The 55,999-nt window shown below is 40.5% G+C and carries 64 protein-coding genes, 1 tRNA gene and 1 riboswitch (1 of these 66 only partly in view); of the genes, 16 read left to right on the top strand and 49 right to left on the bottom strand.

Annotated features, from left to right (window positions below):
- Positions 1-307, top strand: partial view of a matrixin family metalloprotease gene (locus tag AC6UDF_RS01130; RefSeq protein WP_500693459.1) — the 3' portion only. Its footprint begins 296 nt before the window's first position; only the last 307 of its 603 coding nucleotides appear in the window; its start codon lies off the left edge, out of view; it ends in the stop codon at positions 305-307.
- A 45-nt stretch (positions 308-352) separates the two neighbouring features.
- Here AC6UDF_RS01130 and AC6UDF_RS01125 read toward each other — a convergent pair whose 3' ends face one another.
- From AC6UDF_RS01125 to AC6UDF_RS01105, 5 genes are all read right to left on the bottom strand, one after another.
- Complete coding sequence (locus tag AC6UDF_RS01125; RefSeq protein ID WP_500723741.1) at positions 353-982, bottom strand: DNA-3-methyladenine glycosylase; 630 nt, start codon at positions 980-982, stop codon at positions 353-355.
- A gap of 38 nt (positions 983-1,020) precedes the next feature.
- The gene (locus AC6UDF_RS01120; RefSeq protein WP_500693457.1) at positions 1,021-1,467 is read right to left on the bottom strand and encodes a universal stress protein; all 447 of its coding nucleotides are present in this window, start codon (positions 1,465-1,467) and stop codon (positions 1,021-1,023) included.
- A 94-nt stretch (positions 1,468-1,561) separates the two neighbouring features.
- A complete protein-coding gene (locus AC6UDF_RS01115) occupies positions 1,562-3,277 on the bottom strand; it encodes a BCCT family transporter (RefSeq protein ID WP_500693456.1) in 1,716 nt (571 codons plus the stop codon).
- A 94-nt stretch (positions 3,278-3,371) separates the two neighbouring features.
- Positions 3,372-3,929, bottom strand: a complete 558-nt coding sequence (locus AC6UDF_RS01110; protein WP_500693455.1) for a sugar O-acetyltransferase — start codon at positions 3,927-3,929, stop codon at positions 3,372-3,374.
- Between the two features lie 42 nt (positions 3,930-3,971).
- A complete protein-coding gene (locus AC6UDF_RS01105) occupies positions 3,972-4,646 on the bottom strand; it encodes a ribonuclease H family protein (protein ID WP_500693454.1) in 675 nt (224 codons plus the stop codon).
- 107 nt (positions 4,647-4,753) lie between these two features.
- On the opposite strand from AC6UDF_RS01105, the gene AC6UDF_RS01100 reads away from it, so the two are divergent.
- A complete protein-coding gene (locus tag AC6UDF_RS01100) occupies positions 4,754-5,194 on the top strand; it encodes a hypothetical protein (RefSeq protein ID WP_500693453.1) in 441 nt (146 codons plus the stop codon).
- 90 nt (positions 5,195-5,284) lie between these two features.
- On the opposite strand, the gene AC6UDF_RS01095 is transcribed toward AC6UDF_RS01100, so the two are convergent.
- From AC6UDF_RS01095 to AC6UDF_RS01085, 3 genes are all read right to left on the bottom strand, one after another.
- Positions 5,285-5,358: transfer RNA gene (locus AC6UDF_RS01095), tRNA-Asn, on the bottom strand.
- Positions 5,359-5,483: 125 nt separating this feature from the next.
- Positions 5,484-6,584: an NAD(P)-dependent alcohol dehydrogenase gene (locus AC6UDF_RS01090; protein WP_500693452.1), complete on the bottom strand. Its 1,101-nt coding sequence runs from the start codon at positions 6,582-6,584 to the stop codon at positions 5,484-5,486.
- Positions 6,585-6,796: 212 nt separating this feature from the next.
- Complete coding sequence (locus tag AC6UDF_RS01085) at positions 6,797-6,919, bottom strand: hypothetical protein (protein WP_010022570.1); 123 nt, start codon at positions 6,917-6,919, stop codon at positions 6,797-6,799.
- A 110-nt stretch (positions 6,920-7,029) separates the two neighbouring features.
- On the opposite strand from AC6UDF_RS01085, the gene thiD reads away from it, so the two are divergent.
- The 7 genes from thiD (at position 7,030) to AC6UDF_RS01050 (ending at position 14,660) form a co-directional block, all read left to right on the top strand.
- Positions 7,030-7,830, top strand: a complete 801-nt coding sequence (gene thiD / locus AC6UDF_RS01080; RefSeq protein WP_500693451.1) for a bifunctional hydroxymethylpyrimidine kinase/phosphomethylpyrimidine kinase — start codon at positions 7,030-7,032, stop codon at positions 7,828-7,830.
- 185 nt (positions 7,831-8,015) lie between these two features.
- The gene (locus AC6UDF_RS01075) at positions 8,016-8,621 is read left to right on the top strand and encodes a 5' nucleotidase, NT5C type (protein ID WP_500693450.1); all 606 of its coding nucleotides are present in this window, start codon (positions 8,016-8,018) and stop codon (positions 8,619-8,621) included.
- Between the two features lie 13 nt (positions 8,622-8,634).
- Complete coding sequence (gene fba / locus AC6UDF_RS01070) at positions 8,635-9,513, top strand: class II fructose-1,6-bisphosphate aldolase (RefSeq protein WP_500693449.1); 879 nt, start codon at positions 8,635-8,637, stop codon at positions 9,511-9,513.
- A 340-nt stretch (positions 9,514-9,853) separates the two neighbouring features.
- The gene (gene glpK, locus AC6UDF_RS01065; protein ID WP_500693448.1) at positions 9,854-11,365 is read left to right on the top strand and encodes a glycerol kinase GlpK; all 1,512 of its coding nucleotides are present in this window, start codon (positions 9,854-9,856) and stop codon (positions 11,363-11,365) included.
- On the top strand, positions 11,358-13,175 hold the full coding sequence (locus AC6UDF_RS01060) for an FAD-dependent oxidoreductase (RefSeq protein WP_500693447.1): 1,818 nt from the start codon (positions 11,358-11,360) through the stop codon (positions 13,173-13,175). The genes glpK and AC6UDF_RS01060 overlap by 8 nt, the downstream gene beginning before the upstream one ends.
- On the top strand, positions 13,168-13,953 hold the full coding sequence (gene tpiA / locus AC6UDF_RS01055) for a triose-phosphate isomerase (RefSeq protein ID WP_500693446.1): 786 nt from the start codon (positions 13,168-13,170) through the stop codon (positions 13,951-13,953). Before AC6UDF_RS01060 ends, tpiA begins: the two co-directional genes overlap by 8 nt.
- Positions 13,954-13,955: 2 nt before the next feature.
- Positions 13,956-14,660 (top strand): MIP/aquaporin family protein, encoded by a 705-nt coding sequence (locus AC6UDF_RS01050; RefSeq protein ID WP_500693445.1) that lies wholly within the window; start codon positions 13,956-13,958, stop codon positions 14,658-14,660.
- A gap of 114 nt (positions 14,661-14,774) precedes the next feature.
- Here the strand turns inward: AC6UDF_RS01050 and AC6UDF_RS01045 are convergent, their stop codons facing one another.
- Positions 14,775-14,954: a hypothetical protein gene (locus AC6UDF_RS01045; protein ID WP_500693444.1), complete on the bottom strand. Its 180-nt coding sequence runs from the start codon at positions 14,952-14,954 to the stop codon at positions 14,775-14,777.
- A 2-nt stretch (positions 14,955-14,956) separates the two neighbouring features.
- On the bottom strand, positions 14,957-15,661 hold the full coding sequence (locus AC6UDF_RS01040; RefSeq protein WP_500693443.1) for an NAD(P)H-dependent oxidoreductase: 705 nt from the start codon (positions 15,659-15,661) through the stop codon (positions 14,957-14,959).
- Positions 15,662-15,863: 202 nt separating this feature from the next.
- Here AC6UDF_RS01040 and AC6UDF_RS01035 point away from each other — a divergent pair, with 202 nt between their 5' ends.
- A complete protein-coding gene (locus AC6UDF_RS01035; RefSeq protein ID WP_010022560.1) occupies positions 15,864-16,064 on the top strand; it encodes a cold-shock protein in 201 nt (66 codons plus the stop codon).
- Positions 16,065-16,133: 69 nt separating this feature from the next.
- Here AC6UDF_RS01035 and AC6UDF_RS01030 read toward each other — a convergent pair whose 3' ends face one another.
- The 3 genes from AC6UDF_RS01030 to AC6UDF_RS01020 all read right to left on the bottom strand — a co-directional run bounded on the left by AC6UDF_RS01030 (position 16,134) and on the right by AC6UDF_RS01020 (position 17,251).
- On the bottom strand, positions 16,134-16,658 hold the full coding sequence (locus AC6UDF_RS01030; RefSeq protein ID WP_500693442.1) for a TetR/AcrR family transcriptional regulator: 525 nt from the start codon (positions 16,656-16,658) through the stop codon (positions 16,134-16,136).
- A gap of 75 nt (positions 16,659-16,733) precedes the next feature.
- Positions 16,734-17,015: a hypothetical protein gene (locus AC6UDF_RS01025; protein ID WP_500693441.1), complete on the bottom strand. Its 282-nt coding sequence runs from the start codon at positions 17,013-17,015 to the stop codon at positions 16,734-16,736.
- A gap of 71 nt (positions 17,016-17,086) precedes the next feature.
- Positions 17,087-17,251: a hypothetical protein gene (locus tag AC6UDF_RS01020; RefSeq protein ID WP_500693440.1), complete on the bottom strand. Its 165-nt coding sequence runs from the start codon at positions 17,249-17,251 to the stop codon at positions 17,087-17,089.
- A gap of 192 nt (positions 17,252-17,443) precedes the next feature.
- On the opposite strand from AC6UDF_RS01020, the gene AC6UDF_RS01015 reads away from it, so the two are divergent.
- Positions 17,444-18,481 carry a YczE/YyaS/YitT family protein gene (locus AC6UDF_RS01015; RefSeq protein WP_500693439.1) on the top strand — a complete coding sequence of 346 codons (1,038 nt, stop codon included), beginning with the start codon at positions 17,444-17,446 and terminating at the stop codon, positions 18,479-18,481.
- Positions 18,482-18,551: 70 nt separating this feature from the next.
- On the opposite strand, the gene AC6UDF_RS01010 is transcribed toward AC6UDF_RS01015, so the two are convergent.
- The 3 genes from AC6UDF_RS01010 to purB form a co-directional block, all read right to left on the bottom strand.
- On the bottom strand, positions 18,552-19,937 hold the full coding sequence (locus AC6UDF_RS01010) for a class II fumarate hydratase (protein WP_500693438.1): 1,386 nt from the start codon (positions 19,935-19,937) through the stop codon (positions 18,552-18,554).
- Positions 19,938-19,970: 33 nt separating this feature from the next.
- Positions 19,971-20,534 carry an ECF transporter S component gene (locus AC6UDF_RS01005; RefSeq protein WP_500693437.1) on the bottom strand — a complete coding sequence of 188 codons (564 nt, stop codon included), beginning with the start codon at positions 20,532-20,534 and terminating at the stop codon, positions 19,971-19,973.
- A 67-nt stretch (positions 20,535-20,601) separates the two neighbouring features.
- Positions 20,602-20,693: riboswitch (TPP riboswitch) on the bottom strand.
- Positions 20,694-20,774: 81 nt separating this feature from the next.
- Positions 20,775-22,070 carry an adenylosuccinate lyase gene (gene purB, locus AC6UDF_RS01000; protein ID WP_500693436.1) on the bottom strand — a complete coding sequence of 432 codons (1,296 nt, stop codon included), beginning with the start codon at positions 22,068-22,070 and terminating at the stop codon, positions 20,775-20,777.
- Positions 22,071-22,274: 204 nt separating this feature from the next.
- On the opposite strand from purB, the gene AC6UDF_RS00995 reads away from it, so the two are divergent.
- Positions 22,275-23,543: an adenylosuccinate synthase gene (locus AC6UDF_RS00995; protein ID WP_500693435.1), complete on the top strand. Its 1,269-nt coding sequence runs from the start codon at positions 22,275-22,277 to the stop codon at positions 23,541-23,543.
- Between the two features lie 45 nt (positions 23,544-23,588).
- Here AC6UDF_RS00995 and AC6UDF_RS00990 read toward each other — a convergent pair whose 3' ends face one another.
- The 24 genes from AC6UDF_RS00990 to AC6UDF_RS00875 form a co-directional block, all read right to left on the bottom strand.
- Entirely contained in the window at positions 23,589-24,686 is a 1,098-nt protein-coding gene (locus tag AC6UDF_RS00990) for a M24 family metallopeptidase (RefSeq protein WP_500693434.1), read from the bottom strand.
- A 75-nt stretch (positions 24,687-24,761) separates the two neighbouring features.
- A complete protein-coding gene (locus tag AC6UDF_RS00985) occupies positions 24,762-25,544 on the bottom strand; it encodes a biotin--[acetyl-CoA-carboxylase] ligase (protein ID WP_500693433.1) in 783 nt (260 codons plus the stop codon).
- Positions 25,545-25,547: 3 nt separating this feature from the next.
- Positions 25,548-26,129 (bottom strand): 4'-phosphopantetheinyl transferase family protein, encoded by a 582-nt coding sequence (locus AC6UDF_RS00980; RefSeq protein ID WP_500693432.1) that lies wholly within the window; start codon positions 26,127-26,129, stop codon positions 25,548-25,550.
- Between the two features lie 115 nt (positions 26,130-26,244).
- Complete coding sequence (accA, locus tag AC6UDF_RS00975; RefSeq protein WP_500693431.1) at positions 26,245-27,015, bottom strand: carboxyltransferase subunit alpha; 771 nt, start codon at positions 27,013-27,015, stop codon at positions 26,245-26,247.
- Entirely contained in the window at positions 27,008-27,850 is an 843-nt protein-coding gene (locus AC6UDF_RS00970) for an acetyl-CoA carboxylase carboxyltransferase subunit beta (RefSeq protein WP_500693430.1), read from the bottom strand. The genes accA (AC6UDF_RS00975) and AC6UDF_RS00970 overlap by 8 nt, the downstream gene beginning before the upstream one ends.
- Positions 27,831-29,210 (bottom strand): acetyl-CoA carboxylase biotin carboxylase subunit, encoded by a 1,380-nt coding sequence (locus tag AC6UDF_RS00965; RefSeq protein ID WP_500693429.1) that lies wholly within the window; start codon positions 29,208-29,210, stop codon positions 27,831-27,833. The genes AC6UDF_RS00970 and AC6UDF_RS00965 overlap by 20 nt, the downstream gene beginning before the upstream one ends.
- A 36-nt stretch (positions 29,211-29,246) precedes the next feature.
- Entirely contained in the window at positions 29,247-29,690 is a 444-nt protein-coding gene (locus tag AC6UDF_RS00960; protein WP_500693428.1) for an acetyl-CoA carboxylase biotin carboxyl carrier protein, read from the bottom strand.
- Positions 29,690-30,928, bottom strand: coding sequence for a beta-ketoacyl-ACP synthase II (gene fabF, locus AC6UDF_RS00955; RefSeq protein ID WP_500693427.1), 1,239 nt, complete (start codon positions 30,926-30,928; stop codon positions 29,690-29,692). Before fabF (AC6UDF_RS00955) ends, AC6UDF_RS00960 begins: the two co-directional genes overlap by 1 nt.
- Positions 30,929-30,964: 36 nt before the next feature.
- The gene (locus tag AC6UDF_RS00950) at positions 30,965-31,216 is read right to left on the bottom strand and encodes an acyl carrier protein (protein WP_500693426.1); all 252 of its coding nucleotides are present in this window, start codon (positions 31,214-31,216) and stop codon (positions 30,965-30,967) included.
- Between the two features lie 29 nt (positions 31,217-31,245).
- Positions 31,246-32,196, bottom strand: coding sequence for a beta-ketoacyl-ACP synthase III (locus AC6UDF_RS00945; RefSeq protein ID WP_500693425.1), 951 nt, complete (start codon positions 32,194-32,196; stop codon positions 31,246-31,248).
- Between the two features lie 21 nt (positions 32,197-32,217).
- On the bottom strand, positions 32,218-32,664 hold the full coding sequence (gene fabZ / locus AC6UDF_RS00940; protein ID WP_500693424.1) for a 3-hydroxyacyl-ACP dehydratase FabZ: 447 nt from the start codon (positions 32,662-32,664) through the stop codon (positions 32,218-32,220).
- Positions 32,665-32,936: 272 nt separating this feature from the next.
- Positions 32,937-33,701 (bottom strand): enoyl-ACP reductase FabI, encoded by a 765-nt coding sequence (gene fabI, locus AC6UDF_RS00935; RefSeq protein ID WP_500693423.1) that lies wholly within the window; start codon positions 33,699-33,701, stop codon positions 32,937-32,939.
- A gap of 65 nt (positions 33,702-33,766) precedes the next feature.
- Entirely contained in the window at positions 33,767-34,537 is a 771-nt protein-coding gene (gene accA, locus AC6UDF_RS00930) for a carboxyltransferase subunit alpha (RefSeq protein WP_500693422.1), read from the bottom strand.
- Positions 34,530-35,372, bottom strand: coding sequence for an acetyl-CoA carboxylase carboxyltransferase subunit beta (locus tag AC6UDF_RS00925; RefSeq protein ID WP_500693421.1), 843 nt, complete (start codon positions 35,370-35,372; stop codon positions 34,530-34,532). The genes accA (AC6UDF_RS00930) and AC6UDF_RS00925 overlap by 8 nt, the downstream gene beginning before the upstream one ends.
- Positions 35,359-36,732 (bottom strand): acetyl-CoA carboxylase biotin carboxylase subunit, encoded by a 1,374-nt coding sequence (accC, locus tag AC6UDF_RS00920; protein WP_500693420.1) that lies wholly within the window; start codon positions 36,730-36,732, stop codon positions 35,359-35,361. Before accC ends, AC6UDF_RS00925 begins: the two co-directional genes overlap by 14 nt.
- An 18-nt stretch (positions 36,733-36,750) precedes the next feature.
- Positions 36,751-37,167 (bottom strand): 3-hydroxyacyl-ACP dehydratase FabZ family protein, encoded by a 417-nt coding sequence (locus tag AC6UDF_RS00915; RefSeq protein WP_500693419.1) that lies wholly within the window; start codon positions 37,165-37,167, stop codon positions 36,751-36,753.
- Between the two features lie 2 nt (positions 37,168-37,169).
- A complete protein-coding gene (locus AC6UDF_RS00910; RefSeq protein WP_500693418.1) occupies positions 37,170-37,613 on the bottom strand; it encodes an acetyl-CoA carboxylase biotin carboxyl carrier protein in 444 nt (147 codons plus the stop codon).
- Positions 37,613-38,848 (bottom strand): beta-ketoacyl-ACP synthase II, encoded by a 1,236-nt coding sequence (fabF, locus tag AC6UDF_RS00905; RefSeq protein WP_500693417.1) that lies wholly within the window; start codon positions 38,846-38,848, stop codon positions 37,613-37,615. The genes AC6UDF_RS00910 and fabF (AC6UDF_RS00905) overlap by 1 nt, the downstream gene beginning before the upstream one ends.
- A gap of 26 nt (positions 38,849-38,874) precedes the next feature.
- Positions 38,875-39,618, bottom strand: a complete 744-nt coding sequence (gene fabG, locus AC6UDF_RS00900; RefSeq protein WP_500693416.1) for a 3-oxoacyl-ACP reductase FabG — start codon at positions 39,616-39,618, stop codon at positions 38,875-38,877.
- 3 nt (positions 39,619-39,621) lie between these two features.
- Positions 39,622-40,533 carry an ACP S-malonyltransferase gene (locus AC6UDF_RS00895; RefSeq protein WP_500693415.1) on the bottom strand — a complete coding sequence of 304 codons (912 nt, stop codon included), beginning with the start codon at positions 40,531-40,533 and terminating at the stop codon, positions 39,622-39,624.
- A 34-nt stretch (positions 40,534-40,567) separates the two neighbouring features.
- On the bottom strand, positions 40,568-40,831 hold the full coding sequence (locus tag AC6UDF_RS00890) for an acyl carrier protein (protein ID WP_500693414.1): 264 nt from the start codon (positions 40,829-40,831) through the stop codon (positions 40,568-40,570).
- Between the two features lie 35 nt (positions 40,832-40,866).
- A complete protein-coding gene (locus AC6UDF_RS00885) occupies positions 40,867-41,844 on the bottom strand; it encodes a beta-ketoacyl-ACP synthase III (protein ID WP_500693413.1) in 978 nt (325 codons plus the stop codon).
- A 14-nt stretch (positions 41,845-41,858) separates the two neighbouring features.
- A complete protein-coding gene (gene fabZ / locus AC6UDF_RS00880) occupies positions 41,859-42,305 on the bottom strand; it encodes a 3-hydroxyacyl-ACP dehydratase FabZ (protein WP_500693412.1) in 447 nt (148 codons plus the stop codon).
- Between the two features lie 55 nt (positions 42,306-42,360).
- Entirely contained in the window at positions 42,361-42,903 is a 543-nt protein-coding gene (locus tag AC6UDF_RS00875; protein ID WP_500693411.1) for a hypothetical protein, read from the bottom strand.
- Positions 42,904-43,039: 136 nt separating this feature from the next.
- Between AC6UDF_RS00875 and AC6UDF_RS00870 the strand changes: the two genes are divergently transcribed.
- Entirely contained in the window at positions 43,040-43,423 is a 384-nt protein-coding gene (locus tag AC6UDF_RS00870; RefSeq protein ID WP_500696451.1) for a DUF488 domain-containing protein, read from the top strand.
- 14 nt (positions 43,424-43,437) lie between these two features.
- Complete coding sequence (locus AC6UDF_RS00865; protein WP_500693409.1) at positions 43,438-44,373, top strand: aldo/keto reductase; 936 nt, start codon at positions 43,438-43,440, stop codon at positions 44,371-44,373.
- A gap of 50 nt (positions 44,374-44,423) precedes the next feature.
- Here the strand turns inward: AC6UDF_RS00865 and AC6UDF_RS00860 are convergent, their stop codons facing one another.
- From AC6UDF_RS00860 to pyrF, 7 genes are all read right to left on the bottom strand, one after another.
- A complete protein-coding gene (locus AC6UDF_RS00860) occupies positions 44,424-45,113 on the bottom strand; it encodes a hypothetical protein (protein ID WP_500693408.1) in 690 nt (229 codons plus the stop codon).
- 106 nt (positions 45,114-45,219) lie between these two features.
- Complete coding sequence (locus tag AC6UDF_RS00855; protein WP_500693407.1) at positions 45,220-46,080, bottom strand: hypothetical protein; 861 nt, start codon at positions 46,078-46,080, stop codon at positions 45,220-45,222.
- A gap of 120 nt (positions 46,081-46,200) precedes the next feature.
- Positions 46,201-47,085, bottom strand: a complete 885-nt coding sequence (locus AC6UDF_RS00850; RefSeq protein WP_500693406.1) for an aldo/keto reductase — start codon at positions 47,083-47,085, stop codon at positions 46,201-46,203.
- A 46-nt stretch (positions 47,086-47,131) separates the two neighbouring features.
- Positions 47,132-48,325: an AbrB/MazE/SpoVT family DNA-binding domain-containing protein gene (locus AC6UDF_RS00845; RefSeq protein WP_500693405.1), complete on the bottom strand. Its 1,194-nt coding sequence runs from the start codon at positions 48,323-48,325 to the stop codon at positions 47,132-47,134.
- Between the two features lie 130 nt (positions 48,326-48,455).
- Positions 48,456-49,484: an alcohol dehydrogenase AdhP gene (gene adhP / locus AC6UDF_RS00840; protein ID WP_500693404.1), complete on the bottom strand. Its 1,029-nt coding sequence runs from the start codon at positions 49,482-49,484 to the stop codon at positions 48,456-48,458.
- Between the two features lie 146 nt (positions 49,485-49,630).
- Complete coding sequence (gene pyrE / locus AC6UDF_RS00835) at positions 49,631-50,257, bottom strand: orotate phosphoribosyltransferase (protein ID WP_500693403.1); 627 nt, start codon at positions 50,255-50,257, stop codon at positions 49,631-49,633.
- A gap of 21 nt (positions 50,258-50,278) precedes the next feature.
- On the bottom strand, positions 50,279-50,989 hold the full coding sequence (gene pyrF / locus AC6UDF_RS00830) for an orotidine-5'-phosphate decarboxylase (protein WP_500693402.1): 711 nt from the start codon (positions 50,987-50,989) through the stop codon (positions 50,279-50,281).
- Positions 50,990-51,240: 251 nt separating this feature from the next.
- Between pyrF and AC6UDF_RS00825 the strand changes: the two genes are divergently transcribed.
- Positions 51,241-52,500 (top strand): MFS transporter, encoded by a 1,260-nt coding sequence (locus AC6UDF_RS00825; protein WP_500693401.1) that lies wholly within the window; start codon positions 51,241-51,243, stop codon positions 52,498-52,500.
- Positions 52,501-52,559: 59 nt separating this feature from the next.
- Entirely contained in the window at positions 52,560-52,778 is a 219-nt protein-coding gene (locus AC6UDF_RS00820) for a P8 family protein (RefSeq protein ID WP_500693400.1), read from the top strand.
- A 108-nt stretch (positions 52,779-52,886) separates the two neighbouring features.
- On the opposite strand, the gene AC6UDF_RS00815 is transcribed toward AC6UDF_RS00820, so the two are convergent.
- Together AC6UDF_RS00815 and AC6UDF_RS00810 are read right to left on the bottom strand one after the other, a co-directional pair.
- A complete protein-coding gene (locus AC6UDF_RS00815; RefSeq protein WP_500693399.1) occupies positions 52,887-55,181 on the bottom strand; it encodes an ABC transporter permease in 2,295 nt (764 codons plus the stop codon).
- The gene (locus tag AC6UDF_RS00810) at positions 55,178-55,879 is read right to left on the bottom strand and encodes an ABC transporter ATP-binding protein (protein ID WP_500693398.1); all 702 of its coding nucleotides are present in this window, start codon (positions 55,877-55,879) and stop codon (positions 55,178-55,180) included. Before AC6UDF_RS00810 ends, AC6UDF_RS00815 begins: the two co-directional genes overlap by 4 nt.
- Between the last annotated feature and the right edge of the window lie 120 nt (positions 55,880-55,999).

Below are 55,999 nucleotides of genomic sequence, written 5' to 3'. Positions count from 1 at the left end.
CTGGAAGGGCAATCGGTACGCTGGAGTTACTTTAAATCTCACTAAAACCGTCAACGTTAAAAATCACACTTATCAGTCAGGTGCCAAAATCACGCTCAATCCGCGGGTAATGAGCAACATGGAATACACTTACAAGCAGCAACTACTAACAACCGAACACGAATTTGGTCATGCAATGGGGCTTAAGCACAATCACGCTCAAGAAAGTATCATGTTCCCAAATGACACCTACTATAATTCACTTGATCCTAATCAGATTGGTCTTAGTGACATTCATGGTTTAAAAAACCTGTACAATGAAAAATAAAACAATTTTAAAGGGATGCTACTTTATGAAAGTAGCATCCCTTCCTTATTTCCATCCGTATGTTTTTAAATCCATATCACGCTTAGGTATCTTAGACACATAAGGGTTCCCTTTAACGTAGAAACGATACGGCTTGTCCGTCCAAGTTCCTCGGTCACTAACCCCAATTCGTCCCGATTCGACCACTTCTTTTGGGACTTTCACATGATCAATGTCTAAGTCAAGGGCGGTGTTACCAAGCTCAATCAAGTTCATATCCTTGTCATAAATCCCCAAGGCATCTATTAATTTTCCCGGGCCATTAGTCAATTCAAAACCATTTTTCTTACGATTTTGTTTCATCAAGTCAATCCCTTGATAAGGTTCGATTCCACGAATCAAAATTCCCTCTGGTACGTCCTTAGCCTGAGCAGCAACGTCCAAACAAAGTCGACCATGAATGGAGTAGATATAAATCGTGCCAGGAACACCATACAAGGCTTCGTTCGATGGGGTCCTTTTCCCCTGATAGGCATGCGCTGCTGAATCTCTTTGTCCCAGGTAGGCTTCCGCTTCGGTAACGTATCCGCTCATCAACCCCTTTGGAGAATGATAAACCAGTAACGTTCCAAGCATCTTTTTAGTAATCTCATCGGTGGTACCTTCATTAAAAAAATCTCTTAACTTATCTGACAAAACCCTTACCTACCCTACTTCTTATTAAAAACTTTAGACTAACGAATGATAATCGTTGAAATTTTAGACTGCTTAACCAGTTTAACACTAATACTACGATTACCGTGTTCACCGGTCGCATCAGCTCCACAAATTAAGAGATCTGCCTTAAACTTGGGAGCAATGGCATCCAAAATTTCATCGTCAATGTTCCCACCAACCGAAATAATGGGGGTTACGTCCTCCACGCCAGCGTCACTTGCTCGATCGGTGTAATTACCAACCACTTCTCGTAAATGATCCCGTTTTGCTTCGATTTTACTTGGTGTTAAAGAATCATAAATATTAATATCATTATTTTCTAACACCGAGCAAATTCCAAGTGCCGCATGAAACTTAATGGCAATAGTAACTGCGTAACGAAAAGCCCGTTGCGTTGACTTACTATCGTCGGGATCAACTGTCAATAAAATTCTTTCAAATGTCAATGGTTTAAATTTTTCCATTGTCTCCATCCCCTTTCAATAACATCATATCATTAATTTTATGATTTTTAATAAAAAAATAATCAGTAGCAACCCACTGATTATTATTAACTCATTATTCTTTATTAGGATCAGGTAGCGACGCTTCACCAGCACCATTTTGAGCGTCTTCAATACTTTTTACCATTTTTTTAGCATGAATACGACGCATCTTTTCCTTTTTTTGTTTAATTCTTAGATTGTCCATTGCTTTATTTTTAAGCACGATTCCTTCATCATTTTTAACCATGTGGTAAATCGATATCAATATCATGATACATACAAACATTAATGGAAATCCAGCAATCGCACAGAATGTCTGGATGGTGCTAAATCCTCCGACAACTACTAGTCCAAACGAGAATAAGACAAAGACAACAACCCATGTCATTCGGTTAAACTGGGTTGGTTCCTGTCCCTCCTTTAACCCTAAACTTGTAAATGAGGAAACAATGAAAGCTGAGGACGAGATGGTCGTCGCCAGAAAGATAAAACACGAAATACAGTAAACGACAAAAACAATTACCTTAAAGGGCAAACTGGATAATACAGCAGTAATGACAGCAGCCTGCCCCTGAGTATTCAAAATATGAACCAAGTTAATCTGTCCGGTCCTTTGTAACCATAACGAATAGCCACCAAGAATTGCATAAAAACTTAAACATCCTACTGAACCGTAACCAAGCATTCCAATCAAAGTGGAACGAATGGTTCGTCCTTTAGAAATACGAGCAATAAAGAGTCCCATGACCGGCATGTATGACAGCCACCAGCCCCAGTAGAAAATCGTTTCCAGTTTGGCAACGTCCGCAGTTCCATTGGGAATGGTATTAGTCGACATGGAAACAAACTTATCAGCCAAGAGTCCCAAACTGTTGGTCTCTGAACTTAAGATATAAATAGTTGGACCAACTAACAGGACAAAGGCTAAGAAAATAATGGCTGTCCAAATATGGGCATCACTCAAACGATCAATTCCACCATTTAATCCCTTATAAACGGTCCAGGCAAAGATCACAAATAGCACCGCAAAGAGCGCAGTTTTAAGTTCCAAATTATCTGGAATCCCTAATAAACGACTTAAAACATTAGAAATAATGGGAATTTCCATTCCAACCGATGATCCAACACCACCCATAATTCCAAAGACAACCAGAAAATCAACTAGCTGTCTGGTGTAATACTTCCACCTAGCCTCACCTTGAATAAAATCAATGGCAGAGCTAAGGCGTTGTACCTTGCCGTGTTTAACAAATAGAATATAAGCAATGGCAATCGTGGCCGGAGCAAACATCATCCATGCCATTGGTCCCCAGTTAAACTGACCAAACATGTGCGCATAATTATAAGCACTCTGTGAAAATGGTTTAGCCCCAAAGGGAGGATGCTGCAAGTATCGAAGCGGATCCACCATACTCAACATTAAAATGCTGGCATCAATTGCGGTCGCAAAGACCATGCTGCCCCACTGCAAATCACTATACTCTGGTTTGGAGTGGGGCTCACCCAAGCGGATAGCACCATACTTTGAAAAGATTAACCACATAAAAAATAAGAAGTTAATTATGTAAACCACCATATAGGCCCATCCCATTTGATTAGTGATCCAATTTAAGGCTACCGCTAGTACTCCTTGCAACTTGGAACCACCAATAATCAGAATGATTGAACCAATTCCAAAAATTAATAAGGTTGGAATAAAGACGAATTTATCAATATTAAATTTTTTAAAAATAAAGAAATCCCTCCAAACGCTTTTTTCACAACAAAAAACGCTATGTATGGTGCTCATAGAGCCACTTGCATAGCGTTGTAAAGGTCACACAAATGATAATTACTTATCTTTCACTATCATTATACACAACTAAGATAATAAGTAAAATTCACTAATTATTATCAATCTTTTTTAATACTTTGGCTGGATTGCCGACTAAAACCACATCGTCTCCAAATGATTTGGTAACAACAGCTCCAGCACCAACCACCACATTGTTTCCGAGGGTTACGCCGGGAACAATGGTGACATGACCACCAAACCAGGCATTATCACCGATGGTAATGGGAGCGGCCATCTCGACGTCCGCGATTCGCTTTTTAGCGTTTAACGGGTGGACGTTTGTATAAAGTCCACAATTAGGACCTATGTAACAATTTTTACCAAATGTGATTGGAGCCGTATCAAGCAGCGTTAATCCGTAGTTAGCGTAAAAGTTGTCTCCGATGTAAATATTAAAGCCATAATCAAACTCCATCCCAGTCTCAACAAAGAATCTTGGTCCGCTCTTTTTTAACAAGGATTGAATCAGTTGGTTCCGCCTCTCATTATTAGGGGTATTATTAGCCTCCTGCAACTGCTTTCGACAAAGGATCCTTCGACTAATCAGTTCTTTATCAAATTGATTATAAGATTCTCCCTTAGTCATTTTTTCTCTTTCACTCGTCATTGAATCACTCCTTTTAGGTCTTAACCTTATTATTAGGAAAATTTACATTTTGTCCATAGTCTGATTCAATTTCTCGTCCACGAAGACGTTCCCTTTATTTGTGGCATGACCCTTCGTCCAACCAAATTGGATGTTAGGAAACTGTTTCAATAAATCATCCAATTGTTGCCAGAGTTCCTTATTTTTAAGTTCTCCGCCACTACGTTTCCATCCGCGCTTTTTCCACCCGTCAATCCAGTGTTTAGTAATGGCGTTTAAAACGTATTTTGAATCGCTGACAACCCCAACACTCTGGTCGTTAAGCTGATGATCAAACAACCATTTCAAAGCTTTCACGAGTGCCATAATCTCCATTCTATTATTAGTCACCCCATACTCACCGCCTGAATCAACGTGCTGACCGGTCGGAGCATCAATTAGGTATGCCCACGCCGCCTTATCGTTTGATTTGACGTGACCACCAGCAACATTACCGTGATTTCTGGAACCACCATCGGTAAATACAATGATGGTTGGGCGTTTACCTACTTTACTTTCCACCGGATGGTTTTCAAATTGAACCCCATATAAGTACGCGCCAGCTTCTCTTTTAGTTGTAAAACTTTTATACTCAGCTCCCGAAAATCCATCAACTTGCTTTTTAGTGAGTTCCCACGTCGGATAAATTCCAGGGTGTCTCCCCTGCTTTACCGCGTAATACTTCTTATTCTTTGCCATTTTAGCTCCATTTGAATTAAAATCTTAATTAATTATTACATTTAATCATATCGTTTTGCATTTTGTAATATTTATGCGAAAATAACATACAGGAGGGGATTCATACAATGGCTGACATAGCTGCAAAATTAATTACAGTTGATCAAGCGTTAGCAATGCTCAAGGACCGTCATGCTCAAAAAAATGAACGTTTTCCCAAGTTAATGACTCCCGGTAAGTACATTTTACCAGATTACTTCTTAACTAGAAAAAGGGAAGCGTTTAAGATTAGAAAGCATACTTTCTTAAAGCGGCGCTCCCGCTCATACGTTGCTTTCGATTCAGAGAATGGTCAGACGCTTTGGTTGCACAATTTCCCTAGTCTATCAGAAGCATTATTCTGGTTAGATACCGGCCTTAAACCAGCCGATTCTGATTCAGGATCTTCATTCAAAGAATGGAAACAAGAGCATGCAAAAGAAATTGAAGGCATGAAAGACCAGCTTAGACAAATGCCAAAACCTAAAAAAAGTAAACCAAAAAAAGCTAAAAAGGGTAAAAAGCATTAATATCAAAAGTCCCGAGTTGAATTTGGGTTTTTGATTAACTAATTTCACAAAAAAGCACCGCTCAATCAAATGAGGGGTGCTTTTTTGTAGCTGCTGTGGCTGGGCTCGAACCAGCGACATCTTCATTAACAGTGAAGCGTTTCTACCAACTGAACTACACAGCAATAATGAATTACTTAATTTGTTGTTCACAAGTATACACAGTTATTAATTAACTGTCTACTGTTTTATCAAATTATTTTAAATAAAAAAAGTTCTGCGCTAAAGAAACGCAGAACTCAAGTTTAATCTATTTTCGCAGCTGCTCGTTTGGGTAAATGATAACCTTTAAAGAGTTCGATTTATCCGTTCTTGATTTTTCAAGAGCCGCTTTCGTTTCATCTAGTGGATAAAAGTTAGTTAATAGATTATCAACCTTATCAGTGTTTTTAGCTAAAATCTTTAATCCAGTCTTGTAGTTGTTACAGTATCTAAAGATCCCCATAATGGTGGTTTCATGGTCAGTCATGAACGGAACATCCAGTGGCGTTTGGTCGGTTGTTGGGACACCAATGTAGGCGACTTTGCCACCCCGCTTCAGTGCGTGAAGTGAAGTTTGTTCACCTGGAACTGATCCTGAAGCGTCAATGGCGTAATCAACGCCCGTTCCATTTGTGATGGTCTTAACTTCGTCTAAAACATCCGCATTTTTAATGTTAATTGCATGAGTAGCTCCCAGCTTCTTGGCGGTATCAAGTCGGAGTTGCTCGGTATCACTAACAATGATGGTGTCAGCACCATGGGCCTTTGCAGCTAAGATCGCAAGCAATCCAACTGGTCCCATCCCTGAAATCAAAATAGTAGATCCCACGTCAACTCCCAATTTCTGTGTAGCATGAACGCCAACTGATAGTGGCTCATTTAGAGTCGCCTCTTCATAAGAAACGTTTTCAGGAATGTGATAAACAAAGTCTTGTGGATAAACGATGAATTGAGTTAAATCACCATCAACTGGCGGGGTCGCCATGAATTGCATGTTAGGACAGAGGTTATAATGACCGGTTCGACAAGCCTCACAATGACCACAGGGAACACCCGGTTCCATTGCGACTCGATCACCACGTTTAAAGTCGGTTACTTGATCACCCACTGCTACAATCACACCAGAACTTTCATGTCCTAAGATTAAGGGTTTTTTAACCACAAAATCACCAATGTGTCCTTGGTCATAGTAGTGAACATCTGAACCACAGATTCCAACTGCCACAACTTTAATCAAAACATCAGTTGGACCCATTTTCTTTAACTTAGTGTCCTTCATATCAATATCAAACATTTTTTCTAAGACCGCACTTTTAGTGGTCTTAGGCATATTATTTTTGTCATAGTCGGGAATTTTTACATCAGTCATGATTTTCAGTCTCCTTTATTAAGAACTCATTTACAAAAATCATTTTAGGTTAGAAACCTACAACTCCCATTTTTATCATCCCATTCCCATAATTTTCACCATCATTATCACACCTTGCTCAGTGGTTATCAATAAAAAAGCACAAAAAAATAGACCACTAATTATCAAAATAAATCAATAATCAGACGTCTAGTAAAAGTTAATTAGTTCAATTATTTAGCAGGTTTTTGCTTCAAAAACTTTTGTAAGTCTGCTACTTCTTTTTGTTTTGCTTTACGTTTTTTAGTGTCGATCGGACGACGACCTTGGACACCATTTGGATGACAAATTCTCATGATGAAAAACTCCTTCCAATTAAGTCTAATTCCTTAAATACATCAGCTCTTAGTATTATAATACATGGAACAGGTAAAAATCAAATCAAACTAGAATGGAGACGCAAAAAATGGCTAAAGATTATCCACAAGCAGTAACGATTGCTGGAAGCGATAGCGACGGTAGTGCTGGCGTCCAAGCTGATTTAAACACTTTCTTTGCCCGTCGGGTCTACGGGGCATCGATTATCACAGCATGTGTATCGGGTAATTCATATGGGATTCACGATAGTGTTAACATGCCGACTAGTTTTATTGACCAGGAATTTAAAGACCTCGGTGATGACTTTCACATCTTGGCTGCTAAAACTGGCATGTTATCAGACGCTAACATCATTAATACGGTCGTAAAAGATTATCAGCTCTATGACTTTGGTCCCCTCGTGGTTGATCCAGTAATCACCACCAAATTTGGTACCATGCTTTTAGAAACGGATGCTTTTGACGCCATGAAAAACCAACTGGTTCCCATGGCAACCGTCCTCACGCCGAACTTTTTTGAAGCGCAAAAGTTGACTGGTTTAGACGTTGACGATCCCAACTTTATGGCAAAGTCAGCTCAAGCCATGCAGGACATGGGGGCTAGTAACGTAATTGTCAAAGGACGCCATGATGACCCTAGTCAGACCAAGGTTTCTGACTACGTTTTACTTGAAGACGGCAAACATTTTAATACCGACGGCCCTTATTTTACCACCGACCGTAAAAACGGAACTGGTGATACTCTTTCAGCTGGCATTACCGCTGAACTGGCAAAAGGACACACTGTTGCCGATTCCATTAAGATTGCCAAACAATACGTTGATGGCGCAATCGAAGACGAGATCCAAGTTGGTCATAAATATGGTCCAATCAATCATTGGGCAAGATAATTTAGGAATTAATATTTGTAAGACGCAAATTCATTAATTAAGGGATGAGTTTGGGTCTTTTTTTGGATTGAGCTCAATTTTCATTTGAGGCAAATTAATCATAATGTGGTATGTTCTAATTATCCAAGCTTAAATAATTTTGATTATTAATTTATTGATCAAAAAGGAAAGGAATCTTATGTTTCATGAAAGCAAACAAACCAATAAAATTATTTTTAGACATGGATAACGTGTTAGTTAATACCATCCCTGTTCTAAACCAACGGGCGAAATCATTACCAACCGGAGCTCGTCCTGATCGGATCCCCGGCATCTTTAAGGATCTTGATCCGACCGAAAATGCGATTGAAAGTGTTAATCAATTAAAAAAATATTATGATTTGTACATCCTCACTACTGCTCCGTGGAGCAATCCAAGTGCTTGGCAGGATAAGGTAGCGTGGATTCAACGCTACTTTGGTCAGGAAAAAGGAAGCCCCTTTTACAAAAAAATCACAATGACTCACGATAAGAGTCTCGTTCACTACGTTGGTGGAATTCTGATCGATGATCGTCCGTATCATGGTGCCAGTGCTTGGAACGACACCAAAACCAACAGTGTGTGGATCCAATACGGATTTGATAAACGATTGACTTGGAAAGATGATCTAGTTCCATTCTTGATTAAAATTGCCCAATATGACAATCAAACTAACCAGTTGATTGATGCCGTCAATCAAGCTAATGATCAAAATCCAAAATACGTCGTCCACGGAAATGTAAGTACGTTTCAAAAAGAAAATTGGGAATAAGGGAGAAAATAAAATGATTACAAACAGTACTAAAATGTTAGATAAAGCTCGAAAAGAACACTATGCCGTTCCGGCATTCAACGTCAACAACCTCGAATGGGCGAAAGCCATCTTAGAAGCATGTGAAGAAGCCAAGTCACCGGTCATTATGCAGGTTACTTCTGGTGCGGCCAACTACATGGGCAGTTTTAGATTAGCCTATGATTTGATCGTGGATATGCACAATGCATTAAACATCACCGTACCGGTCTCAATCCATCTCGATCACGGAAACTACTACGACTCCATTAAAACCCTTGGAATCAAGTTCACTTCAATCATGTTTGACGGGTCTGCCTTACCATTAAACGAAAACCTTGAAAAAACCAAGACCCTAATTAAGTTAGCACACGCAGAAGACGTTAGTGTCGAAGCTGAAGTCGGAACCATTGGTGGTGAAGAGGACGGAGTAATTGCTGATGGTGAAATTGCACCAGTTGATTCAGCCGTCAAAATGGCCGAGACTGGCGTAGACATGCTGGCAGTTGGCATCGGTAATATCCACGGTAAGTATCCAAAGGACTGGAAGGGTCTCAACTTTGCTCATCTAAAAAAGATCGACCAAGCCCTTTATGATAATACGGGAAAGCAAATCCCATTGGTTCTCCATGGCGGCTCTGGAATTCCTGATGACCAAATCAAAAAGGCTATTCAATTAGGAATCTCTAAGATCAACGTCAATACTGAGGGACAATTAGCTTTCCACCAAGCAATGCGTGACTACGTCCACTCTGATAAAGACCTCGAAGGAAAAAATTATGACCCCCGAATCTTCTTAAAGGCTGGAACCAACGCGCTTAAAAACATGTGCCTAGACCGGATTAGAGTCTTTGGATCAGAAAACAAAGCCTAATTCATACCCGTTATCAAAATAATTAATCCATCTGGATTCACATTTATCTAAAAATGTGAATCCTTTTTTTATTCCATCAGTTCATTCATCAACTACATATAATAAAATGAATAAAGTTTGACGAACGTTAACCCACGTGATTACTCATTTTCTTACTCAAAGCCGGATATTATCCAGGATGCTTTTATTGTGAAATTTGATATTGGTAGTATACTAACCGTTAAAGAAAACGTTTTCTTTAGTTTATGAATGCTGCCATCAAGCGAATCCTAGGAAAATGGCACATTTAATAATTATGTGAAATATGGTTTATTTGTGAAAGTAAGAAGTGATAGACAAAATGAAAAAATATATTTTAGTAATTGACGAAGGAACCACCAGTGTTCGCGCTATCATTTACGATAAAAACGCAAACGTGGTATCTAGCGATCAAAAAGAATTAACCATGTATTTCCCGGAACCCGGTTGGGTGGAACAGGATGCTAACGAAATTTGGTTAACCGCCCAAGCCGTGATGGCAACCGCCATTATCAAGGGCCGGATTAATCCGAATGAGATCGCTAGTATCGGAATTACTAATCAACGAGAAACCACCGTAATTTGGGACAAAGAAAGTGGATTGCCCATTTCTAAGGCCATTGTGTGGCAATCACGTCAAACTGCCCCAATAGCCAAAACAATGATTGATGCCGGGTATAAAAGCATGGTGCAAAAGAAAACCGGCTTAATTATCGATGCGTATTTTTCTGCCACTAAAATCAGATACATCTTGGATCAAGTCTCTGGTGCCCAGGAACGAGCCGAAAATGGTGAACTTCTGTTTGGTACGATCGACAGTTGGTTACTTTGGAAACTAACGGGCGGTGAAGTTCATGCGACCGATTATTCGAACGTTTCTCGAACCATGCTATATAACATCGAAAATCTCGACTGGGATCCTGAATTACTGAACATTCTCAATATTCCTAAAGTCATGCTTCCAGAAGTCAAGGACTCATCGGGAGTCTTTGGTAAGAGTCTGCCGGAAAACTTTTTTGGTGCTTCGGTTCCCATCTCTGGAATCGCTGGTGATCAACAAGCCGCTCTATTCGGTCATTTAGCGGTTAATTCCGGTGACGTTAAAAACACTTATGGTACCGGTTCCTTTATTGTGATGAATACGGGAAAAAAGCCCAAATACTCACACAACGGCTTATTAACCACGATTGGTTATGGAATTGGTGGTCAAATTACCTACGCTTTGGAGGGATCCGTGTTTATTGCTGGTTCCGCCATCCAGTGGCTAAGGGATCGCATGCAGTTAGTTAAAACGGCTCCCGATACCGAAAATCTAGCCAACAAGTCTAATAATCACAATGAGGTTTATGTCGTCCCAGCATTCACTGGATTAGGTGCTCCATACTGGAATCCAGACGCGCGTGGTGCGGTCTTCGGTTTATCACGTGGAACCACCAAAAATGACTTTGTTAAGGCAACGTTACAGTCCATTGCCTATCAAAGTCGGGACGTTGTGGGTGCCATGGTAAATGATACTAATATGCCAGTCACCAACCTCCATGTTGATGGGGGAGCCTCGTTAAATAACTATTTAATGCAATTTCAATCCGATCTTTTAGAGACCTCAGTCGTGCGATCAAAAGACATTGAAATGACAGGACGTGGTGCCGCCTATTTAGCGGGACTAGCCATTGGATTCTGGAAGAGTATTGACGAACTTAAAAAACTTCAGCCTGAGCCAACCATTTTCAATCCCAACATGGAAAAAGATGAAGCAGAAAGCTTATATTCGGGCTGGAAACAAGCAGTTAAGGCAACTGAATCATTTAAGCCTCAGGAGAATGAAAATGAATAACTTTTCGTATAAAAACCGAAACCAAGATATTGATCAACTTAAAAATGATGATTTTGACGTCACAATCATTGGCGGTGGCATCACTGGAGCAGGCATTGCCGTTCAGGCCGCTGCTTCGGGTCTCAAAACCGCTTTAATTGATATGCAGGATTTTGCTGAAGGAACCAGTAGTCGTTCGACCAAACTCGTTCATGGGGGAATCCGCTACCTCAAGACTTTTGATATTGACGTCGTAAACGACACCGTCAAGGAACGAGCCATTGTGCAACATATCGCTCCACACATCCCTCGTCCTTCTAAAATGCTACTGCCACTTTACGATAATAAGGATGACACCTTCACCCCGTTAAGCGCAGAAGTCGCCATGGCCATTTACGATCATTTAGCCAACGTTCCAAAAGACAGTCCCTTTGCACACCAAACACTGTCAAAAGCGGATGCAGAGAAAAAATTACCCAACCTAAACCACAATCATTTAGTTGGGATGGGAGTCTATCTTGATTACAAAAATAACGATGCGCGCCTCACAATCGAAAACATTAAACAAGCAGTCAGTGATGGTGCCGTTGCCGTTAGTCACGTTAAAGCAGTCAACATCGAAAACGATCACAATCAAAAGATTGTAAACGTGATTGATAGAGAAGATAACACCGAATTTCCAATTAAATCCAAAATCGTCATCAATGCGGCAGGCCCTTGGTACGATGGCATTGTTAAAATGTTTGATTACGATCATAAGCAAAAAATCAGACCTACCAAGGGAGTTCACTTAGTAGTTGATCAAAGCAAACTTAAGGTGCCCCTCCCCGTTTACTTAGACTCTGGGTTAGACGACGGTCGGATGATTTTTATCATCCCAAGATTTGGAAAAACTTACTTTGGAACGACGGACACGGATTACGATGGTGATTACAGTAACCCAACCGTTAATCAAAAAGATGTTAACTATCTCTTAAAGACCGTTAACCAACACTTCCCAAACGCTAACTTAACGACTAACGATATAGAAGCAAGCTGGGCTGGCATTCGTCCTTTGATTGAATCCGGTGATTATAACGGGAATACCACGCACAAAAACTTAAACGACGACGATCTGCACCACTTGGACACTAAAATCAATCAATACTTTAACCGGCAGATTGACCACAACGACGTTAACAATTACGTTCATTCGGTAGTTTCAAACGACCAAAGTGCTTCAAGTGTTTCACGTGGATTTGAAATCAAACTGGTCGACGGTGTCATCAATGTCTCTGGCGGTAAATTAACCGATTACCGGCTAATGGGCGAAGACACGATGAAACTTGTCAAAAAAGAACTGGAACAAAAATTTGATCAACCTGTTTCATTAATTGACTCTAAAAATTACCAAATCTCTGGTGGCCACTTCGATTCAAACGACGTTAACGGCAACATTAAAAGTTATGCTGCCACCTTAGTCAACCGCGGCTTAAGCACCAAGGAAGCCATGGCGATTGCCAACCTGTTTGGATCAAACACTCCCTTAATCGCTAACTACGTTGCCAGTGGCGTCACTGCGCCAGGTCTAACTTTGGCAGAAACAAGTGTTCTTCACTACTCAATCGATCACGAAATGATCAGTCGTCCGATCGACTTCTTACTTAGAAGAACGAACTACCTCCTATTTGATTCCGAAAAAACCAATCAAATCGAGAGGCCGGTCATCGATGAGATGAGTCGCCAATTAGGCTGGGATCGAGCAACTAAAGAAAACATGACCAGGGAATACTTTAAGATCCGCCATCAGTCTCAATTAAAGAAACTAAAGGAGGCTAGTCTCAATGAGTAATCGAATTCCACTTATTTTAGCAAATTGGAAAATGAACAAAACCAGCAAAGATATTGAGGACTTCTTAAAATCATTAGAAGGTAAGTTGCCTGATAAAAACCTCGTTCAAGTTGGCATTGCGGCTCAAAACGTCTACCTTTATAAAATGGTTCAGTTCATTCAATCCCAAAAAGAGCCCATCGAAGTTTTTGCCGAAAATTTGCACTGGGCCGACGAAGGTCCGTACACCGGAGAAACGTCCCCGGTTGCATTATCAGACCTTGGAATCAATGGTTCTATTATTGGTCACTATGAACGCCGCAAGATGTTTAAAGAAACGAACGGTACAATTGGATTAAAAATCATGGGTAGTTTTCGCAATCACCTCACTCCGGTAGTGGCAATCTCAGAAGATACCTCAACCTATAATCCTGATGATCTGGAGATGTCACCCTTAACCGAAATTGCCGTTTCATTTGCTGGCATCAACAGAAAGGATGCTGAACATTTAGTCATCGCATACGAACCATCGTGGTCCATCGGTGCCGCTAAAACAGCCTCATTAGCGGAGATTGAACATGCAGCACGGGTGATTCGCACCTCCCTTAAGATTATTTTTGGAAATGACACTGCCGAAAAGATTAGGATTCAATACGGTGGAGCAGTCACCCCAGAAAATGCCAAAGCCATTTTTTCATCACCAAATATCGACGGACTGTTGATTGGAAGAGCCTCATTATCTTCAGATACCTTTCTTAAAATCATCAATGACGTGGCCGAAGTTCAAAGAGGAACCTAATAATGAAATTAAAAATCTTTGGTGAACTGGTTGGGACTGCCTTATTAATCTATTTAGGAACAGGCCTCATCATTTTCAGCGGACCGTACGCTGACCAGTTAGGTCCGTCGGTTGGATGGGGTCTCACCTTATCCATTCTGGTTTATGCCACTGGACCACTTTCAGGAGCTCATCTAAATCCAGCCGTAACCCTTACCATGTATTTAACTAAAAGAATGCCCGGAAAAGAGGCGATTATTTATGTAATTAGTCAACTAGTCGGCGGTCTCTTAGGTGAAATTTGTGTCGTTTTAACCTACGTCTCACTGCTTAACAAGACTGGTGAAAGTTGGAACAAGGAAGTTAGCACTAATTATTTAGGTGGAACGGTCTTCCCCCACATCTCCGCTCCAATTGCTTTCTTCACCGAAGTTCTACTGACCACCACTTTGTTAATTGTGATCCTAGTCTTAAACCATTCTAAAACAAATATGTATGCCATTCAGTCACCAATTGCCGTCGGCTTTACCATCTTTGTTTTGGTAATTGTTGGTGGTAAGTTAACCGGCGCTTCAATGAATCCCGTCCGATCATTGTTCCCCGCTATTTTTGCTGGCGGATTAGCATTAAAATCACTATGGCTTTATCTAACAGCACCACTTGTCGGTTCGATTCTGGCAGCCTTAATAAACCAATACATTATTTCAGACCGAAGCGAACGAATTTAGTATTATAAATAAAAAAGCTCCCAAACCGGAGCTTTTAAATCAAACCGTACCCACAGGGGCTCGTCTTTAACGACGGGTCCCTTTTGTTGTCAATACCATCAACGTAAAGAGTCCTTACCATTTTTCGGGACTCCAACTTCTCCCATCAATTTCATTTTCAGCCTGCTCATTTCTTTTGGCCTGTTCTTTAACTAACTGTTTACATCCATATAACAGTGCACGATTAATAAATGACGTCTGGGTCTTAATTAATTCATTAATCTTATTAGTCGTCCATTCTTCGTTATCATCCATAATTAGTCTTCCTCCTGATTCCGAATTAGGTTAATTTGTTCCTTTAAGTCATTTAAATTATCTTGACTGGTTTCCACTTCTTTAATAATTAAATCCAGATCCTGCTTATGTGATTTCATACTTCCAGTTGCCAATTTCTTTAGTTGAAAAGCCATCCACGTCTCACGTTCGTTAAAGTTAAAGGGATACTTAGCTGTCAAATACATCTGGTAGTCAACAAGCAACTTTTTTTTCTCATCATCCGACATGTACCCAAATTGCGAAATCACAAGTGGTGTCATAAACTTCATACCTGCTTGTCTAGCAAGGGCTTCGTATGGTGTCATAATTTGAGAAATACTAAAGGATTGACTAGCACCCACCGCAAACGATGATTTAGGGTAGCCCACACTCGTCACGATTCCGAGTTTCTTGCCCTTTAAACGGCCATCTTCATTAGCGTACGTGTAGGCCCGACTTAAGACCTCATCCTCCCAAACTTTAAGCGATGAGGGGGCACTATACCAATAAAGTGGAAACTGAAAAATGATCCGATCAGCCTTATTTAAGAGGTCACGCTCAGCTTGCACGTCAATTGGATCACTTCCATATATTTCATCTAAACAGTGCCATGTAACATCGGCTAAATCAGCTTGACTGGTTCTTAGAAATTCCTGGGTAATTGAGTCCTGAAACTTGGGGTGTGAAACGATTATTAATGTTTTCATGCCTTCATCTTCTTTTAATTGATTAATATAAGTCTATCATATTGACATCAGTAGAATTTATGTTATATTTAAATAGATGTGTGAATGGTTTCGAGTTTCTAAGGTTTCTTGTTTTGTATTATTATGAAATGACTTCCTTTTAAGATTCAAACTAAGCAACACTGAAAAATTTATTGCGCTATGCGCTAGGAGGTTTCATATTATGAAACAAGGTACTGTTAAATGGTTTAACGCTGACAAGGGTTATGGTTTTATTACTACTGATGATGGTGATGTATTCGTACATTACTCAGCTATCAACAAGGATGGCTTCAAGACCCTTGACGAAGGCGAAAAGGTTACTTTGGACGTTGAAGAAGGAGACCGTGGTCCCCAAGCTGCTAACGTTACTCCAATGGACTAATTTTAGCCAAACAAAAAGAGTTCTGCAATCGCAGAGCTCTTTTTTTATACATATTTTTAAATTAAAAAACTAGTTAACCTTAAAGTTCATGTACTTCGATGCAAAGATGACCAATTCTTCAACGGGCTCTTCCATCCCGTCTTCTGTCCACGTTAGTAAAACTTCAGTTAAACCACCTGAAATCAACGAAATTAGCATTTTCGATGAATTGGCGCGCAACTCTAATATATCGTCGTCAACCAGATTCGTAATGTATTTTTTTAAGATTTTAAGTAACAAATAAGACAGATCATTATCAACGATTACATCCATCATCCGCTTATTCTCTTTAATAATCGTAAAGAAAGTCGTTGCTAGGCCGTTAAAATTAGAGACCTTTTGCGCTAATAAACGATTAATAAAGGTTGAAAAGGTCTCCTGAAATTGACCAACGATGACGTCTTCCTTGGTATGGAAGTTACGATAAAACGTCATCCGGGAAACCCCAACGTGTTTGGAAATGTCTTTCACCGTAATTTCTTGATAAGACTTAGTTTGGAGCATCTCAAACGTTCCTTCAATTATTCTCTTTTTGGCTGTTTCTTTTTTTGCCATATTTTCACCATTCGACCATAAACATGAGAGATTAACTTGGCAAATAAATAAGCGTGAAGAATGTTCTCCTCACACTTATTTATTTTTTAACGAGTCAAGTTGCGTTTGCAATTCATGATACTGATTTGATAATTCCATGTATTCAGTACTCATTTTATTATATTTATTTTCATACTGAGTAGCTCGATCGAGAGCATTTTTTAATTCGTCTTGAAACTGGACCACCTGTGACTTCAAATCACTAGTGCTCTTATCTGAAATGTCAGTACCACTTGTCAAAGCTTGAATTTTACTTTTAAGCTCTTTATTACGAGCCAATAAATCTTTGACCTGTTGTTTCAAATCTGAATCAACCATTATACTCACTTCCTAGACAATTGCATTTTAGTTGAAACCGCAGCACCTTGCAATTAAATTACTAAAATTTACTAAGTTAACGGTTTCAAGATGGGTGCAATCATTGCTCTGGCTGATTTACTCAATTGAAGTTTCTTATTGTGCATTAGCTGATGAACTCGAAAAAGGTTATTTTCACGCTGTTGCCAGTCTTTGACTGGTAGAGCGCCTTGCTTGTTTAATACTTTAATATTCATAAGCAATCCCTCCAAATACAAAATCAACTTAAATGATTAGTTCAAGTTAACAAGAATTATAATACATATTTCAAAATTAGTCATCTCTTGTAATTTATTGCCCGTATCAATACGTTTGTGCCGCCCAGCCCTTACAATCCTGTATGCAATAAGTTATAATACAAATATCAAATTAAGAAGGAAGTCTATTCAATGAGTAATTCTACCCAATCAGGCAATACTGCCGCACCACAAATGACTTGGTACGGTAAAACATTTAATATATTACTTAAAGTTTTAATGTCGTTTGTTGGTATCACCATGTTATCACTTGGTGCCACGTTACTTCGATCAAGCAAGATTTTAGGTCTTGATCCTTTTACTGCCGTTAATATTGGTATGTCAAACCATCTGCACATGTCACTTGGTTTGTACCAGTTACTGGCTAACCTGGTAATCTTCGTGTTTGTCTTGTTCCTTGACCGTCACATGATCGGAATTGGAACCATCATGAACATGGTGCTAGTTGGATTTGAGATTCAAATTTTCACTCAATTTTACCAACAAATCTTCCCGTCGGGGATTAACTTCTTCGTAATCGTTGCTAATGCCTTCTTGGGACTAATCCTATTTACGGCTGGTAGTTCAATCTACATGGCTCCTAATCTTGGTGTTGCCCCCTATGATGCCATTGCTCCAATTGTATCATCACGACTACACATCAAGTACAAGACGGCTCGTGTGATCCAAGATATCCTCTTCTTGATTGCCGCTGTCCTTGCTGGTGGCCCCGTTGGATTTGCATCAATCATCGTCGCCTTCTTTGCCGGTCCACTAATTTCCTACTGGAACAAACACATTAGTGACCCCATTGTTAACGGAATTGACGACTTCAGTGAACAGCCAACGGTTAAACACGCCGCTAGTACGATTTCTAAGGCGACGTTATCTGGGTACCATTATCTAACCCATGCTTATAACGCCACTTTAAACGTTCAGATGAACTTATCAGGGTACACTAATCAACAGTTAGGGACTCGTCTTCACGACGCCCAAACGAACATGGAAGACTCACAGAAGGCTTACAATGCTTACCGGACCCAGTACAGAATGTTGATGGCAGAAATGATGAAACGAAGCAAAAACGGTAACGTTAATCCACAATCAACTGGTAGTACTACTGATGGTGCTCCGCAAAATTCAAAAGATTCTGATGCCAATAATAATAATCTCAATGATTCCAAAAAGTAATTAAATACCCAAAAGGTCCAGCAATAACGGAGACGTTAGTTGCTGGACCTTTTTTTATTTATAATCTTGATCATTGTTCGCGCTTATAATTAGTCATTTTTAATGGCTCAACCCATTTATCAAAGTTATCACCAGTGACGTATCCTGAATCAATGGCCGCCTGTCTAAGATTCGTCTTTCCCTTTAAAGCAGCATTGGCAATTTCAGCTGCTCGATGATAGCCAATGTGTGGTGACAATGCCGTTACCGTCATCAAAGAATTATGGACCAACTCCTCCATGCGATCTTGGTTGACTTCAATCCCTTTGACCATCAAGTCCGTAAAGTGGCTTAAGATGCCTGTCAGTGACTGAACGGAATCAAGAAAACAGGATATGATAATTGGCTTATAGACATTCATTTCAAAGTTTCCCTGGGTGTTAGCAACTTCGATGGTCGTATCATTTCCCATGATGCGCGCTACTACCATATCCATGGCTTCACCCTGAGTCGGGTTCACCTTGCCAGGCATAATCGATGACCCAGGTTCATTAGCGGGAATTTTAATCTCACCGTAACCAGCTCTAGGACCACTCGCTAGAAATTTAATGTCATTGGCAATTTTCATCAGATCAGTTGCAAGCGTCCGCACAGCCCCATGCGTCATGGTAATGGCCGAATGGGAAGCTAATCCATAAAATTTATTTTCAACTTCAAACGGCTCATGATACTTATTACCCAGGGTTTGAACCATTTCCTTATCAAAGTCTTCCGTCGTATTAAGGCCGGTCCCGACTGCTGTTCCACCAATTGGTAGCCCCAGTAGTGACTTCGAATTGTCCCTCACAAAATCAAGGTCGTGTTGAATGGTGCTAGCCCATCCCGACACTTCCTGTCCAAACGTCATCGGAGTGGCGTCCTGTAAATGAGTGCGCCCAATCTTAACCACATCCCAATACTTTTTCTGTAAGTGATGCATAACATTAATCAAATGCTCCAACTCAGGTAACAGCTGATTGATGGCAACCAGACTTGCAATGTTCATTGCCGTTGGAAACGTATCATTTGAACTCTGGGAATGATTAACATCATCATTTGGTAAAACATTAATCTTTGGATTAATCTGATTAGCAACGTGGGCAATCACCTCGTTCACGTTCATGTTAGTCTGAGTTCCCGATCCAGTTTGGTAAATGTGTAACGGGAAGTTTTGCATTAATTGATTATCGGAAAGACTCAATAGTTTTTGGGCACCCTGCTCAATCAACTCACCCTTTTTTCGATCGATGGTGTCTTGTTTGATGCTCACCTCGGCAGCACTTGCTTTAATGTTTATGAGAGCGCGAATTACCAATACTGGTAACTTGGGACCGACAGGAAAATTATGCCGGCTCCGCTCGGTTTGAGCACCCCACAAAGCATCCTTTGGCACCTTGACGTCTCCAAGCGTGTCACTTTCAATTCGATAATCAGACATTTTGTCATCTCCTAATTAAATATTGGGTACGACTTATCTGCTTAAGACCTGACTTTTTTCTAGTAAACGACTGATGAAATAAGTCAGCACTCCACTGAATAAGAAGACCGATACAAGCCGGGTTAGAAACAGTAGGAGTAAAAATCCAAAATGATAATTTGCGTATCCACTTTTGATCATATCCCAAGCAAACGTAATTACCGTGGTGGTAATCGTCGTACTTATGATTCCTAACCAATCATAATGTTTATATCCCAATACGGCAAATCCTAACTCAGACGATAGTCCTTGAATTAAGCCGGATAACAAATCAGCAATTCCCCACTGACTGCCAAGGATCATCTCGACGAAGGCTCCCAGTAACTCACCAAGGGTAGCGGAAAATGGGATGCGAATGATAAACGCTGCTAACGGTCCAGCAAGCGTCCATAATCCAAAGGTGGCTTCGTTTGCAAACGGCTGCAATCCAAATGGTGTCAGTGCCGCAGCTAAGATATTATAGAGAAATGAAGTTCCCCAAAAAATCACTCCACAAAAAGCACCAATCAATGTAACTAAAATAATGTCCTTTAAATGCCATTCTCTCAAAATTTTCATGTGATCTCCTCCAATAAAAAAAGTTCCTGGATCTACCCCGGGAACTTCAACACATGATTAAAAATGACACTTGTAGTGTAGTCGGATCCCTTCGCAGGTCTTAACCTGATCAGGTTCAATGGGTATTATCTCAGCCTTTCGGCACCCCAGAATTATATAATTCACTTTAATAATATACTGATTGAATGGTAAAAGCAATCAAAATCAAAATGGAGATGCATTAATGCATCTCCATTTAACCTATTCTAATCCGACCCGTTTGAAAATATCATCAACGTGTCTAAGGTGGTAATGATAATCAAACGCATCGTTAATCTCTTGGTCAGACAACCGTTCATTAATCTGATCGTTAGCTTTAACTAACTTTTCAAATGACTCGCGGTTTTCCCATGACTGAGCCGTCAGTGGTTGAACTAAGTCGTACGCTTCTTCCCGACTCATGCCTTTATCAATTAGTTTTAGCATTACTCGTTGACTGTAAATTAGGCCATAAGTTAGATTCATATTTTCCTTCATCCGCTTTGGGAACACGTCTAGATTTGAAAGAATGTTGTTGAAACGATGGAGCATGTAATCTAAGAGCGTGGTACTCTCTGGTAGAATAATTCGCTCAGCCGAAGAATGGGAAATATCACGCTCATGCCACAAAGAAACGTTCTCGTAGGCAGTGGTGATTAGTCCACGCATCGTTCTGGCCAACCCACAAATGTTTTCTGATCCAATTGGGTTCCGTTTATGTGGCATTGCTGAAGAACCCTTTTGACCAGGATTAAAATGCTCTTCTACTTCATGAATCTCAGAACGTTGCAAACCACGGATCTCCGTTGCAAAATTTTCAAGACTAGTGGCAATCAACGCCAAAGTGGCGATATATTCGGCATGCAAATCACGAGGTAAGACTTGACTAGTGATTTCTTGGGCTCGTAGTCCTAATTTATTACATACGTAAGCCTCTACCTGAGGATCGATGTTAGCAAACGTCCCAACGGCTCCAGAAATTTTCCCGGCTTCCACTCCGGCAGCTGCTTCGTTAAATCGTTTTAGGTTTCGTTTCATTTCTGAATACCAACGTGCCATCTTTAAGCCAAAAGTCATTGGTTCCGCCTGAACCCCATGGGTTCTTCCGATTTCAACCGTATCCTTATATTTTAAGGCTTTCTGCTTAATGGTATCCATTAAAGTTAAAATATCCTGACGAAGAATCTCGTCAGCCTGCTTTAGTCTAAGTCCCTGAGCGGTATCGACAACATCAGTACTAGTAACGCCGTAATGGATCCACTTTTTTTCGGGGCCAAGCGACTCCGAAACATCGCGGGTAAAAGCCACCACATCATGGTGAGTTTCCGATTCAATCTGTGCAATGCGGTCCACGTCAAAGGTCGCGTTTCTTTTAATGGCAATAATGTCAGCATCTGGAATCTTACCTAACTTATTCCATGCTTCATCAATCGCAATCTCAACTTCAAGCCATGTCTGATACTGATTCTGCTTACTCCAAATTCGCTTCATTGGTGCTCTTGTATAACGATCAATCATTTCATTCACCTCATTATAATTACAGGATAATCTTACATAATGTTTTCTTTTCAGTCAAATCAACGCCGCTACTACTTTATTATAATTCTAATATTCAATAAAACACGAACATTATTTTTAACAATATTTTGAACGTTCTTGATTTTTCCATATGTGATTGGTAAACTGTTCTTGGTAAAAAAATTCATTTACGAGGTGCTATTTATGTCTGTAACAGTTGTTGTTGGTAGTCAATGGGGCGATGAGGGCAAAGGAAAGATTGTCGATACCCTAAGTGCTGACGCGGATATCATTGCTAGATATCAGGGCGGTGACAATGCGGGTCACACCATTGTGTATAACAATCAAAATTTTCACGTTCAACTCGTTCCGTCCGGAATTTTCTATTCTGACAAGTTGGCAGTAATTGGAAACGGCGTTGTTTTGAACCCCAAGTCACTATTTAAAGAAGTCGACTATCTAAACAAACATGGTGTTTCTACCGACAACCTCCGTGTATCATCTCGTGCTCAAGTCATCATGCCATACCATCCTCTTTTTGATAAGCTTCAAGAGGAACACAAACATCATAAGATCGGGACGACTCAGAAGGGAATTGGCCCTGCTTACATGGACAAGGTTGCTAGGGTTGGAATTCGGGTGGCCGATTTAATTGATCCAGTAACTTTCAAGAAGCGTTTGAAAGACGTCTTGGCTGAAAAGAACGAAATTTTGGTTAAACTATACAACCATGAGCCCCTTAATTTTGAAGAAATCTATAATGAATACGTCCAGTTAGGGAAACGATTAAAACCATACGTAACCGAAACCTCCGTTCTTTTAAACGATGAAATCGATCATAACCAAAACGTCCTGTTTGAAGGTGCTCAAGGAATTATGTTAGACGTTGACCATGGGACATATCCCTACGTCACTTCTTCGAACCCCGTTGCCGGAGGCGCTGCCGTTGGTGCTGGGATTGGACCCAGCAAGATTGATCGGGTCATTGGAACTTGTAAAGCCTATACTTCACGTGTCGGTGAGGGACCATTTCCAACGGAACTACTAGACGAGACCGGTAACTACATCAGAGAAACCGCCCATGAGTACGGGGTTGTGACCAAGCGTCCCAGACGAATCGGTTGGTTTGACAGCGTTGCCTTAAGACACGCTCGTCGTGTTTCTGGTCTAACCCACCTAGCCTTAAACTGTCTGGATGTTTTTGACGGATTAAAAGAAATTAAGATTTGTACCGCATATGAACTAGACGGTAAGAAAATCACTTATTACCCCGCTAACTTGGATATCTTGGACAAGTGCAAACCGGTCTACGAAACGCTCCAGGGATGGAACGAGGATATCACTAATTGTGATACTTACGACAAGCTTCCTAAAAACGCCCAAAAGTTTCTTGACCGGGTTTCAGAACTTGTAGGTATCCCGTTAGTCACTTTCTCAACTGGTCCCAAGCGAGAACAGACCCATCAAATGTAAAAAATAAGACCCTGGATAAAATCCAGGGTCTTTTTATGTCAACTCTTATACATAACGTAATTCTTTGGACGTGTGAGTAAATGGTTCATTTCCATCCTTGGTTAAGTGGATGCAATCTTCAATTCGAACCCCAGCTACGCCAGGAATGTAGATACCCGGTTCAATTGAAAAGCACATGCCTTCCCTTAAAATCATCTTATTGCCCTCCATGATTGAAGGGAATTCATGCTCACCCATCCCCATGCCGTGGCCTAAACGGTGGATGAAGTATTTACCATAACCAGCCTTGTCAATGATATCTCTTGCAACCGCATCCAGGTCTTCGGCCCGAATACCTGGTTTAGCAGCAGATTGGGCAGCTAACTGAGCTTCCAAACAAACGTCATAAATCTCTTTTTGTTTGGCCGGAATTTTATCACCAACAGCGACCGTCCGGGAAGCATCAGAGATGTAGCCATTATGAACCGTTCCTAAATCAAATAATAACAGGTTATCGTTCTTAATCTTGTTCATGTCAGTAGCACCATGTGGTTCCGCCGCGTGAGGTCCAGTCTGAACCAGAGTATCAAAACTCATGTTCATAACCCCTCTGATTTTTTCCTGGTACTCAATCTCAGCAGCCACTTCTGCCTCCGTTTTACCGGCTTTAGTGGTCTCAAAACCAACTTGAAAAGCAAAGTCGGCTTCTTTTCCAGCAGCGTCTAACTGTTCAATCTCATATGGCGTCTTAATTACCCGCAGTTCACTAACTTCTGGAGCCACGTTAGTGCTAAAGTCAGCCTTCGGAAATTCAGCTTGAAGCTGTTGATAACGACTAATGACCAAGTTGTCGTCTTCAATCCCAAATCGCTTGGGATCAGGAGTTACATCACGAATGTGCTTGGCGATCAGTTTAAAGGGATCTTCATGGTCTAAGTAACCATAAACGGGATACTTCCATCCTGACTCCTTTATGGCTTCCACTTCGAGTTCTGGTGCAAACAGAAATGGTTCCGCATCAGGAAAAATAAAAAGTGCCAACACCCGTTCAACGGGATCACTACCAAAACCAGTAAAGTACTTAATATCCTCAAAATTACTGATGTAAGCAACATCAAGCTTCTTTTGGTTAACGTAGTCTCTCATTTCATTTAATTTAACCATAATAAGACCTCCTGAATTTGTTGCTAATTTTAGCATACAATTAAATTTAATCAACACAAAAAGAAAAACCTAACATTAATCGTCAGATTTCATCTTCCTAATATGTCTGGTCACATTCGGATCCAGGTTTAACGTTTGCTGGTCTCGTGTCTTTAACAAAAGGTGCCCACGTTCGTCGATTCCCGCCAATTTTCCAGTGATTTCATTATCATGATTGATAAGGGAAACTTGTTTGTTAAGCCACAGCAGCCGCTTAGTATATTGATTAATAATCCGATCATCGTCCCACTCGCGATAGACCTCGTACAAATGGTCATAAACCGAAGCAATTAACTGGTTCCTTTTAAGTGGTGGTACCACGTTTAAACTCCCCACCATTTGGTCACCATTACGTGAAAACGGCATGATCCCAATATCGAGGCCGATGCCCATGATAAAGTTCTCGGGCTCGTTATCTTCGTTACTCTGAATTTCAGTTAAAATCCCACAGACCTTACTGTCATCGTGATACACGTCATTGACCCATTTCAATTGAGTATCGATGTTGTAGACCCGTTTAATGGCGTCCGTAACGGCAACCCCAATCCCAAGTGTTAAAACGCCTGGATTATCAAGATACCTTGGTTGGGCCTGAAACACCACCGTAAAATAAACCCCGTTGTTTGCAGGAGAATAAAAATGATGACCATTTTGGCCCTTCCCCTTCGTCTGTTCGTTAGCAATGATCATGCCAGGACGATGCCAGACTTCAACTTGAGCCTCTTCGTTAGTCGACGGTAACTGGTCATAAACCTCGATTTGATCAATGGGATTACTAATTAAGCTATGAATTACGCGTGCATTTAAAATATCGTTCATGATTTATTCACTCACCTGGGTAGCAAGAGTCCCAATGTACTTCCATCCCACGTCCAAAAAGTTAATCTGGTACAAATCATCGTTTCTTCTAGCACTTTCCATGTGAGGTAATGAAACCTCAACGGACTTGGGTTTTCCGATCAATCCGACTCCCTGAAGTTTTAAGACCGCTTCCTTGATGGTCCATAATCTTAAGGCTTGTTCACCTTGCCGTTCGCCCTTTAAATTCTTTAAGTAATCAAGTTCTGCTGGGGTGAAAGCCTTGGTAATCCTGGTGTAGTCATAAGGACGAATCTGTTCTAAGTCAACTCCAATTGGTTGATCAGAAATTACCACCAAAACCGCGTCATGAGAGTGAGCAATGTTAAAATGATAGCCATTTGGCACAAAATAGGGTTTCCCGTAATGTCCAAAATCAATGTCAACGTTTTTAATGGCGTCTTGTACTGGCATCCCCACCAGTTTAGCTAACAAAACCCTTCCAACAAGCGTCTGTTGCTTTTTGGGCTTATCGGTGATTTCTAAGTCTTGGTAGTATGGTTGAAATGCTTTTGTGGTGATCGAATCACTTAAAAATTTAATCATGCTAATTCCTCATTTTCATTTTATTAGACCTGATTGGGTCCGAGAGATAAAAAATAAGAGTCTCACTATTTTCAACAGATACAATAGTAACACTCTCATACATCTTGGTCATTGACTAAAAATTACGGTACCTAGCAAACCGCTTCTTAAGCATCTCATCCTTTGGCATCGCATTTAGTTCTTTAATTTTTTTCACCAAATCACCACGAAACCGTTCAAAACCATCGGCGGTATTTACTTCAGGAATAATTCGATCAATGATTCCTTCTTTTAGTAGGTCATCTGGAGTCAACTTCATGACTGAAGCAGCTTCTTTCATCCGACTAGCATCTTTCCACAAAATGGTGGCATATCCTTCTGGAGAAAGAACCGAATAGATACTATCCTCAAAAGCCCAGACGCAGTCACCAACAGCTAATGCCAGGGCACCACCACTGCCACCTTCACCAACAATCACACTTACGTAAGGAACTTTCAGTTGCATTCCCTGTAAGATTAATTGCGCAATCGTATAGCCAATCCCGTGGTACTCGGCTTCTACACCAGGATAAGCTCCAGGAGTATTAATCAAGGTAACAATTGGACGATTGAATTTTTCGGCCTGCTTCATCAATCGCAGCGCTTTGCGGTATCCGTCAGGCTCAGCCGAACCAAAGTGCCTTTCGATGTTGGAATTTAGATCCGAGCCCTTTCTAATCCCAATCAACGTCGTCGGAATTTCATCAAGGGTTCCAATCCCAGCGTATACGGCGGGGTCATCACCGTAAGCCCGATCACCATGCAGTTCCATAAAATCTTCGGTAATTCCGTTAATGAGGTCATCAACCCCAATCTTACCCGCAGCTCTAGCATTTATAACTCTATCCCATGCGGTTGGTTTACTCATCATTATCACCTACCCGATGCCACTTTAGAATTTTATTAAGTGTCTCTTTTAGATCGCGTCGTCTCACGACCCCATCCAAAAACCCATTTTTAAGTAATGTCTCTGATCGTTGAAAGTCTTTTGGTGGGCGCTGTTGAATCGTCTTTTCAATCACCCGACGTCCCGCAAAACCAATCAAAGCGTGGGGCTCTGACAAAATAATGTCTCCCTGCATTGCAAAACTGGCAGTCACCCCACCAGTAGTGGGATCACAGGGAACACTGACGTACAGTAAGCCCGCTTTACTGTGTTGCGCAACCGCTTCAGACACTTTGGCCATCTGCATCAGGGAATGAATCCCCTCTTGCATCCGGGCTCCTCCAGAAGCAGTAAACACAATCACGGGAAGCTTCTTTTTCGTTGCCGTTTCAAACAGTCGTGCCAGAATCTCACCCGTTGCCGTCCCAAGGCTTGCCATTACAAAGCGCCAGTCCATCGCAGCCATCGCTACCTGATTTCCATCAATGGTACCAATCCCAGACAAAACACTCTCATTTAGACCAGTCACCGCGCGTGCCTTCTTCAATTTAGCTACGTACTTTTCGTCGTTAAATTTTTTGGAAGCCTTCAAATCGGTATTAATGGGTTCAAAATCATCACACATTAACTCAATGCGTTCTTTAGCTCCAATTCGGAAGGCGTAGTGACAATTGGGACACTCTTTATATCTTCCCAAGTCTTTCTTGTAGAAACTTTTCTGACAGATTGGACATTTGACCCAGATGTGATCGGGGATTTGATCCATTCGCTGACTTAACTCTTTTTGACTAATACTTTCAAACCGTTTGCTCGTCATACTGCTTCATCCATTCTTTTAAGAACGTACTCTCAATGTAATTATTGTTAAAATCACCGGTCAAAAAATGCTGATCAGAGATCAGACCCATCAAGAAATCACGATTTGTAGTAACACCACTAACAACCAATTCTTTCAAAATCTGTTTCATCTCTAAAACGGCTTTGCGTTTAGTTGGTTGGTGCACAATGATTTTGGCAATCATCGAATCATAATATGGTGAAATCATGTCACCAGCTTCCACTCCGGAATCAACCCGGATGGAATCTGATTCAGTTGGAAATTTCATCTGACGCAATTGACCTGGTGCCGGAGCAAAATTATTGCTAGGATCCTCGGCATCGATCCGACATTCAAGTGAGTAACCCTTGACCGCACAGTCTTGCTGATTAAATGGCAGATTTTGACCCTCCGCCACTAAAATCTGAGCCTTAATAATCTCTACTCCAGTAACCTCTTCGGTAACGGTATATTCAACTTGAAGCCTCGTATTCATTTCCATAAAATAAAAATGTTCTTCTTTATCCATCAAAAATTCGAAGGTTCCGGTATTAGTGTAGCCAATTCCCCTAGCGGCTTTAGCCACGGTCTGTCCAAGTTCTTGGCGTTTTTCAGGCGTAATTTTTAAACATGGACTTTCTTCGATTATTTTTTGATGATTACGCTGCATTGAGCAGTCTCGTTCCGGAAAGTAGACCACGTGCCCGTGTTCATCGGCGATGACTTGCATTTCAATGTGTTTGGCATCATTTAAATCTTTTTCCATGTAAAGCCGGTCATCCCCAAATGAAAGTTTGGCTTCACGCTTCGTATCACTAAAGGCTTTTTTTAATTCAGATTCACTAGTAACTTTTCGAATTCCCTTACCGCCACCACCGGCAGCAGCCTTTAACATCACGGGATAACCAGTTTTTTGGGCCACTTCTTTAGCCTGGTCGTAAGTATCAACAAACCCATCGCTACCAGGAATTATCGGAACGCCATTCTTTTTCATGGCTTCTTTGGCATTACCCTTATTCCCCATCAGATTAATTACTGAAGCGGTGGGACCAATAAATTTAATTCCGCACTGTTCACATAATTCAGCAAAATCAGCATTTTCAGACAAAAAGCCATACCCGGGATGGAGCGCATCACATCCGCAAAGAACCGCGGAATCAATAATTGCTGCCATGTTTAGGTATGACTCATCTGGAAACGGTCCACCAATACATACGGATTCGTCAGCTAATTTTACGAATAAACTATCAGCATCAGCGGTTGAATAAACCGCCACCGCCTTGATATTCATTTCGTGAAGTGCACGGATGATCTGAACTGCGATCTCACCGCGGTTTGCAACCAGCACTTTTTTAAACATTAAATCACCTTTTTAAACTAATATGAATTGAGCTTTCTAGTCTTCCTTAATTTCAAAAATCGGTTCATTGTATTCCACCATCGAACCACTTTCAGGCATTCGTTTAACGATGGTCCCACTCACTGGACTTTTAACCTCATTAACCAACTTCATGGCTTCAATTACACAAACGGTCTCACCCTTTTTAACATGATCACCATCTTGCTTAAAGTCGGCCTTTTCTGGGCTTGGAGCGTAATAAAGAATTCCAACCATTGGAGCTTTCAATTGATAATTATCGGAGTCGTCAGTTGCATCAATTGACGCAGATTCAAGTTGAGCCGGCTTTCTGGATTCATTAACTGACTCACTTGCATGCAAGCTGTCGTGATCAGGAATTTTGGATAAGTAAACGGCCCCTTCATTCTGATTAATCTTAATTTCTTGTAAACTCGATTGCTCAAATTTATCAATTAATTTTTCAATATCTTGTTCATTCACTAATCTTCATTCCACTTCTTCATTGCAATTACCGCATTGTGACCACCAAAGCCAAAGGCATTACTAATTGCAGTATTAACGGGCGCCTTTTTGTTATCTTCATTGACCAAATCAACGTGAATCTCAGGATCCTTATGCTTCATCCCCACGTTAACCGGCATCTGATCATTTTGAAGGGCAGCAACTAAAGCAACCGCTTCAAGTCCACCGGCGGCACCTAGGGAGTGTCCCACCATTCCTTTAATGGAACTAACCTTGACGTGATCGTTATCCTTAAACAACTTTTCAATCGCACCAGCTTCAGCAACATCATTAGCGTGAGTGCTGGTACCGTGCGCATTAACGTAATCAAGTTCACTAGTTTTAATGTGACCTTCATCAATGGCTTCCTTCATGGCTCTAATGGCACCTTTTCCAGAGGGGTTCGGAGCAGTCATATGATAAGCATCGCTGGTAGCACCGTATCCAACCACTTCGGCCAAAATATTAGCACCACGTGCTTTAGCATGGTCATAATCCTCAAGTACAAGAGTACCAGCCCCTTCTCCCATGACAAAGCCATTGCGGTCTTTATCAAATGGCATTGAGGCATCTTCTACTTTTTCAGCGGTTGAAAGAGCTGTCAATTTAGCAAATCCAGCAATTCCAATCTCGGTGATGGCAGCTTCAGTTCCACCAGCAATCATCATCTTGGCTTTCCCTTGTTTAATTAGTTCAAAGGCGTTTCCAATGGCATTATTAGCTGAAGCACAAGCCGTCACAATGGTCTGAGACGTGTTTTCCGCATCAAAGTACATGGAAACATTTCCAGCTGCCATGTTAGCAATGGCTTTAGGAACAAAAAGTGGTGAAACTCGCTTTGGTCCCTTTTCGTGCATCTTGATGATGTCACTCTCAATGGTAGTAAGACCACCAATTCCATTTCCGTACATGACACCAAGGTCCTCAGGTTCGTAATCACCCTGTTTCAGGCCAGCTTGATCCATGGCCTCTTTAGCACTGTACAAAGCGTACTGTGAAAAAAGATCAATTCGTTTGTAGGCACGTTTATCTAAACGCTTGCTTGGATCAAAGTCTTTAACTTCAGCAGCTACCGTTACACCCGTGTTACTAGCATCAAATTTGGTAATTGGTGCAATGCCCACTTTAGAGTTAAACAAATTGTTGGAAAAGGTTTCGGCATCATTTCCGATGGGGGTGACAGCTCCCATCCCTGTTACAACTACTCGATTACTCAAATGATTTCCTCCTGTTCAAATAAATAATTTTACTGATTATTTATCGTTCTCCGCAATCTTCTTTTGAATGTAGTCAACTAATTGTTGGACGGTGTTGATGTCTTCATCACTTTCAATTTCGATGTCATATTCATTTTCAAGTCCGTCAACCACTTCAAAAAAGTCAAGACTATCAATATCAACGTCTTCCTTAAGATTAGTGTCCATCTTGATGTCTGATGCTGGTACATCAGTTTGTTTTGCGATTAAGTCCTTGATTTTGTTAAAAATTTCGTTTTGATCTGCCATAATTTATCACTCCATAATATTTTTTGTATTTAGTATCTAATTACTACGGTTCCAATGGTTAATCCACCACCAAAACCGGTTAAAACAAGGTTGTCACCACGGTTAATCTGATGCTCCTCTACCATTTCACTAAGTAGCAATGGTTCGCTCGCCGCAGCGGTATTGCCATACTTATTGATATTAACGGGAAACTTTTCCATCGATAAATCTAATTTGTTAGCAATACTTTTAATAATTCGTTCATTTGCTTGATGAACGATAAAGTACTTCACATCACTTAAGCCAATGTTTGCCTTTGAAAGCGCCAGTTTGATGGATTCTGGAACCCTTTGAGTAGCAAAACGATATACTTCATGACCATCCATCTTGAAATACGGCTGGTGTGTATCATCAGCGAAGTGCCCAGCCGTTAGCGAATTACCAAGTTCTCCAACTGTTTCTAAGTCACTAGCAAGTACCTCTGACTCACTTCCATCATTGGTAGCTAGAATTCCCGCAGCACCATCCCCAAACAGGACCGCCGTTGAACGGTCCGACCAATCAATGTATTTGCTTAGCTTCTCACCGCCAATTAAAATGCCCTTTGCATGCGGCTTATTTGCAAGCAACGCATTCAAGACGTAAATTCCGTAAGCAAATCCGGAACAAGCGGCGTTTAGATCAAAGGCAATTGCATTGTCGGCATGAAGATTTCCTTGAACCGCTGCTGCAGTTGAGGGAGTTTGAAAGTCTGATGACATGGTGGCTACGATGATGAAATCAACGTCACTTGCAGAAATATTGGCCTTATTAATGAGCTTAGTTGCAACATCAGTACACATGGAAGTATTAGTCTCTGACTTAGAAATGTGACGGGCGTGAATACCGGTCCGTCGTTTGATCCACTCATCAGAGGTATCCATGATTTTAGTTAAATCATGATTAGTAACAACATTATTGGGCGTTGACCTTGCCGTTTCTAAGATTGAAAAACTACCCATTTGCGACTCCTATTACCTATTTTATTGTTCTCTTTCCTTGTTACTTACGATAAAGGTCAACTGAGCGTCACAAGCCTTTTTATCGCCAACGTATGCCACACACGAAACTGAGCCAGCACTTCCTCTAACCTTATCAATCTTAACCTCAAAGCGTAGAACATCACCGGGCTCCACCATCTTTCTGAACTTCGCGTTGCGAATGCTACCCATATAAACCGTTTTGTTCTTAAACTGGGGCGACTTCAAAATCAGAATTGAAGCAACCTGGGCCATCGATTCAATAATTAAAACACCGGGCATGACTGGATTACCAGGAAAATGTCCTTGGAAATAATTTTCGTTAATTGTAACATTCTTGGTAGCCGTAATGGACTTGCCTGGATCCATCGCATCGACCCGGTCAATAAATAAAATCGGGTAACGATTAGGAATTAGATCCATAATTTCTTTTGCGTTCATTAAACTCAAATTATTCACCTCTATTAATCTAATTTGATTCAAGCATGGTATTTCGAGTAATTACCATGTGTTCATATTCAACAAGTTTTCGTTATTTAGCAATCAAAAACAATTCTAGTTAGAATGATTCTGACATAAAAGCCTGTCATATCAGCATTTTAAAGCAAGTATGTATCTGGTTACACTTGTTTTAATGTGTAATCATGACCAAACTCCCACCTTTGAGTCAAAAAAATCCCATAGCCGATCAACGACTATGGGATATTTAAATTAATTTTAATTTAGGCAAGTAAATGAACACCCTTGTCAACGTAGATAATGTCACCAGTAACACCGGTTGATAAATCACTAACTAAGAAAGCAGCAACGTTACCAATCTGATCAGTTGTTACATTCTCACCATCAACGGTGAATGATTGTGACATTTTAAGAAGGTCACGATGACCCTTAATTCCGGTAACAGCCAAAGTTTTAACGGCTCCAGCGGAAATTGCGTTTACTCGAATTTGGTCTTTACCAAGTTCAGAAGCAAGGTAACGCATAGCTGATTCAAGGGATGCCTTAGCAATTCCCATCATGTTGTAATCAGGAATGGCACGAGTTGAACCCATATAAGTTAACGTTAAAATGCTACCAGGTTTGTTCATAATCTTGCTGGCATAACGAGTAACTGAGATAAATGAGTACGCACTAATGTCTTCGGCTAAGTTGTAACCATCTTTTTTGGTGTTAATCACACCATTTTGAAGGGTTTCTTTGTCAGCAAAAGCAATGGCATGAATAACCCCATCGATGTTTCCAAAACGGTCATGAATTTCGGAAAAAGCCTTTTGGACGTTAGCATCTTCGGCCACGTCACATTCAACCAGTGGGAACTCTTCATCACCAATGGTCTTCTCAATACTCTTCTTTAAACGATCATTTTGGTATGTCAAAATAACTTGAGCTCCAAGTGACTTAATTGCTTGTGCACATCCCCAAGCAATACTTTTCCTATTCGCCACACCCATCACAACAACTTTTTTTCCTTTTAATAAATCAGCCATCTTCAAAATCCTCCTAGAACCAAATATCTAATTTACATCATTATATCAAAAAATTAATTCATTCATTAAAAATTTCGGTAACGGGAAAGTCGCTTAGCAACCAAATCATCCTTAGATAATGCATTTAATTCCCTAATTTTTTTAACCAGATCGCCTCTGAAACGTTCGAAACCATCAACCGTATCAGCTTCGGGAATAATCTGATCGATGATTCCTTCAGACAACAAATCATCCGGCGTTAATTTCATCACTGAAGCAGCTTCTTTCATCCGACTGGGGTCCTTCCACAAAATCGTGGCGTAACCTTCGGGTGAGAGCACCGAATAAATACTATCCTCAAAGGCCCAGACACAATCACCGACAGCCAGTGCTAAAGCACCACCACTGCCACCTTCGCCAACGATCACACTAATATAAGGAACGGTTAGTTGCATTCCTTGTAAGATTAATTGAGCAATCGTATAACCAATTCCATGATACTCGGCATCAACGCCAGGATAGGCGCCTGGTGTATTAATTAAGGTGACAATCGGCCGGTTGAACTTTTCGGCCTGTTTCATCAGACGCAAAGCCTTCCGATATCCATCTGGTTCTGCGGAACCAAAGTGCCGCTCAATGTTGGAGTTTAAGTCCGACCCTTTTCTAATCCCCACAAACGTAGTGGCAATGTTGTCCATGGTGCCAATCCCACCATAAACAGCCGGATCATCACCATAAGCCCGGTCACCATGAAGTTCCATAAAATCATCGGTAATGCCATTGATTAAATCATCAACCCCAATTTTTTTGGCAGCTCTAGCGGCCAGCACCTTATCCCATGCCGTTTTTTTAGCCATTAAGATCACCTACCTGATGCCATTTTAGTAACTTCCCTAACGTTTCTTTCAATTCAGAACGTTTAATGACATCGTCCAAGAAGCCATTTTTAAGCAACGTTTCAGCCCGCTGAAAATCTTTTGGCGGACGCTGTTGGATCGTTTTTTCAATCACCCGACGACCAGCAAAACCAATCAAAGCATGGGGTTCTGACAACAAAATATCACCCTGCATGGCAAAGCTGGCGGTCACACCACCAGTGGTAGGATCGCCCAGCACACTGATGTAAAGCAACCCAGCCTTACTATGCTCAGCTACTGCCTCAGAGACCTTGGCCATCTGCATCAAGGAATGAATTCCCTCCTGCATTCGCGCACCACCAGAAGCAGTAAAGACAATCACTGGCAGATCCTTCTTAGTAGCCGTTTCAAATAAACGAGCCAAGATCTCGCCAGTAGCCGTTCCTAGACTGGCCATAATAAAACGCCAGTCCATTGCGGCAACCGCAACTTTGACACCGTTGATCGTTCCGATTCCCGATAGAACACTTTCGTTTATCCCAGTAACTTCTCTGGCCTTCTTTAGTTTTGCCACATAATTATCGTCTTTAAATTTTTTGGAAGCCTTTAAATCAGTATTAATGGGTGCAAAGTCGTCGCACATCATTTGGATGCATTCTTTGGCTCCAATCCGAAAAGCATAGCCACAATTTGGGCATTCTTTGTACTTACCAAGTTTCTTTTTGTAAAAAGTAGTCCCACAATAAGGACATTTCACCCAAATATCATCAGGAATCTGATCCATTCTTTTGGTCAGCTCATCAGAATTCAAATTCTCAAAATCACTTTTTGCCATGTTTCTTCATCCATTCTTTTAAGAACGTACTTTCAATGTAATTATTGTTAAAATCCCCAGCCAAGAAATGCTTGTCATTTAGTAAAGCAATCAAGAAATCTCGGTTGGTTTTGACCCCTTCAATGTGAAACTCATTAAGAACCCGACGCATCTTATGGACAGCCTGTTTCTTAGTGGGCAAGTGAACAATGATTTTGGCAATCATTGAATCGTAGTACGGCGAAATGACGTCGTTTTGTCCAATGCCAGAGTCCACTCGAACTCCCTTTGTACCATAAGTCTGGTGCAAACTCGTAATCTTACCCGGCGATGGGGCAAAATTATTGCTGGGATCTTCTGCATCAATTCGACACTCCAAAGCGTAGCCTTTTACGCCACAATCAGCCTGCGTGAAGGGTAATTTTTCACCTTCTGCAACTAAGATTTGGGCTTTAATGATTTCCACATCGGCAACTTCTTCGGTAATGGTGTACTCGACCTGCAATCTGGTGTTCATTTCCATAAAGTAGAAGTTGTGATCCCGATCCATTAAGAACTCATATGTACCTGTATTTGTATACTGGATTCCTTTGGTGGCGTTAACGACGATCTGACCAAGTTCTTTGCGCTTTGCCGGACTAATTTCGGCACATGGACTTTCTTCAATGATCTTCTGGTGATTACGTTGAAGTGAACAATCACGTTCGGGAAAATAAACAACGTTACCATGCTCATCGGCAATGACTTGCATCTCAATGTGCTTGGCATCGTTTAGATCTTTTTCCATGTACAATCGATCATCGCCAAAGGAAAGTTTAGCCTCCCGTTTCGTATCCTGAAAAGCCTTAGCCAGTTCATCGTCATCAGCAACTTTTCGGATGCCCTTACCACCACCACCGGCAGCAGCCTTCAGCATTACTGGATAACCAATTTGATGAGCGACTTCTTTGGCTTGTTCCACGGAGTCAATAAAACCATCACTGCCAGGAATCGTTGGGACACCACTTTTTTTCATGGCTTCCTTAGCATTGCCTTTATTTCCCATCAAATTTATGACCTTAGCACTTGGACCGATAAACTTAATGCCACACTGATTGCAAAGTTCCGCAAAATCAGCGTTTTCAGACAAAAAGCCATATCCCGGGTGCAAAGCATCGCAACCAGTAAGTACCGCTGCATCAACAATTGCTGCCATATTGAGATATGACTCGTCTGGAAATGGTCCACCGATACAGACTGACTCATCGGCCAATTTTACGAATAAACTATCAGCGTCAGCAGTTGAATACACTGCCACTGCCTTAATATTCATATCATGAAGCGCACGGATAATCTGGACTGCAATCTCGCCCCGATTAGCCACCAGTACCTTTTTAAACATTAAATCACCTTTCACTCACTATGATTCAACCGCAAACATCAACGTTGCATTAGCGATTTCTTGTCCGTCCCTAGTGACAACACCTTTTCCAATTCCAATATTATGTTTAACCTTTAATAAATCAACCTTTAAATGTAAAACATCGCCCGGTCGAAAATCATCTTTAAACTCAGCTTGTTTGATTCCACCAAAAAAGGCGTTTTTACCCTTGTATTCTGGCATTGATAAGAGAGCAACCACTCCAGTCTGAGCCATTGACTCAAGCACCAACGGACGTGGCAGTGTCGGATGATTACCTTGATTTGCAAAGTACCATTCGTTTCCTGCCAACATCTTAGTGGCCTCGGCTCCCTCTCCCGGGGTAATGGTGTCAATCTTATCGATCATCTGAATTGGGGGACGTTGAGGGATATAATCATTAACATTCAATGCCATAACTAATCCTCCTTAATCTCATAAACTGGTTCGTTATACTCAACCATCGAACCATTCTCAACCAGACGTTTCACGACGGTGCCGCTCACCGGACTTTTGACTTCATTGACCATCTTCATGGCCTCAATGATACAAACCGTTTCACCCTTTTGAACGCGATCACCATCTTTTTTGAAGTCGGGCTTTTCAGGACTAGGAGCAAAATACAATATTCCCACCATCGGTGCCTTTAGTTGATAATTACCACTAGTAGGTGCATTCAACTGAAGCTTTTCCTGATTTTCATCCGATTTATCATCCGCCGTTTTTTCAACACGGGTGACTAGTTTAGAATGACTGTCAATCTTGGAGAAATAAAGTTGTTGACCGTTTTCGTCAATTTTTAATTCTTGTAAGTTGGACTTATCAAATTTAGTTATTAATTTTTCAATGTCTTTTTCATTCATTATTGATTCCACTTCTTTATCGCAATGACCGCGTTATGACCACCAAATCCAAATGAATTACTAATGGCGGTACTGACCGGTCTTTTAGCATTCTCTTTATCCACTAGCCTGATATGACTTTCTGGATCCTGGGTACTGACACCAACATTCACTGGCATTTGACTGTGCTTCATGGCTCCAAGAATTGCCACGGCCTCAATGGCCCCGGCAGCTCCAAGGGCATGACCAGTCATCCCCTTGGTTGAACTAACCAAGACGTGGTCATTATCTTTAAACAACTTGCTAATGGCCTTTGACTCAGAAACATCATTAGATTGAGTTGCTGTGCCATGGGCATTAATGTAATCAAGATCGGAAGTCTTGATGTGAGCTTCATCCAATGCTTGTTGCATGGCCCCAATGGCCCCTTCCCCATCTGGATCCGGAGCAGTAAGGTTGTAAGCGTCACTCGTTTGGCCGTAGCCAACGATTTCACCCAAAATATGTGCATCACGCGCTTTGGCGTGATCGTAATCTTCAAGCACTAAGGTTCCAGCACCAGCGCCCATTACGAAACCGTCCCGATCTTTATCAAATGGCATGGAAGCGTGAGCTGGATCTTCACTTGAAGAAAGAGCTGTTAGGGCCGCAAAGGCTGAAATCCCAACCGGAGTAATTGCTGCCTCTGATCCACCAGCGATCATCATTTTAGCCTTACCAGCTTTAAGGTATTCATAAGCATCGCCAATCGCGTTGGTTCCAGTTGCACAAGCTGTAACCACGGCTTTACTGGTGTTTTTAGCGCCAAAGTAAATCGAAATATTGCCAGCAGCCATATTAATAATGGTTTCTGGGATAAATAACGGAGAAAGACGTCTGGGACCCTTTTTGTACATTTTTAGAACCTGCGTCTCGATGGTACTAATACCACCAATCCCAGATCCGTAGATGACGCCAAGATCCTTTCCATCATATTCTCCTCGTTTCAACCCAGCTTGGTCCATTGCCTCTACGGCACTGTAAAGTGCATATTGCGCAAATGGATCTACTCGATGATAGTCTCGTTTAGCTAAGCGTTTGCTTGGATCAAAGTCCTTTACGCCGGCTGCCACGTGAGCTTTAATCTCAGAGGTGTCAAAACTAGTGATTTTTTCGATTCCAACCTTTGAAGCCAACAAATTATCAATAAAAGTCTCAGCATCGTTCCCGATCGGGGTTACTGCACCCATGCCCGTAACAACAACTCTATTACCCAATTGAATCCTCCCTTAAATAAACGGAACTACATTGTGAGTCCGCCATCAACAGTGATTACCTGTCCGGTAATGTATTGATTATTAATCAAAAACTCGATTGTTTCGGCTACTTCTTCAGCACTTCCAAAACGATGAAGGGGAATGGTATCTTCCCACCTCGAAATAATTTTGTCACTCAATTTGGCCGTCATGTCGGTCTTGATCATGCCAGGAGCAACGGCGTTACAACGAACCCCTCTAAGTGATCCCTCTTGTGCCGTCGTCTTTGTTAAACCAACAATCCCTGATTTGCTTGCCGAATAATTAGCCTGTCCCATATTTCCGTGAAGTCCCGAAATACTGGAAGTGTTGATGATAACACCAGCTCGTTTCTTTTGCATGGTCTTTAAGGCATACTTAGTCATATTAAACGTTCCAACGAGGTTGGTGTCTAACACAGCTTTAAAATCCTCTTCGCTCATCCGCGTTAAGAGTTTGTCCCTGGTAATCCCAGCATTATTAACCAATACATCGAGATGATCATGTTCATCTAAGATCTGGTTCACCATTGACTCAGCGTCTTCTTCTTTTGAAACGTCGCCAATCAAGATCTCAATCTCAGTGTCAAACTGTGACTTTAAATCTTTTACTTCGTCATCACTTAATTCTTGATGAGAATTCACAATCACAAAATTATGTGGATCTTTTGCTAATCGTTTAGCGGTTGCCAGACCAATTCCCTTAGTAGCACCAGTAATTAAAACCGTGCTTTTGTCATTTTTCGTTGTCATGAATTAGTTCTCCAAACCAAGTTTTGCTTGTAAATCATTCAATTTTTTCAAACTGTCAACGCTATAAGCATCGACATCTTTAAGTGTCTTTTTTGCAAATTTAGTCAGTGTGTTCCCCGGCCCGATCTCAATCAGCGTATCCACTCCATAGTTTTTGACCATGAATTCTAGATCCGCTTTAAAGTGGGTTGGATTGACCAACTGACGGGTTAACGTATCGGAGAGGTTATCCTTGTTAAACAGGTCAACGTCAGTATTACTAATAACTGGAACCTCCGGGGTTTTAAAGGCAACATTCTCCATTCGTTTTGAAAGCAAATCACTAGCTAGTTGCATCAGCGGAGTATGTGAAGAAACGGCAACTTTTAAGGGAACGACTCGCTTTGCTCCCCGGTTCTTAAGTTCTGCACTAGCTGTTTTGACCCCAGACTCAGTCCCACCAATCACAGTTTGTTCGCTGGTATTGAAATTAGCTGGGTATGCTCCATCAACTTCGTTAGTTACGTCAACCACCACTTGGGGCTCAACCTTTAACACAGCAGCCATTGAACCGGGATTTTGCTTTCCGGCTTCATCCATGTAGTAGCTTCGGTCACGCACTAATTTTAATCCTGATTGAAAAGATAGTGCTTTAGCAGATACTAAAGCACTATACTCGCCTAAACTAAGACCCATCATTGCCTGCGCTTTAGGAAGCTTGCCAGCTAAAATCTGGTAAATCCCATAACTCAAAGTCAAAATGGCAATCTGAGTATTTTCAGGATCGTCAAAAACCTTCGGATCGGATAGATCAAGATTTAAAGTATGCGACGCGGTATCGACCACGTTTTTATAGGTATCGTTATTTTGATACAAGTCAGATCCCATGTTAGCAAACTGTTGTCCCTGGCCACTGAATAAATAACCGATTTTCAAAATTTAAAACACTCCTAAAATAAAAAACACTTTATTATTTATCGTTCTTTTCGTCAATTTGCTTTGCAACATAATCAACTAGGTCAGAAACCGTCTCCATGCCCTCATCACTATCAATTTCGATGTCATAGGCATCTTCTAGGGCATCCACAATTTCAAAGATATCTAATGAATCTAAATCCAAGTTATCTTTGAAGTTGGCGTCCATTTTAATGTCATCGGGGTTGATATCGGTTTGGTCGGTAACAACCGCCTTAATCTTGTCAAAAATCTGATTCTTATCTGCTTTTTCAGCCATAAATAATCACTCCATTTAATAAAATTTGTTTGTCCTCAATAATTAATTATAACAGTTCCAGTAGTTAATCCGCCACCAAAACCGACAAGGGCAACTTTGTTTCCTCTTTGAATTTTACCGCTTGTAAGCAAATCTGCCAATAGCAGTGGTTCACTAGCTGCCGCTGTATTCCCATATTCATCAATATCAATTGGGAACCGACTTTTCGGCAAATCAAGCCTTCTAACAACGCTAGTAATAATTCTGGCATTAGCTTGATGCATGACAAAAACATCAATATCATCTAAAGCTAAATGAGCATCTGTTAGTGCTATTTTAATTGAACTGGGAACCCTCTTTAACGCAAAGTTAAACACTTTATGACCATCCATCTTAAAGAACCGATTTTCCTGATTGGTACTTTTCCCAAATGGTGTAACGCAGGGAAAGTGTCCAGCTGTTAAAGCTGACCCCAAATCACCATAAGTTTGAAGGGACTCTCCTAAGATCTTCGAATCAGAACTAGGATCATTTTTAACCAAGATTCCAGCGGCTCCATCACCAAAAAGCACGGCAGTTGATCGATCTGACCAGTCCAAAAACTTACTTAATACTTCCGCACCAATCAAAATCCCACAACTACCGTTCTTTTTTGCTAACAACGAATTAAGAATTGACGTTCCAAACGCAAAACCCGTACATGCGGCATCAATATCAAACGCCACCGCATTGGTAGCGTTAATCGCACCCTGAACGCTAGCAGCCGTCGATGGAGTCTGATAATCAGATGACATGGTGGCCACAATTACATAATCCAAGTCTTTAGGATCAGTCCCAGAACTTTTCAAAAGCTTTTTAGCCACTTCCACACTCATTGACGTTGTAGATTCATTAACCGCAATGTGCCGACTTGAAATGCCCGTTCGTCTCTTGATCCATTCATCAGAGGTGTCCATAATCTTAGCCAGGTCGTCATTAGTGACGACCTCTTCAGGAACACTTTTGGCGCTTGAAATAATTTTAAAAGCACTCACTACTTATCACCTACTTAATCGACCCGGTCAGCTAACGAGAATTCAAGCGTGGCCGAACAAGCTTTATCGCCATTAACTTCACTATCAGCCACCATCGTGTAGGTTCCATCGTTAACTTCTTTTAAATCAACGTGAACTTTCAAAGTGTCGCCGGGTCGAACCATGTGTCTAAACTTCACATTTTTAGTTTTGTTAAGTTTAGTAACCTTACTTTTAGGATCAACATCAAGCGATTTCAAAATGAGGATTGACGCCACCTGCGATAAGGTCTCAACAATTAAAACTCCTGGCATTAGTGGAAATCCGGGAAAATGACCCTGAAAATAATTTTCATTAGCGGTGACGTTCTTTACGGCATCAATTGACTCGCCCGGAGTTAGCTGATCCACTCGGTCCACAAATAAAGTTGGGTTACGGTTTGGAAGAATTTCCATTATTTTATCAATGCTTAACTGTTCCATATTTTCATCTCACAAAATTTAGTTTTACGTTACAAATGTGACGTTTGGTAACATCTTAACGTTTATTCAAACTGAGTGCCTCGCTACTTACTAACAGGATTTTATCCTTTGAATTATACCCAATCGCCCATCGATTTCCGTATCGATCTCCGGGAATTCCTGGGAATTTATCGGCCTCATCATTATCCATATCCTGTAGATAATCATAGGATTCTGGGATGGGAGCCGAGTAACGATCGATTCCAACACCATCAACATAATACATCCGCCAGTGATTAGTGTCATTTATGAAATGATGCTCTTGATCATAGGAACCGGGCATAACCTCAACGCTGTACTCAAGGTAATCTGGGTTGACCAGAACAGTATGCCCATTATCCATGATTGCGGAATAATAGGTGCCATAGTCCACCAAATCTGGATAACGATGACGTTCAATCTTTTGCCGTGGCGCCAGCTCAATATCTGTCCCATCAATCACTCTCTGTTTATTAGGATGTCGTTTTTCATCGATTTCAGTTTGAAATTTTTTCAAGAATTCATTGGCCGAACCGTGCAATTTGGAAATACCATCCGAAATCCGATTTTTTCTAACCATGATACTGTCCCTCCTTAATTTTTTTACACTTGATTTTACCACATTGAAGACTAAATTCTAACGTTTGGGCACCAAGGTATCGTATACTTGCTTATAGTATAAGAGATCAAATAATCAATGAAGGTAGGTAAGAAAAATGGAATTGAAGCTTGAACGAATCTATACCAAGCCCGTCGATAAGGATGGATACCGAATCCTAGTTGATCGTCTCTGGCCTCGTGGAATCTCGAAGGTTAACGCCGATCTAGATATTTGGTTCAAATCAATCGCTCCAAGTACCGAACTAAGAAAATGGTTCGGACACGACCCCGCCAAGTTTGAGGAATTCAAACAAAAGTATTTGGATGAACTAAAAAATAATCCACAAATGCCCGGATTTATATCATTAATTTCCACCCATTTAAAATCGGGTAACGTAATTTTGTTGTATGGAGCAAAAGATACCAAGCATAATCAAGCGATCATTATCTATCACTATTTGCTTGCCCAACCTGAGATTAAAGCAGAACTCAATCAGTAACGGAGGGATTTAACATGAAAACAGTAGAAATTGGCAAATCAGATGTAACAACAGTCCCACTAGGCTTAGGCACTAATGCCGTTGGTGGTCACAACTTATTTCCAAACTTAAGTGACCAAACCGGAATCGAAATCGTTAAAACAGCTTTAGACTCTGGCATTACCCTGCTAGATACTGCCTTTGCGTATGGCATGGGCGAATCAGAAAAACTAATCGGTGAAGCCATCAAGGGATACGATCGTTCTAAGATTCAGATCGCTACTAAGGGTTGTCAAAAGGTTCAAAGCGATGGAAGCGTTGTTATTGATGACTCTCCGGAATACTTAAAACAATGCGTCGAAGATAGTTTGAAACGACTTCAAACCGACTACGTTGATATCTTCTACATCCATTTTCCAGATGATCACACCCCATTAAACGAATCAGTGGCTGCTTTAAACGAAATGAAAAAAGCCGGTAAGATTCGTGCCATCGGAGTTTCAAACATGTCAATGAAACAATTAAAGCAGGCCAACCTTGACGGGCTGGTTGACATTGATGAAGAAGAATACAACTTGATTGATCGCTCAGCCGAAAGGGAAAGATTCCCATATCTAAAGGAACACGATATTTCATTTGTTCCATTCTTCCCACTTGCATCTGGACTCTTGACCGGCAAGTACAGCAAAGAGACTAAGTTCCCAGAGGATGATATCAGACATGACAATCCCGACTTTAAAGGCAAAGAGTTCAAAAAGATTGTTGAAAAAGTTGACCAACTAAAGCCAATTGCCGACAAGCATGACGCTACCGTTGCTCAAATCGTCATTGCTTGGTACATCAAGAATCCTGATATCACGGTTGTTATTCCGGGTGCCAAAAAGCCAGAGCAAGTCAAAAGCAATGCTAAAGCGTTAGATATTGACCTTAGCCACGCCGAGTATGATCAAATTAACACCCTGTTTAAATAAAGATAGAAAAATTAAAAGCGTTCATCAAATGATGAACGCTTTTTTGACACTTATTTATTTTTAATTTCACGGTAGAAAATGATTTGAGCCGCTGAATTCCAGAAACTAATGAAAATCATTGGAACATATACAATCACAGAAACCACCGCGGCTAAAATAGAATTACCCTTCACAACGGTTGTAACGGCTGTCATCAAAATGGTTAATACGAAATACATACAGAAAAATAACAGCTGCAGATAAAAAAAGTTCCACTTGTAACCCTTCGTTGTTTGCCAAGCATCGGTAAATGCTTGAGTAATCCCAACTTCTTTTCCGGTCTCAATTTCATCTTGATACGAATACATCCAAAGACCCCATCCAACCGACAAGATGACGCCGGGAACAATCAATAGGAGGGTTGCAAAGGCCTCTGCAAGTGTCATTAATAGTCCTACCAGAATGATGACAGGCCAATTGTACTTACGATTAAAAGCCACAAAAGCATTCTTAAACTTAAAACTATCATTTTGAATACTCTTGGCGTATCCCATGGCCAGAGAGGCAGCAAATAAGATTCCCACCAGACCAACGATTAATTCAAAGATTGAGAAAAGGGCTCTTTGCATGCCTTGAAGCTTGAACAACATCATTGGATCCGAAAAAGCTCCCACGACCCCAGCTGGGATGCCCATTAAAAACATCATCCACCAGTTCTTCTTAACGATTCCCCACGACTTTGTCATTGCATTTGCAATCATATGTATTCCTCCATTTTTCGTTACTAGAATTATTACACGCCGAGTTCTTTTTGACAACGTAAAAAAAGAGAAGCAACTTGCTTCTCTTTTTGTAACTAATGATTAACTATTTAATTTCTTCGTAGAATTTAATGTTAGCCATTGAGAACCATACCATGTAAAAGATTGAAATTGCGATGGCGAGCACCGTCAAAATGACTTCAAGCACAATTGCAAAGACGGTCCATGTCAACATTGAGGCAAAGATCCACCATAGTAGTGCACCTACTAGCACAATCACCGCGTAGGTTACGATGGCAATGATTAGGTTTAAAACCTTCAAACCAATCAGACCCCAACGATTGCCAGTCATGAGTTTCCATGAAGCTGAAAAGCCATCCATTAGATGAACTTTTTTACCAGCTCGTTGGGCATCAAAGTAGGTTAAGTAAATGAACGCTAACCCAGTAGCAACGAAGATCCAAGCAATTCCAACTAATGCTAGAATCACAATTCCAACAATGATCAAAGCGACCACTTGAGCGGTGGTGGTGTTAAAACCAAAGACTCGAGGAACAAATGAAGCACTAATAACGCCAGCGGAGGCAACAAATAATGCACCAAAAATGAAACTAATCAAATCCATAAAAGCGGCATACAATGCTGCCACTAACCAAGTGTTTCCTTGTTTAAATGCCACAAAGGCATCTTCAAATTTAAACGTATTGGTCTCGTCACCAGTCAGGTATCCCATCGCTGCTGACTCAAATAATACAATCCCAATAATTCCAACGATGATCGAGATTAACCAGATACTAAAACTGGCACCCAAACTATAACTTAAACTCAAAGCCTCAGAATTTTGCAGGCTGCTAACTAATCCACCCAGAACAGCGGATATTAAGATCGCAGGAACAACCATTGCTAACAAAATCCAAAAATGCTTTTTGGTTACGTTAAGGGCACTTTTAATTGCTTTAATAATCATAATAATTCTCCCTTTGTTAATTTATTTACAATTTCATTATAACGAAATCTTAATAAAAACGCTATCAGTCACAATCACAACCAATAAAAAAAAGAAGCACACGCTTCTCTTTTGACTAAATTAGTCATCCCATTGGTCAACAGTGTCAACTGGAGCATCAGGATTCCCATTCCAACGGAAGTCACCGTACCAAATTGAACGCTTGTCAACGTTAAGGCTATTAATTAGGCGAATGTCATCGTCGTCAAGTTCAAAGTCAAAGATGTCAGCATTGGCTTTAATGTATTTTTCATGAGCTGACTTTGGAATTGAGATAATGCCACGTTGCATGTCCCAACGAATGATGATTTGTGCGGTTGATTTACCGTACTTTTCAGCAACCTTCTTAACAAGTGGATTGTTTAAAGCGGCTCCACCACCAAGTGGTGACCATGCTTCAAGTTTAATGTCATTTAAGTCACAGTATTCTTTAATGTCAGCTTCTTGTTCTAAGGGATGAAATTCCATTTGGTTGACAGCTGGCTTTACGGAAGCATGCTTCATCAAATCTCTTAGACGACGAATATTGAAGTTTGAAACTCCAATGGCACGTGCTTTACCCTCATGGTAAATCTTTTCAAGAGCGCGCCAAGTTTCCTTGTACTTGCCATTAACTGGCCAGTGAATTAGTAACAAATCAACGTATGAAGTTTGAAGACGCTTTAATTGGCCTTCAAAAGCTTCAAGAGTTGAATCGTATCCTTGATCACCATTAAATACTTTAGTCGTTAGAAAAACATCTTCACGTTTTAATCCGTTGTCAGCCAGACCTTTTTTCAGACCTTCACCAACACCGGCTTCATTTCCATATTGTTTAGCGGTATCGATTGCTCGATAACCATCATTTAGTGCCCATTCAACGGATTGAGCGGCGGTTTTATTATCACTCTTCCAAACACCCATTCCTAATTGGGGCATTTCAACGCCATTATTTAAACGTACTTTTGATTCTAAATCTCTACTCATACTTAACACCTCCATGAACTAATTGTAGGATATCACGTTATTTATTTCATGAATTTTGTTTGTTATTTTTAGCGAGCGTCACGGTAAAATCAAGCGTTCCCTTGTTCACGACGTCTAAGATGTACTGAAATAACATCATAATCCAAGAAAAGGCCAACGTGAACGAAGTAATCTCAAAGGCTGTTAGTGAGAAGTAGTGCACAACTTGAAAGAGGATACTGGCCAGCACTAGTAGTAGTCCAATCAAATACGACGTTTTCAGGAAGTTTTTAGAAATTCCAGGCCAAAGCCAACGAATTCCAGCAATCAGAATAATAATAATCCAAACTAACGACCAGCCAAACTGAGTGTGCCAAAAATGCATCCACGGAATCTGAATGTCATTGGGAATAATCCCGATAGCGGCCACGTTAAACGCCATTAACGTCAAAAGGGTTCGTAAAATCCAAGTTTGAATGGTTGGTCTTTGAACTGATTTTAACGAAACAAACAAGAAATCAATCACGGCCCACATCAATAAAGCGGAAAAGATAATGGTCAAGTTAAACTGCCAACTGTCGGTTGCTCGACTCGTCCCCAAAAAGCTCAGATTATGGCGCCACCAGTAGCGATGACTGTTTGACGACATGGAGATCAGAACACCAGAAACAATGATTAGGTTCAAAAGATCGACTAATAAAGTCGGCGTTAGAGCCACTGCCACACTAATCATGACGTAGTTCACGATTCCCTCTAAAATGGCAATGATGATGGTCGCCGTATACACATCGAAAGTGGCGCCTTTAAAAGCAATTCCCAGAATCCAAAATACCCCAAGCAGCCCAACCAATAAACTGGCAGTAAAGGATAGAACAATCGTTGGAAAGTTTCGCCAGTAAATATTGCGATAAATGGTATTTTGTGGATTCTTGCGACTTTTAATGAGAAAAATCGTAAACAGTAAAGCACCAAAAAACAGTCCCAATACAATGGTGCCACTGGCAATCGAATATTTACCACTGATGGGGACGATCTGAAAGTGCCGATACTTAAAAAAGATCAGTGCGATTAACGCGGTCATCACCGCCGGAATCAGCGACCACCAGATCGAAACGTTCCACGAATTCGGCGTGCCATCATTAACTTTCTCTACCGTCATGCCCTGTCTTCGCAGTGTCAAGTTCAATTTGGCTCCCGGCTTAATATGGAGACGTTCAACGACCTGATTTGGGATTGCAATTTTATACTTTGGTTCCGTCATTATGATTCCTCGTTCGTTATGAATTTGAAAATAGTTTTATTCTTCTATTATAACGGACCCAGGACTAATTATTAAAAAAAGAAGCAGAATTCTATGAATTCTACTTCTTAAGTTAGTTGATAATTTTAATTTATTTGTCATCACCAGTGAAATCGAAAACAACACGGCCAACAATCTTACCAGCCTTCATGTCATCAATTACGTTGTTGATATTTTCTAACTTGTCAGTTCTAACGATTGGTTTAACCTTACCTTCAGCACCGAACTGGAAGGTTTCTCTAAGATCTTGTCTAGTTCCAACTAGTGAACCAGCAACTTTAATACCATCAAGAACGGTCTTGTCGATGTTAAGTGCCATATCACCCTTTGGTAGAGCAACCGCAACTAAGGTTCCGTCAGGACGTAAAGCGTTAACTGATTGAGTGAAAGCATCCTTGTTAACGGCAGTAACGATTGAATCGTAAACCCCACCAACTTTATCTTGAACTTGTTGTGCAACGTTACCGTCATGTCTGTTAATCAAAACATCGGCACCATTTTCTTTAGCAGCTTCTAACTTCTTAGGATCTCCATCCACAACTACAACTGGAGCACCAAAGACGTTTTTGGCAAGTTGAACACCCAGGTTACCTAATCCACCGGCACCAACGATTTCAACCCACTTACCGGGTCTCGTGTCACCAATCTTTAAAGCCTTGTAAGTGGTAACACCGGCACAAGTTAATGAAGTTGCTTCAACGGGGTCCAAACCTTCGGGAACCTTAACGGCGTACTTAGCATCAACAATACATTCTTCCGCCATGGCACCGTTAACGGTGAAACCAGAGTTTTTAACGTTACGACATAAGGTCTCATTACCAGTAACACAGTATTCACAAGTGCCATCAGCTGAGTAGAACCAAGCAATGGAAACTCGGTCGCCAACTTTTAAGTCGGTAACATCGTCAGCAACTTGAGTTACACGTCCAACACCTTCGTGACCAATGATTCGGCCAGGAACTTCACCGAAGTCACCTGAGGCAACGTGGAGGTCAGTATGACAGAGTCCACAATACTCAACTTTAACTAAAGCTTCACCCTCGTGAATTGGACGAAGTTTGACATCTTTAACATCAACGTATCCATCTGAATTATCTCTAACAACTGCTGCTTTTACCATATTAATTCTCCTATTCCCATGATTTATAGTCGTCTATCTATCAACAATTCCTATCATATAGTTAAAATTTTCACGTGTCAACAGGGAATTGTAAGCGATAACAGATTGTAATATATCCTTAAAAAACGAAGAATTAAAAAAGTGATTTATTTCCATGCCCAGGGGTCTTGATGCCATTTATTAAGTCGCTCGTACTGATCATTTTCGATTTGACCGTTGTTAAGCATTTGCTTAATTAGTTCAGGATAAGTTAACAGCGGAACAAATCTTAAATCGGCCTTGTTAAAATTATCGTCGGCATCACTAAAACCATAGGAGAAGATGGAAACTACCCCATCAACTTGATGGCCGTCATTTTGAACTGCCTGAGCCGCCTGAATCACGCTTCCGCCAGTTGAGATTAGATCATCAATCAGCACAATGTGATCATCTGGGCCTACTTTTCCTTCAATCTGTTTACTAGTCCCATGATCCTTTGGTTTGGATCTAACGTAGATCATCGGTAACTTCATTTCTTCAGCTACCCAAGCTGCATGAGGGATTCCAGCAGTTGCTACTCCACCAATGACCGTGACGTTCGGAAAATTAGTCTGAATTAACTGACTAAGTGCCTGATAAATCTTTTTTCTTAGTTCTGGATACGAAATCGTTAAACGCAGATCGGTGTAAATTGGCGACTTAATCCCACTGGCAAACGTAAAGGGGCGTCTTGGATTCAGTTGAACGATTTGGTCGTTAATCAGGTCTTCTAAAATCTCAGTTGTACTATTCATAACTAATCTGTCCCCCTTTTTTTAATTCCATTCATCATTGTATTTTTGATAAGCCCGATAGGGATGTTCATTCTGCGTAATTGGACGTCCTACCACAATGGCAGACGCACCATCACGTCTTGCTTGTTCTGGTGTTGCCACCCGTTTTTGATCTTCACTGGCGTCGTCTTTACTTCTGATTCCCGGCACAACGTAATCAAAATCATTCCCAACTTGCTTCACTAAGTCAGGCAGTTCTTTAGCTGAGGTAATGACCCCTTCACAACCAGAACTTTTAGCTAACTTAGCTAGAGAAACCACCTGCTCATTCATACTCAAAGAACAATTTTGCTCGTTAGCAAGTCCGGCTTTTGAAATGGAAGTTAATTCGGTCACCCCTAATAACTCGGGAACCTGATTATGAGATTGATTACTGCCATCAACCAATCCCCTTTTGGCAGCCCTCATCATTTCACTTCCACCAAGCATGTGTACGGTCACGTAGTCAACTCCAAGTTGAGCAAGCTGAAACATACCCGCGTATACAGTATTAGGAATGTCCATTAACTTCAGGTCTAAAAAGATTGAACACCCCTTATTTTTGATTTCTTTGACCGTCTCAGGACCGTATCGATAGAAAAGTTCCATGCCAATCTTGACCGTCAACTGACTTGGGTACGCAAATTGATCCAAAAACGTATTTACGTCCATCTGCGTCGGAAAATCCAGCGCAATCATCATTGTCTTCTTCATTTTCTTACCTCGCAAAAAGGACCAATCACAGACGGGTGTCAGAGAATGGTCCTTTAAAATTAAATTTATATCAGTTAATAAACATAATCCTGGTTTCTCTGAACCAACTTAATTAATTATTACTCTAAATATAGGGAATATCGGTGGGGCCGTCAAGGTAAAAGTTCATCTTGTCAAAACAATTTTACTATGTAATAATCACTAACAGCGTCAAATAAACAAGACCGGTGAGTCTTAATTTGGAGGAAATTATGGATAAAATAAGTAATAATACTGAGCACAGCCATGCATCAATGAGCAAGAACCAGAAACTAGTCTTACTATCGTCTAGTTCTGGCTTTGGCCTTGAAAACATGGATGTGCTTTTTCTGTCTTTTACAATGAGTTCGATCATCGCATCCTTACACATCTCAGCCGGAGCGGCCGGGTTAATTGGAACCATCACCAACTGGGGAATGTTGCTTGGTGGCGTGATCTTTGGATTTCTTGGTGACCGTTTTGGTCGAGTCAAAACGTTTACCTACACCATCTTCATCTTTGCGTTTGCGACCGCTCTAATGGGGTTTGCCAACAACATCTACTTAATCTACTTTCTAAGACTGTTGACCGGGATTGGAGCTGGTGGTGAATACGGACTCGGGATTACTTTACTAGCTGAAGCATTTCCAAAGAATAAGTTAGGAAAAATGTCATCAATTGCATCTGTCGGCGGGCAAGTCGGTGCCTTACTTGCCGCCATCCTGGCTGCCTTTGTTATTCCACACCTTGGCTGGCATGCGTTGTACTTGTTCGGGCTCATTCCGATTGTCCTAATCTTCTTCGTTAGACGCCATTTACACGAGTCAGACGAGTTTCTTGAATCAAAGCAGGAACAGACCATTTCAACTGGCGAAGCCATTAAAAAATACATGTTTTCAGACTTTAAGACCGCCTATCAAAGTGTCGGTTTGATGATTATGACGACCGTTCAGATCGCTGGATACTTCGGGTTAATGAACTGGCTTCCAACCATCGTTCAAAAGCAAAGTGGTTTAAACGTTGCTGGATCCTCACTATGGATGATTTCCACCATTATTGGGATGAGTATTGGCATGATGGTGTTTGGTACGATTCTTGATCACATCGGACCACGGCTCTCATTTGGGATCTTCCTAATTGCCTCATCAATCATGGTTTACTTATTGGCCCTAGCGCACACCACGATTGCTCTACTAGTGATTGGTGCGGTCGTTGGTTTCTTCTCAAACGGGATGTACGGCGGATACGGTGCGGTTGTGAGTCAACTCTACCCCACTGAAGTGAGAAGTAGTGCCAACAATATCATCGTGGGAGTTGGGAGAGCTGTTGGTGGAATGTCATCGGTCATTATCGGAATTCTAATGGATCAATATAACCTGTACGTAGTAATGATTTTCCTTTCCGTTTTGTATTTAATCAGCTTTGTCACCATGATAAGCATCCCTGGCATTAAAAAATTAAGTAAAAACACCAAATTAAGTGCAAATAACTAACATTTTTAACCCAAAAGAATTAGAATAGACATGAATAAATGAAAAAGGGGATATATAACATGGCTGATGATTTTGAAACACCACGCGTATTAGACGAAAAGATGTCAGAAGTATTTGATTGGAGCGACGACTCAACTCCAGTACGTGATGCATTATGGGATCACTACATGGAAGATAACAGTCATGATACCATGAAGACTGAATCTGATATGGAAAAGTACTTAAACATGAGCGATGACGATGTTAAAGCTGATGCTGAAAAGTTACTTAAGAAATAGTTTTTGATTCTTAGAACTCATCATTATTGATGGGTTCTTTTTTTTATACAAAAAGAGATGACTGAATTGTCATCTCTTTTATTTAGAATTAATTGTTAACAATTCGTCTTATTCTACGCCTTTAGTTGAAGATATCATATCTAGTTTTTTTAATCTGCTCCTAATCATTATAATTGTAGACAAAGCAGCTAGAACAACAATCAATGAAGCTAGAACGATACTAGTAATAGAAATAAACGGATAATAAATTATCTGACTGGTATTAAAAGTAGTTACGTACTTGGATAGGAACCAGTATCCAAACGGAATTCCCAAAAACCAACCAACTACCGTAATTGTTAAACTCTCAATAATCGTTAAATTTCGGATCTGTTTACGAGAGAATCCTAATATCTCAAGAGTGGCATAACTTCTTGACCTTTCTGTAAAGCTTAGAGATCCCAAATTATAAAGAATTACAATGGTCAAAAGGATTCCAAAAATTTGAATCATCAAGAAAATACTACTCAAATTATTTACCATACTTTTAGCATTACTTTTTTGTTCTTTCAAACTAACAATCTGACTAACATCTGGACTCTTCTTAATTGAATTTGAAACGTCTTGATGATTTGTCAAAATTGACGTTGGTTGAAATTTCAACCCATTACCGGTCCACGTCTGTTTAGTTACATACATTCCTTGTGGTGCATTTGATTTAACGATGCCCTTTACCTTCAACTTCAATTTATTCGTACTTAATGACGGCTTGATAAAAACGGTATCATTTTTCTTAACGTTAGCAATTTTAGCAATTCCCTCAGCTAGATATATACCACCATCCTTAATTCTTTGTCCATCATCAGTTTTAAGATTAATTTGAGATCCAGAACCCAAGACAGTAAGTGGACGATCAAATTTCCCATTTGGACTTAAACTAGCGTAAGACGTTTCAATCTTCTGTCCGTTAGTTTTGTTAACAATTCGATTAATCTCTATCTCACTAGTCTTTTGGTTTAAATTAATTTTTTTAGCGTAGTTATACTCATGTCCATACGTTTGATTAACCTGATTATCCATTGAATTTTTCGTACCAAATCCAGTCATCACCAAAGCTAGTCCACCAATAACGCCGATTAATCCCATCAGCATTTGAATTTTATTACCAAGATTATCTCTAATTGACCAACGATTACCAATAGGAATTTTATTCCAAATTCGAGGAAATTTTTCGAGAAAGACTCGTTTACCATTTTTAGCAGTACTACCCTTCCTAAATGCCTGGGCTGGAGTTAATCCATGATTCACTTGCGCCGCTAGTAGTGCTGAAAAAATACATATAATTATTACCCCCACAGCAACGTAGACCGGTGCGGTAGTATAGGCAATTTGCCATGAAGGAAGCGAAAACATAGATTTCTGTGAATTCATTACAAATGTTGAAAGTGCTGGAGCTACTATCAAACCAGCAATTGCACCAATTCCTCCAACAAAAAGACCATACATTGAGTAATACATGGACAATACTACATTGGAATATCCTAATGACTGTAAAGTTGCCATGTCCTTTTGTTGCTGATCAATTATTTTTCTAATAGTGGTATACATGGCCAAGACCGCTAATAGAATGAAGATAATTGAAAATAGAATTGAAAGATTACGAATTTGTTTTACTCGATCAATAGCTGTTGAGATGCCAACATCGGATTTTTGAGTTTGCAAAGTGATAAATTTACTACCAATGATGTCTCTAATTTTACTTTCAGTCTTAAAATTATCACTGTCTTTAATATCGACAATATTATTAAGGGCTGGCAATTTAAATTTATTAAGGAATGTCTTTTCACTAATGATTCCATACCCATAGTTTTGTTCTTGAGGAGATATGAAATCATTGGTTCCGGTATAATACATCTTGTTCGGAGAATTTATCATACCGACCACTGTTAATTTAATGGGTTGGTTATTGAAACTAACAGTGACTTGTTTTCCCTTCTTTAACCCATTCTTTTTAGCAAACTTCTCATTCAAATAAATACCGTTAGTATTTTTATTTATCTTCTTGCCATTAGTTTGAAATGTACGAGAAATTTCTTGGGTTCCAGGAGTATCAATCTCTAAATAACGTTTATCCCCTTTTAATTGTGCCGTGGTACTAATTTCTGTTTTAGCCGATGCCTTTGAAACACTTGGAATTGACTTAATTGTATTTAGTTCTTTATTGCTCAAGCCTGTCGATTGTAATGTCGATGTAGCCAAATGGGTTTCACTCGTATACTGATTAATATTTTGTTTCATACCATTCCAGGTACCCTCTAAACCGGTATAAAAAAGAACACTTAGAAACGCCATCAAAAAAACGGAAAAGAATTGAGTCCAATTTTTCACAACCGTGCGGATTAATTTCTTAAATAAAAACTTCATCCCCAATCAACCTCCTCAACTTCAAGCGGAGTTGGATTGTCAACGATCTTATCTATTTTGCCATCTTTAATATTGATAACTCGATCAGCAATTGGAGCAACTAATGGATTATGGGTGACGATCACTACGGCCGTATTTTCATTTTTACTACCCTTCAGAATTTTAAAAACTCGTTTTGAGGTTTCAGTATCAAGTGCACCAGTGGGTTCGTCACAAAGAAGCACTCTAGGATCTTTAGCCAAAGCCCTCGCAATCGAAACACGTTGCATTTCACCTCCAGATAACTGATCAGGAAAATTATTTCTTTGTTTTAAAAGACCAACCTTTTTCAAATATTCTTCTGACACTTTCTTGTACTTCTTGTTTTTTAATTGTGCTGAAATTGCCACATTTTCAAATGCCGTAAGATTAGAAATTAAATTATAAAATTGAAACACAAATCCGACAACGTCTCTTCGATAAAGTGTCAATTGCTTATCCGACTCTGTGTTAATCAGATCATCATTATATAAAACTTTACCTGACGTTGGTTTATCCATCCCACCTAAGATATTTAAAGTTGTACTTTTACCAGACCCACTTGGTCCCAAAATCACCGTAACCTTATTCGACTCGATATCAAAACTAACATCGTCTAAAGCATGAGTTGTTTCAGATCCATTTTGATAACTTTTACTGACATGTTTTAAGCTGAGCATAAGTGGTACCTCCATGATTAATTATTAAAAGTATGAAAATATTTTATTTGCACCTTTGATTTGTAGGTGTTATTTGTATAATATATTTATAAGTTTAAAAATAAAAGTAGGGTAATTTTT

The sequence above is a fragment of the Fructilactobacillus sp. X2R6C1 genome, from assembly GCF_059901295.1.
This window is presented reverse-complemented; position numbering and strand designations above follow the sequence as displayed.

Bases quoted from the DNA above. Each gene is read 5' to 3' on its own strand.
- AC6UDF_RS01120 (WP_500693457.1), bottom strand. From the start codon at position 1,467: ATGGAAAAATTTAAACCATTGACATTTGAAAGAATTTTATTGACAGTT.
- AC6UDF_RS01115 (WP_500693456.1), bottom strand. From the start codon at position 3,277: ATGAGCACCATACATAGCGTTTTTTGTTGTGAAAAAAGCGTTTGGAGG.
- AC6UDF_RS01110 (WP_500693455.1), bottom strand. From the start codon at position 3,929: ATGACGAGTGAAAGAGAAAAAATGACTAAGGGAGAATCTTATAATCAA.
- AC6UDF_RS01105 (WP_500693454.1), bottom strand. From the start codon at position 4,646: ATGGCAAAGAATAAGAAGTATTACGCGGTAAAGCAGGGGAGACACCCT.
- AC6UDF_RS01100 (WP_500693453.1), top strand. From the start codon at position 4,754: ATGGCTGACATAGCTGCAAAATTAATTACAGTTGATCAAGCGTTAGCA.
- AC6UDF_RS01090 (WP_500693452.1), bottom strand. From the start codon at position 6,584: ATGACTGATGTAAAAATTCCCGACTATGACAAAAATAATATGCCTAAG.
- AC6UDF_RS01085 (WP_010022570.1), bottom strand. From the start codon at position 6,919: ATGAGAATTTGTCATCCAAATGGTGTCCAAGGTCGTCGTCCGATCGAC.
- thiD (WP_500693451.1), top strand. From the start codon at position 7,030: ATGGCTAAAGATTATCCACAAGCAGTAACGATTGCTGGAAGCGATAGC.
- AC6UDF_RS01075 (WP_500693450.1), top strand. From the start codon at position 8,016: ATGAAAGCAAACAAACCAATAAAATTATTTTTAGACATGGATAACGTG.
- fba (WP_500693449.1), top strand. From the start codon at position 8,635: ATGATTACAAACAGTACTAAAATGTTAGATAAAGCTCGAAAAGAACAC.
- glpK (WP_500693448.1), top strand. From the start codon at position 9,854: ATGAAAAAATATATTTTAGTAATTGACGAAGGAACCACCAGTGTTCGC.
- AC6UDF_RS01060 (WP_500693447.1), top strand. From the start codon at position 11,358: ATGAATAACTTTTCGTATAAAAACCGAAACCAAGATATTGATCAACTT.
- tpiA (WP_500693446.1), top strand. From the start codon at position 13,168: ATGAGTAATCGAATTCCACTTATTTTAGCAAATTGGAAAATGAACAAA.
- AC6UDF_RS01050 (WP_500693445.1), top strand. From the start codon at position 13,956: ATGAAATTAAAAATCTTTGGTGAACTGGTTGGGACTGCCTTATTAATC.
- AC6UDF_RS01045 (WP_500693444.1), bottom strand. From the start codon at position 14,954: ATGGATGATAACGAAGAATGGACGACTAATAAGATTAATGAATTAATT.
- AC6UDF_RS01040 (WP_500693443.1), bottom strand. From the start codon at position 15,661: ATGAAAACATTAATAATCGTTTCACACCCCAAGTTTCAGGACTCAATT.
- AC6UDF_RS01035 (WP_010022560.1), top strand. From the start codon at position 15,864: ATGAAACAAGGTACTGTTAAATGGTTTAACGCTGACAAGGGTTATGGT.
- AC6UDF_RS01030 (WP_500693442.1), bottom strand. From the start codon at position 16,658: ATGGCAAAAAAAGAAACAGCCAAAAAGAGAATAATTGAAGGAACGTTT.
- AC6UDF_RS01025 (WP_500693441.1), bottom strand. From the start codon at position 17,015: ATGGTTGATTCAGATTTGAAACAACAGGTCAAAGATTTATTGGCTCGT.
- AC6UDF_RS01020 (WP_500693440.1), bottom strand. From the start codon at position 17,251: ATGAATATTAAAGTATTAAACAAGCAAGGCGCTCTACCAGTCAAAGAC.
- AC6UDF_RS01015 (WP_500693439.1), top strand. From the start codon at position 17,444: ATGAGTAATTCTACCCAATCAGGCAATACTGCCGCACCACAAATGACT.
- AC6UDF_RS01010 (WP_500693438.1), bottom strand. From the start codon at position 19,937: ATGTCTGATTATCGAATTGAAAGTGACACGCTTGGAGACGTCAAGGTG.
- AC6UDF_RS01005 (WP_500693437.1), bottom strand. From the start codon at position 20,534: ATGAAAATTTTGAGAGAATGGCATTTAAAGGACATTATTTTAGTTACA.
- purB (WP_500693436.1), bottom strand. From the start codon at position 22,070: ATGATTGATCGTTATACAAGAGCACCAATGAAGCGAATTTGGAGTAAG.
- AC6UDF_RS00995 (WP_500693435.1), top strand. From the start codon at position 22,275: ATGTCTGTAACAGTTGTTGTTGGTAGTCAATGGGGCGATGAGGGCAAA.
- AC6UDF_RS00990 (WP_500693434.1), bottom strand. From the start codon at position 24,686: ATGGTTAAATTAAATGAAATGAGAGACTACGTTAACCAAAAGAAGCTT.
- AC6UDF_RS00985 (WP_500693433.1), bottom strand. From the start codon at position 25,544: ATGAACGATATTTTAAATGCACGCGTAATTCATAGCTTAATTAGTAAT.
- AC6UDF_RS00980 (WP_500693432.1), bottom strand. From the start codon at position 26,129: ATGATTAAATTTTTAAGTGATTCGATCACCACAAAAGCATTTCAACCA.
- accA (WP_500693431.1), bottom strand. From the start codon at position 27,015: ATGAGTAAACCAACCGCATGGGATAGAGTTATAAATGCTAGAGCTGCG.
- AC6UDF_RS00970 (WP_500693430.1), bottom strand. From the start codon at position 27,850: ATGACGAGCAAACGGTTTGAAAGTATTAGTCAAAAAGAGTTAAGTCAG.
- AC6UDF_RS00965 (WP_500693429.1), bottom strand. From the start codon at position 29,210: ATGTTTAAAAAAGTGCTGGTTGCAAACCGCGGTGAGATCGCAGTTCAG.
- AC6UDF_RS00950 (WP_500693426.1), bottom strand. From the start codon at position 31,216: ATGGCAGATCAAAACGAAATTTTTAACAAAATCAAGGACTTAATCGCA.
- AC6UDF_RS00945 (WP_500693425.1), bottom strand. From the start codon at position 32,196: ATGGGTAGTTTTTCAATCTTAGAAACGGCAAGGTCAACGCCCAATAAT.
- fabI (WP_500693423.1), bottom strand. From the start codon at position 33,701: ATGGCTGATTTATTAAAAGGAAAAAAAGTTGTTGTGATGGGTGTGGCG.
- accA (WP_500693422.1), bottom strand. From the start codon at position 34,537: ATGGCTAAAAAAACGGCATGGGATAAGGTGCTGGCCGCTAGAGCTGCC.
- AC6UDF_RS00925 (WP_500693421.1), bottom strand. From the start codon at position 35,372: ATGGCAAAAAGTGATTTTGAGAATTTGAATTCTGATGAGCTGACCAAA.
- accC (WP_500693420.1), bottom strand. From the start codon at position 36,732: ATGTTTAAAAAGGTACTGGTGGCTAATCGGGGCGAGATTGCAGTCCAG.
- AC6UDF_RS00915 (WP_500693419.1), bottom strand. From the start codon at position 37,167: ATGGCATTGAATGTTAATGATTATATCCCTCAACGTCCCCCAATTCAG.
- AC6UDF_RS00910 (WP_500693418.1), bottom strand. From the start codon at position 37,613: ATGAATGAAAAAGACATTGAAAAATTAATAACTAAATTTGATAAGTCC.
- fabG (WP_500693416.1), bottom strand. From the start codon at position 39,618: ATGACAACGAAAAATGACAAAAGCACGGTTTTAATTACTGGTGCTACT.
- AC6UDF_RS00890 (WP_500693414.1), bottom strand. From the start codon at position 40,831: ATGGCTGAAAAAGCAGATAAGAATCAGATTTTTGACAAGATTAAGGCG.
- fabZ (WP_500693412.1), bottom strand. From the start codon at position 42,305: ATGGAACAGTTAAGCATTGATAAAATAATGGAAATTCTTCCAAACCGT.
- AC6UDF_RS00875 (WP_500693411.1), bottom strand. From the start codon at position 42,903: ATGGTTAGAAAAAATCGGATTTCGGATGGTATTTCCAAATTGCACGGT.
- AC6UDF_RS00870 (WP_500696451.1), top strand. From the start codon at position 43,040: ATGGAATTGAAGCTTGAACGAATCTATACCAAGCCCGTCGATAAGGAT.
- AC6UDF_RS00865 (WP_500693409.1), top strand. From the start codon at position 43,438: ATGAAAACAGTAGAAATTGGCAAATCAGATGTAACAACAGTCCCACTA.
- AC6UDF_RS00860 (WP_500693408.1), bottom strand. From the start codon at position 45,113: ATGATTGCAAATGCAATGACAAAGTCGTGGGGAATCGTTAAGAAGAAC.
- AC6UDF_RS00855 (WP_500693407.1), bottom strand. From the start codon at position 46,080: ATGATTATTAAAGCAATTAAAAGTGCCCTTAACGTAACCAAAAAGCAT.
- AC6UDF_RS00850 (WP_500693406.1), bottom strand. From the start codon at position 47,085: ATGAGTAGAGATTTAGAATCAAAAGTACGTTTAAATAATGGCGTTGAA.
- AC6UDF_RS00845 (WP_500693405.1), bottom strand. From the start codon at position 48,325: ATGACGGAACCAAAGTATAAAATTGCAATCCCAAATCAGGTCGTTGAA.
- adhP (WP_500693404.1), bottom strand. From the start codon at position 49,484: ATGGTAAAAGCAGCAGTTGTTAGAGATAATTCAGATGGATACGTTGAT.
- pyrE (WP_500693403.1), bottom strand. From the start codon at position 50,257: ATGAATAGTACAACTGAGATTTTAGAAGACCTGATTAACGACCAAATC.
- pyrF (WP_500693402.1), bottom strand. From the start codon at position 50,989: ATGAAGAAGACAATGATGATTGCGCTGGATTTTCCGACGCAGATGGAC.
- AC6UDF_RS00825 (WP_500693401.1), top strand. From the start codon at position 51,241: ATGGATAAAATAAGTAATAATACTGAGCACAGCCATGCATCAATGAGC.
- AC6UDF_RS00820 (WP_500693400.1), top strand. From the start codon at position 52,560: ATGGCTGATGATTTTGAAACACCACGCGTATTAGACGAAAAGATGTCA.
- AC6UDF_RS00815 (WP_500693399.1), bottom strand. From the start codon at position 55,181: ATGAAGTTTTTATTTAAGAAATTAATCCGCACGGTTGTGAAAAATTGG.
- AC6UDF_RS00810 (WP_500693398.1), bottom strand. From the start codon at position 55,879: ATGCTCAGCTTAAAACATGTCAGTAAAAGTTATCAAAATGGATCTGAA.